A 57,671-nucleotide genomic window follows, 5' to 3' on the forward strand; every position below is an offset into this window, starting at 1 on the left:
GTGGTATTGCAAGCAGTGCCGCCACACACAACCGTGGCTGGTGTGCCTGCAAAAATTGTTGGTCGTCCGAAAACGGACAAACCTTCTCTCGATATGGATCAAGGCTTTAACGGTAAATCGCAAAGCTTTATCCATGGGGATGGTATTTAATCGTCATCTGATCCTTTGACAATAATGTGGTAGGTAACTCTCAAGTGCGAAAACAAAATCACCCAGTGCTACGCTCGGCTATTTTATTAACTTGTGCTTTATCTGCCACATATCCCCTCACCTCTTTCGCCGCAAGCCAACAAGAGCTCAAAGGCGTATCTAGCGAAATCAATCGCCAGAAAAAATCGCTAACTTCTCAAGAAAAACAGCTCAACGATCTGCAAAAATCGCTGAAAAGCCAAGAACTCGGTATCTCCAAGTTAGAACGCGAGATCAAACAAACCAAAGCAGACTTGGCACAAGCGGATCAAAACATCAGTAAGTTGGAAGAGAAGATTGCGCTGCAAGAAGCTCAACGCCAAGCACAAGAAGAAGAGCTCAAACAACTGATTCAAACCTACTACGTCACGGAGCGTGCGAAAGCCAATGGGCATCTCCTTAACGAAGGCGTAGAAGAAGATCGCATCAGCCAATACTTTCAACATCTTGCCAAAGCACGCGCGGAAGTCATTGATGCGATCACCAAAACCACCCAAGAGTTGGCGCACAACAAAAACCAACTCGAACTGGAAAAAGACCAAATTGAAACCTTGCTCAAACAGCAATCAGAAAAACGTTCGTCTTTAGCAAGCACGCAGTCGAAACGTAAAGGTACGCTGAGCAAGATTCAAAAGAGCATCAAAGATGACAAACGTTACTTAGCAGAACTGCAACGTAACGAAACCCGTCTAAAGGCCGAGATAGCGAAAGCAGCAAAACGTAATGCAGTACCGATGGACGGTATTGCAAAACAACGTGGAAAACTACCGTGGCCGTTGAAAGGTCGCGTACTGCACAGCTTCGGTACCAAACAAACAGGACAGGTAAACTGGAAAGGCATGGTGTTGTCTGCCAGATACGGTCAGCAAGTCAAAGCCGTTTACCCAGGCACCGTGGTATTTGCTGAATACCTGCGAGGCTACGGCTTAGTCGTGCTGCTTGATCACGGGAAAGGCGACATGACGCTTTACGGTTACAACCAAGCTTTGACCAAGAAAGAAGGTGATAAGGTGACCGCAGGTGAAGTGATTGCACTTGCAGGTGATACCGGTGGTCAAGACAGACCTTCACTGTACTTCGAAATTCGCCGTAACAGTGAAGCGCAAAACCCGAAATCTTGGTTAAAGCGTTTATAACTGCCGTTTATCATCGCAGTTCTAAACTGCACTATCGCGACACAAAAACAAAGGAGCCACTCGGCTCCTTTGTCGTATTCGCATTCAGAAAAATGCTAGGCGTAGTAAGTCTCTACTGCGTCGATGAAAGCACTGACATCGTCTTTGCTTAATGCATTAATGCCTGCTGCGGCTTCTCGCCCCCCACCTGTTGGGAACTGCCCACACACTGCCACCGCACCTTGCTTGTTATTCAGTGGCGCACGAAGAGAAACAGTGTAAGTGCCGTCAGCGTTTTCCGTTAACACCGCATGCGCAGAGTCTGGAGTTTGGTTTGCAAGCCAGTTGCCATAAACACCACTGATTCGGCGTGATGCCGCATTGTCTGGCAGTTCAAACAGCTTGAGCTTAGTGCTTTCGTGAGTCGCAGGGACGGCGAGTGCTGCGTCCATATCTTGCTGATAAGCCGATTGTAATTGATAGTAAGGTGACGCTTTATCTGCTATCGCATCGAATGGTGAAGCATATTGCTTTAATGCTTGATACAAGTCCGCAGGATGGAAATGAAGGTCGTCTACTTTCGAGCCATAACCGTTGTAATTAATCAACGTCCCGAGCTCTTTTAACTGCGCTTTTTGCGTTTCATTGAGTCCGGCTTTATCCGCCAACACATCCGCCTTAGCAATCAAGTTATCGCCATAAGCAGCAGTGATTGCCCAAGTATGGAAACGTCCTTCCAACAACTGATCGACAATCAAAGCAGTACACATATTAGCATCGAGGTCGATGTGCGCGTCCAAATTCCCATGCTGAGGGATCTCACCCGCTTTGTGGTGATCTGCGTAGAAAACATGCGCGCCTTGAGCTAAAGCTTGCTCTAAACCTACCATGTTCTTTTCCATTGAAATGTCCAACACCGTCAGTTCATCACCCGCTTGCACATCCACTTTCTCCACCAGCTTGATGTCGCGCTTTACGCCCGTCACCAACTCAGCGTTGATAGGATCCGCTAAACGCAATTGCAGCAATGCGATGATGCCGTCGGCATCGCCATTAAAAATGTCGTAATTCATTGAACGATAGTTCCTTTATCGAGAGTCATACCCCAACGGATGCTTTTAGGGTGCATGAATCCTATTGTGCGAAATGAGCACAGCAAGTCAACTCAAGGAGGGAGTTGAAAATGAGAGCTGCGCTCTAAACTTTAAGCGTAGAACCATACTCTCATTTTCTAGATTTAATAAGGAGGGAAAATAGTATTAACTGTGCAGTCGGCTCACCGCTTCTTCAAGCAGTAGCAATTGCTCCATACCTTGCTCGGTTGCCACTGGTTTAACGACATTGAGCATTTGCAGCATACCTTGTTTTACCATTTGCTCGGTAATTTCGGTCTTTGGTGACATCGCTGACTGGTAAGCTAACCAACTACACGCGATAAGGTGCAGTGTACAAACCAATGATTTCAACTGCTCTTGATCAACATTCAATAGTTTCAAAGACACAAACTCTTGCATGATCGCGATCAGGTTGGCTTGCAGCTTCTCTTGAACATCAATGTATTCATCATGCAGTTGTTCGTCTCGAGAAAGGATTTCGGGAAGATTCGCGTAGAAAAAACGGTACTTCCACATCAAAGTGAAGATCGAGTCGAGGTAGCTTTTCAGCATGGTCAGGCTCTCTTGAGAACCTTGAATAGGGGTAAAGCGTTCTAGCAGTTCCGCAGAGTATAGCGCGAAGATCTCACGCACAATTTCCTGCTTATTACGGAAGTGGTAGTAAAGGTTGCCTGGGCTAATTTCAATATGGTCAGCAATATGATTGGTTGTGATATTGCGCTCACCATGTTGGTTGAACAACTCCAGTGCGGCATAGACGATTTTGTCGCGCGTTTTCATGGTTATCGTATTCCCTCTTCATTAACGAATCGAGTATAGCGACTTCACCAACCTAGGTCGATAGAGGCTCCAAATACGGTAACATAGCAGACCAGTTAGAATACCAATCGAGTTCGCAATCAAGTCGAGCCAAGAGGTTTGGCGTCCCACATAACCTTGTAAAACTTCAATCACAGCGCTGAATAAAAGAATACTCAGTGCCACAATCCAACGCTGACGCCAACTTGCTACACAGAAGCAGCCCAAAAAGCCAAAACCACTGTACGCCATCGCATGCTGCATCTTATCCAAATATGCAATGTTGCCCCAATCTTGCAACTCTCCCGAGCTCAGAGACAAGTACGCAATCAAAGTCGCATAACTAAGCAGCACCAAACGTCCTGCGGTCAGGTTCATTATTTATCCTTAAGCAATAGGGAATGGAAAAGCGGTCACTTGGTCGATATGGTCACAACCCAGCGCCAACATGATCAGGCGATCAACGCCTAACGCCACACCTGCGCAATCTGGCAAACCTGCTTCTAATGCGCCAATCAAATGGTAATCAATCGGCTGTGGTTTCAAACCCATTTCCAGACGCTTAGCATTATCTTGTTCAAAACGCGCCAATTGCTCTTTCGGGTTATCCAGCTCGTGGAAACCGTTCGCCAGCTCAATGCCTTTGAAGTACACCTCGAAACGATCCGCCACTCGGTTGTCTTGCGGATTGATCTTTGCCAGCGCCGCTTGCGATGCAGGGAAGTCATACACAAATGCAGGCGCTTGTTGACCAATCTTAGCTTCGACACCAATACTGAAAAGTAGTTGCAGCAAGGTATCGCGATCCTCCTCAGGCTCAGCAATATCACTTAGCCCTAGCTTAGCCGCGACCACTTTTAGCTCTTGCATCGAGCCTTCTAAAGGGCACACGCCTAGCACATCAATAAAAGCTTGCTGGTAAGTCATACGTTCTGCCGCACCACACTTCAGCACCAGTTGAAGTAGGTCATCCATCTCATCCATCAACTTATGGTGATCAAAACCAATCCGGTACCACTCCAGCATGGTGAACTCGGGGTTGTGATGACGACCATTCTCTTCGTTACGAAACGCTTTGTTAATTTGGTAGATACAGCCGCTGCCCGCCGCCAACAAGCGCTTCATATGGAATTCAGGGCTGGTCATAAAGAACAGTTTGCTGCCGTCGGCATAACCCGGTCCAACAAACTCTGTTTGGAAGGTATGCAAATGAATGTCGGTCACCGTGGCGTGGCTCATGGCTGGCGTGTCAACTTCCATCACCTGTCGCTCGGCAAAGAATTGACGAATAGCGGTGATCAACGCAGCACGTTGACGAAGTTGTTCCATAGAAGCGGTAGGTTGCCAGGTCGTTTGCATAACAAGAGTCTCAATACATTGGTGAGCGAGGAAAATAGCAATTTTGGCACGCTTTGCCTAGTTCATCGATAGGGGATTCCTCTTAATTTCATCCGTCTAAATACGAATAAAACTCGATTAAAACTGAAGCAAGCATTTCACGTTCCACAGTACAAAAAACACTCACAATTAATCCTATTATCAATGAGGGTAATGTCGTGCAACACCTATGTAACATTGACCGAGTTTACGTTTATCCCTCAACCGTTTCGTGCCGTGATAGCAGTCACATAACCTAGAATTTCTATGCTCTTGTGTGCATTACCGGAGAAAAAACCCAAATACATCAATTTTTCTGCCATAAGGCTCCCCTACACTAACCCTACTACTTTTGAGGGATTGCCTTAAAACCCTTCCCTCACACTCACAATAACAAGCGGATTTCCGCAATCACACACTGGAGGATAACTGTGCAAATTATCACCACAGATATCGCAGTCATCGGCGCAGGCGGCGCTGGTCTTCGTACTGCTATTGCAGCGGCTGAAGCAAACCCGGACTTAGAAGTAGCACTTATTTCTAAAGTTTACCCAATGCGCTCCCACACGGTTGCTGCAGAAGGTGGCTCAGCAGCAGTTATCAAGGATGAAGATAGCTTAGACAACCACTTCAACGACACTGTTGGCGGTGGTGACTGGCTATGTGAACAGGACGTTGTTGAATACTTTGTAGAGAACGCGACTCGCGAAATGATCCAAATGGAGCAATGGGGTTGCCCATGGAGTCGTAAAGAGAACGGTGAAGTCAACGTACGCCGCTTTGGTGGTATGAAGGTTGAACGTACTTGGTTCGCTGCAGATAAAACTGGCTTCCACATGCTTCACACGCTATTCCAGACGTCGATGAAGTACGACAACATCAAGCGCTTTGATGAGTACTTTGTTGTCGACTTGCTTGTTGATGAAGGTGAAGTACAAGGTCTGATTGCAATCCACATGTCTGAAGGTGAACTGGTTACGATTAAGGCGAAGTCTGTCGTACTAGCAACGGGTGGCGCAGGTCGCGTTTACCACTGTAACACCAACGGCGGTATCGTAACGGGCGATGGCATGGCGATGGCTTACCGTCACGGCGTTCCTCTACGTGATATGGAATTCGTTCAGTACCACCCAACAGGTCTTCCTGGCACTGGTATCCTGATGACTGAAGGTTGTCGTGGTGAAGGCGGTATCATCGTCAACAAAGACGGCTACCGTTACCTACAAGACTACGGTATGGGTCCTGAGACTCCAGTGGGTCAACCTAAGAACAAATACATGGAACTGGGTCCTCGTGACAAAGTTTCTCAAGCTTTCTGGCACGAACAACAGAAAGGCAACACCATCAAACACCCTCTTGGTGATGTGGTGCACCTAGACCTTCGCCACCTAGGTGAAGAGTATCTACAAGAGCGTCTACCATTCATTTGTGAGCTAGCGAAAGCTTACGTGAACGTTGACCCAGCAAAAGAGCCAATTCCAATTCGTCCAACGGTTCACTACACCATGGGTGGTATTGAAACCAACGGCGAATGTGAAACTCGCATTAAAGGTCTATTCGCGGTTGGCGAATGTGCGTCTGTTGGTCTTCACGGTGCAAACCGTCTAGGTTCTAACTCGCTGGCTGAGTTCGTGGTATTTGGTCGCGTTGCGGGTGAACAAGCGGTGAAACGTGCTGCAGAATTCAAAGGCTGGAACGAAGAGTCTATCGCGACTCAGGTGAAAGCAGTTGAAGACCGCATTGCCGCTCTAATGAACCAAGAAGGTGATGAAAACTGGGCAGATATCCGTACTGAAATGGGTCACACCATGGAAGCAGGTTGTGGTATCTACCGCCAAGAAGACTTGATGCAAGCAACCATCGAGAAAATCACTGAGCTGAAAGAGCGTTACAAGAAAATCAGCATCAAAGACAAAGGCAAAGTGTTCAACACTGACCTTCTTTACGCTATTGAAGTGGGCTACGGTCTAGAAGTCGCAGAAGCGATGGTTCACTCTGCAATCCTGCGTAAAGAATCTCGTGGTGCGCACCAACGTCTAGACGATGGTTGCACAGAGCGTGATGACGTGAACTTCCTGAAACACTCGCTTGCTTTCTTCAAAGAAGATGCAGCACCAAGTATCGACTACAGCAACGTGACGATTACTAAGTCACAGCCTAAAGCGCGTCTATACGGTGAAGCAGCAGAGAAAGCAGCAGCAGCTGAAAAAGCCGCTGAAGCAGAAGCGAAGAAGGCAGAGGAGCAAGCATAATGTCATCAAACCGCATTCAAAAAGTCGACATTCTGCGTTACGACCCAGAGAAGGACGCAGAACCATATACTCAAACGTTCGAAGTACCTTTTGATGAAACCATGTCTGTGCTTGATGCGCTTGGTTACATCAAAGATCACCTAGACAAAGATCTGTCTTACCGCTGGTCTTGTCGAATGGCGATCTGTGGTTCTTGCGGCATCATGGTAAACAACGTGCCTAAGCTAGCTTGTAAGAGCTTCCTACGTGATTACCCGAATGGCGTGACTATCGAGCCACTAGCAAATTTCCCAATCGAGAAAGACTTGATCGTGGACATGACGCCGTTCATCGAGCGCTTAGAAGCTATCAAACCTTACATCATTGGTAACGACCGCAAACCAGAAGACGGCACAAACCTGCAAACGCCTGAGCAAATGGCGAAATACAAGCAGTTTGCTGGCTGTATCAACTGTGGTCTGTGCTACGCAGCATGTCCTCAGTTTGGTTTGAACCCTGAGTTCATCGGTCCTGCTGCTCTAACTCTGGCACACCGTTACAACCTAGACAGCCGTGACAACGGTAAAGATGAGCGCATGAAGCTGATCAACGGTGAAAACGGCGCTTGGGGTTGTACGTTCGTAGGTTACTGTTCTGAAGTTTGTCCGAAGAGCGTAGATCCTGCAGCGGCAGTAAACCAAGGCAAAGTAGAGTCTTCTATGGACTTCGTAATTGCTATGTTGAAACCTGATGGTTCACCGAAAAAAGTGGAGGCATAAGGATGAGCAACCGTAAACCTTACGTTCGTGAAGTAAAACGCACTTGGTGGAAGAACCATCCTTTCTACCGCTTCTACATGCTACGTGAAGCAACTGTGCTTCCTCTAATCCTGTTCACTATCTTCCTGACTTTCGGTCTAGGTTCTCTAGTGAAAGGTCCTGAAGCTTGGCAAGGTTGGTTGGAGTTCATGGCAAACCCTATCGTGGTAGCGATCAACATCGTTGCACTACTAGGTAGCCTGTTCCACGCACAAACTTTCTTCAGCATGATGCCACAGGTTATGCCAATTCGTCTGAAAGGCAAACCAGTGGATAAGAAAATCATCGTTCTGACTCAGTGGGCAGCAGTTGCGTTCATCTCACTGATCGTTCTCATCGTGATGTAAGGAGCTTGAGTAATGAAACCAAATTATAGTGTTAATACAGCACCGAAACGTTCTGATGAGCCAATCTGGTGGGGTCTATTTGGTGCCGGTGGTACTTGGTTCGCAATGATCACACCAATCACGGTACTCGTACTCGGCATCCTAGTTCCACTAGGTGTGATTGATGCGGAAGCAATGAGCTACGAGCGCGTATCTGAATTCGCAACCAGCATCATTGGTGCACTGTTCATCATCGGTACGCTAGCACTGCCAATGTGGCATGCAATGCACCGTGTACACCACGGCATGCACGACCTTAAATTCCACACGGGTGTGGTAGGTAAGATCGCATGTTACGCGTTTGCAGGTCTTATCTCTGCACTGGCTGTTGTCTTTATCTTCATGATTTAAGACGCTGACGGAAAATGAAAAAAGCTGGCACCTCGCCAGCTTTTTTATTGCCTGTTATTTGGTTTATCGTCAGCGCTATTCGTTTCAGACACTATTCAATAAAGGTCGCGATTTCATCCAGTGACTTTTTGTGCATTGCATGTTCTGGAATGGTTGCGTTTTCTTCCGGATAACCGGTCACAATCAACATGTATGGACGGTCAACATCGTTGTCTCGGCCACAAATCTTACTCAAGAAACTCATCGGCTTTGGCGTGTGAGTCAAGGTACCCAAACCGGCGTTATGCAATGCTTGAAGCAAAAAGCCTGTGGCAATCCCTACTGACTCGTGTACGTAATAATTGGTTTGTTCCCCATCATTGCTCATGCCACCTTTCTTTTGCGAAAACACAGCGATCAGCCACGGCGCTTTTTCCAAATACGGCTTACTGGCATTCGTGCCGAGTGGTTTCAGTGCATCTAACCATTCTTGCCCAGCTCGACCTTCATAGAAAGAACGTTCTAATTCTTCAGCGGCTTGGCGGATCTGCCCTTTCACTTCCGCACGGTTAATCGCAACGAAATGCCAAGGTTGATGGTTTGCCCCACTAGGTGCCGTACCTGCCGCTCGAATACAGTGCTCAATCACTTCTTTCGCCACTGGGCGATCAGAGAAACTTCGAATGGAATGACGGCGCTGAAGTTGCTCAAGATTATGTACAGCTCTTGCTGCCATTTCCTGCGGAGGGTATTCCACAAAATCATTGAGTGGATGGTGTTGCTCTTGGTTCGACATAGTGCTTCCTTGCGCTTGTTGGGTGTTGATTCACTATAGCCACAAATTTCCCCCTCGCCTTTTTATCTTCATAAAATCAATGTGATATTGAGATAAAGCGCAAATATTCAGCCGTATTTCACCAACAAAAAAGAGAGGCTGATAACTTGTATCAGCCTCTGTATTACTCTGATTTGTACAGTTATCAGAGCTTTTAGTCACCTATGATCTTATTGCTGTGTGACCTTCTTGGTTTGGTCCATTAAACCAAGAGCACCAAAGCCAGTAATCACATCAAGGTTGGTTTTCAGACCTGTTTCTTCACCACCACCAATGTAGTTTTGTGGCATCTGCACTTGGAAGTTTTGCAGGTTGTTGTACAGCGAGTTCGCCACGTCTCGATTCAACTCTGCCAAGTACACTTCTCTGTTTGCGCCCAATGCTGCATACTTCGCTTTCAAGACTTCCGCTTCTGCACGACCTTTTTCAAGAATCGCTTTTGCTTCAAATTCCGCAGACAAAGCATTGGCTTTTTGAATCGCTAGGTTAGCTTCCGCTACTGCTAGCTCTTTCTCTTTTTCCACCTCAGCCAGTCGCTTAGTTTTCTCTACTTCAACAATTTCACGCTCCGCAATTTGACGCGCAACTTCGACTTCTTTTTGCTGTGCGATGATCGCGAGCTCTTTGCTACGCTGAGCATCTTGTACTTCACGAGTACGTTGAATCTCTTTACGTAACTGCTCAGTCTCTGCCTGTGCTTTGGAGGTCTCTTGCTCCTGAATCGCACGAATACGGTCGGCAACTAGACGCTTCTTATCTGCCAACAACTGATCAAGCTGTTTCTCTGGCTGCGGGTCACCGATGGTCACCTGCGTCACTTGAATACCGTATTGCTGTAGCGGGTTATCCTGTCGGATTGGTTGCCCAGTTCCATCCACAACCGGAACCGTCTTCCACACCAATTGGTTAGTGCGTTGCAGTTGGTTCGCATTCGATTGGTTAGCACCTACTGGAGCAAGGTCTAGCTCTTCCACTTCTACCTGACGACGCTCAGTCAGATAAATGCCTTCACGCAGTTGATCACCCAGTTTGGATTTGAACTGGTTCAAACCACCTTGAAAGAACTCTTCCCCCGTGTACTGGGTCGCGGTAATCACTGTCACGTTACGTGCGTTCTTCACCAACAGGGCATCGATAAGGTTGCTGTTGTTGCGGAACTCTTTGTGCATCTTCTTAACCGCTTCAGGATCATTGCTGAGCTTAAAGCGGAATGTCACCGGAATTTGACCAATGTAGGTATCGGCAAAGCGAACCTGCACCGCATCAAGGCGTTGATAAAAATCCTCGCCCTTGCTGTTACCAAATGACACGGTGATCACTTGGTCATACTTGGTGATCTTAGACAGGAACGGCATACGAAAATGAATGCCCGGCTCCGTGAATACATCCAATTCACCGGTGATGTTGTTCTGATGCACATAGCTGTAACCCGCATCGGTCATTAGCACTGAGCTGTTAATCGTTAAGCCTATGGCCAGCAGCGGGATACCAAATACGGCTGCTTTCAATCCTTTATGTAGTAACTGACGTCTCTCTTCCACTTTTAAACCTCGTCCTAAGCCTCTGCTTTCCATTTTGTTCTCCTTTTTAGGTTGTCATTGAGTTAAATCGATAAAAATCAAATTGCTATACAACTCGCTGACAACGAGGACTAATGTATCAAATTGTGACATTAAGAAATAATCGAAAGATTCATGAAATAAATAAGATTTTTACGAATAATACAAAATCATTAAAAATTTGCGGAGGATATCGATGTTTTGCACAGAAGCATTAAAGGGAGGGGAATTGCAGACAATAAAAAAGGCCGCCGAAGCGACCTTTTTCATCAAATACGTTTGAGTGAATTACTTCACACGACCTACGTATTCAGCAGTACGAGTGTCAACTTTGATCACTTCACCGATTGCGATGAATAGTGGAACACGTACAACAGCGCCAGTTGATAGCGTAGCTGGTTTACCACCTGTGCCTTGAGTATCACCTTTCAGACCTGGATCTGTATCTGTAACTTCTAGCTCAACGAAGTTTGGTGGAGTAACAGTGATTGGGTTACCGTTCCAAAGCGTGATCATACAAGTGTTGTTTTCTACCAACCACTTAGCGTTGTCGCCAACTGCTTTCGCGTCTGCAGCGATCTGCTCGAAAGTTTCGTTGTTCATAAAGTGGTAGAATTCGCCGTCTGAATATAGATAATCTAGGTCGATATCCATTACGTCTGCCACTTCACAAGTGTCACCAGACTTGAATGTTTTCTCTAGCACTTTACCAGAAAGAAGTTTACGAATTTTAACGCGGTTGAACGCTTGGCCTTTACCTGGTTTAACGTATTCGTTTTCCAGAATTACACAAGGCTCGTTATCAAGCATTAACTTAAGGCCGCCTTTAAATTCATTGGTGCTAACTGTAGCCATTTTTTCCTCTTACATTCTTAGAGCTAAATTCAATGCCGCACATAATAACCCGAAAAGTCGAATCTGTTGAGCAAAACTGGCTCAAACAGTTAGCGAATGGGATCTCTGATCCTGCAAAATTGCTGGAAATGTTGGAAATTGATCCATCGCCATGGCTGGACGGGTTTGCTGCGCGCAAGCTGTTTGCACAGCGTGTACCGCAAAGTTTTGTCGATAGGATGGAAAAAGGCAATCCTTACGATCCACTTTTACGCCAAGTATTACCTTTGAGCGAAGAATTTGAGGTCCATGAAGGCTATTCCAATGATCCGCTAGAAGAGCAAGACAATGACATTCCGGGATTACTGCACAAGTATCGCAACCGCGCCTTGATGATTGTGAAAGGCGGCTGCGCGGTGAATTGCCGTTACTGCTTCCGCCGCCACTTCCCTTATCAAGAAAACAAAAGCGGCAAGCAAGCATGGACTAAGTGCCTTGAGTACATGGCACAACAACCTGAGCTAAACGAAGTGATCTTCTCTGGTGGCGATCCTTTGATGGCAAAAGACGATGAGATCCACTGGCTATTGGAGCACATCGCACAAATTCCACATATCAAACGCCTGCGTATTCACAGCCGTTTGCCTGTCGTGATTCCTGCTCGTATTACTGATGAGCTATGTCACCTACTTCGCGCTTCTCGTCTGCAAATCATCTTGGTAACTCATATCAACCACGCCAACGAAATCAACGCTGAGTTTGCCGCTCAAATGGCGAAGTTGAAGCAGGCTGGCGTTACCTTGCTAAACCAGGGGGTACTGCTGAAAGACGTTAACAACAGCGTTGAAGCACAAGTTGCACTGAACGAAGCGTTATTTGATGCTGGCATTTTGCCTTACTACTTGCACGTTTTAGATAAAGTCCAAGGCGCGGCACACTACTTTGTTTCCGATGAAGAAGCGAAAGGGCTCATGCGTGGCGTAATCACGCGAGTGTCTGGATATTTAGTGCCTAAATTGACCCGTGAAATTGGGGGTCGACCAAGTAAAACACCACTGGATCTGCATCTAGAGTAAGTTGCTTGCCGTATAAAGATTGTCGTTACGAGTAAAAGCTTTTGTTCGCTCAGGCGGTCTTATCTATGCATACTCCGCAAATTTGGAGGTTAAGATGCAAGCAACTTTTGAACACTATTTCGATCTTGGCCCATTCAGTTGGGCGGCATTACTTTGCTGCGCAATCAATGGTTTGATGATTGGCATTGAGCGTCAAACTCGAGGTAAACCCGTTGGTATTCGTACTGCAATTCTCGTTATATCAGGTACTTACCTATTTATGTCAATGGCGGTTTCACTCTCACCAAACACGTTAGACCAAGCTCGTGTTCTTGGGCAGATCATTACTGGTGTTGGCTTTTTAGGTGCAGGTGTGATGATGACTCAAGACGGCAAAATCCACGGTGTGACTTCAGCAGCAGTAATTTGGGTATTGGCAGGCTTGGGCTTGATGATTGGCTTAGGTTACTTATCGCAGTCGATCATTATTACCGTGTTGGCACTGACCGTTTTGCTCGGCGTAGACAGGGCGGAAAACCGCGTCAAAGCTTTGCGCCGCGGTGTGCACCAGAAAATGCAGCAGCGAAAAACATCCACACGTTTGATCAAATAATCCATTCAATAAAAAGACCCCGACGTCTCGCCGGGGTCTTTTTGTATCTGGCATTTATCGTGGAAGGTCGCGGAACTTATTTCGCAAAGTTCACGATAGGGAAACACTTGAAGAAACCGTTGTCCGCACAGTTTAGAAGACCAATTTGAACACCATCGATTTGGTCAGTCATGTTGAAGACACCAAGCTGGAAGTTAGATTTTTTAGAGATACTTGCCAGACCAATGTCTGCCATTGTGTAACCTTCAGAGTAGTTCACCGCACTCCAGTTCAAACCTTTCACATTGTTTGTTACGTTCACTGCACCCAAGTTAACACCGTTCGTCTGACCTTGGTTCCAGTTAAATAGCCCCAGAGAAGCACCTGTCATTTCTTGGTTTACTTTTGATGCACCAAAGAAAAGACCGAAGTTCACACCGGTTGTACGATCTGTTTCAGACATACCAAGTAGAGAGAAATCGACACCTTTCACTTCGTTCACCTGACCGTGAAGAACAGCAAGACGCACACCACCAACTGAGGAGTTAGAAGGCGCGTTCGTGTTGTCGATTGTAGAGAACATAACTGGTGAGCTGTCAGCAAGAGCAACAGGTGAAGCGATAACGGCTGCAACAGCCAGTGACGTCATTAGCTTTTTCATTTTCATCTCCATGGGGATTTGTCTTTTACAACATAGTGTAGTGTTCAGAGTTTGCGCTATTTTTAGTTGATGAATGTTAGCGCTAAGTCATATTTAACTGAGTGAATATTTAACCCAATAATTCACACGCATTATTTATCCGCTTTTTTCCTAAACTCTGATGATTAGTAACCACTCAATTTCGAGTGTTTCCGTCAATGTTCTCAGCACTCAGCTCAATCCAATAACACCTTGCTCTGCTATGTCTAACGAAGAAGAATCAGAATTTCCCTACAACTCAATCTCACCCACAAACAGCCTCAATTCACAAACATAAAAAAGCCGAGGCATTCACCTCGGCTTCCTAGTTTGGTTTGGTCGGTTGTCTTTAAGCTATAACGTCTTAGAGCAAAGAGAAAGCGCGGAGTTTACGCACGTAAATGAGCACTTTCGATGCAGCTATAAGGCGTTAGAGCGACAAGACAAGCAGCAAATTACATCATGCCGCCCATACCACCCATACCGCCCATACCACCCATGTCAGGCATACCTGCGCCTTCTTTTTGTGGTAGGTCAGTAACCATCGCTTCAGTTGTGATCATTAGACCTGCAACTGATGCTGCAAATTGTAGAGCAGAACGCGTTACTTTAGTTGGATCTAGGATACCCATCTCTAGCATGTCGCCGTACTCGCCTGTTGCTGCGTTGTAGCCGTAAGAACCTTCACCTGCTTTCACGTTGTTCGCTACTACTGACTCTTCATCACCTGCGTTCTTCGTGATTTGACGGATTGGCGCTTCCATTGCACGTAGTGCAACGCGGATACCAACGTTTTGCTCTTCGTTGTCGCCTTCTAGGTCAACAATCTTAGATGCTGCACGGATTAGTGCTACACCACCACCAGCAACAACGCCTTCTTCAACCGCTGCGCGAGTTGCATGCAGTGCATCTTCTACGCGGTCTTTCTTCTCTTTCATCTCAACTTCAGTTGCTGCACCAACTTTGATTACTGCAACACCGCCAGCTAGCTTAGCAACGCGCTCTTGTAGTTTCTCTTTGTCGTAGTCTGAAGTTGCATCTTCGATTTGCTGACGGATTTGAGCAACACGACCTTGGATCATTGCTTCTTCACCCACGCCATCGATGATGGTTGTGTTTTCTTTTGTGATTGCAACGCGCTTCGCCTGACCTAGGTCTTCTAGTGCTACTTTTTCTAGCTCTAGACCAACTTCTTCAGAAATCACGATACCGCCAGTTAGGATAGCGATGTCTTGTAGCATTGCTTTACGACGGTCACCGAAACCAGGCGCTTTCACAGCTGCAACTTTCACGATGCCGCGCATGTTGTTCACAACAAGTGTTGCTAGTGCTTCACCTTCTACGTCTTCAGCGATGATAAGTAGTGGGCGAGATGCTTTTGCTACTGCTTCTAGTGCTGGAAGAAGTTCACGGATGTTCGATACTTTCTTATCGATCAGAAGGATGAATGGGTTTTCTAGATCAACAGAACCTGCTTCTTGGTTGTTGATGAAGTAAGGAGATAGGTAACCGCGGTCGAACTGCATACCTTCAACTACATCTAGCTCATCTTGTAGTGCTTGACCTTCTTCAACAGTGATAACACCGTCGCGACCAACTTTTTCCATTGCTTCAGCAATGATGTTACCTACGCTTGAGTCAGAGTTCGCAGAGATAGTACCAACCTGTGCGATTGCTTTGGTGTCGTTACACTCAACAGATAGCTCTTTTAGTTGCTCAACTGCTGCGATAACTGCTTTGTCGATACCGCGCTTAAGGTCCATTGGGTTCATACCCGCTGCTACTGCTTTTAGACCTTCATTTACGATTGCTTGCGCTAGTACGGTTGCTGTTGTTGTACCGTCACCCGCTGCGTCGTTTGCTTTAGACGCAACTTCTTTAACCATTTGTGCGCCCATGTTCTGGAATTTATCTTCCAGTTCAATTTCACGCGCTACTGATACACCATCTTTAGTGATCGTTGGTGCACCAAAAGATTTGTCTAGAACTACGTTACGACCTTTAGGACCCAGTGTTACTTTTACTGCGTCAGCTAGAACGTTTACGCCTTCTAGCATTTTAACTCGTGCGTCATTACCAAATTTAACGTCTTTAGCAGCCATCTTTGATTTCCTTTCTAAATTCTGTTTTCGATTTCGTTTTTGAATCAGAGCAAAAAATTACTCAACGATTGCTATTAGTCGACAATAGCCATGATGTCGTTTTCAGACATTACTAGCACTTCTTTACCGTCGATTTTTTCAGTTTTAGTACCGTAACCTTCAGCGAAGATAACAGTATCACCAACTTTAACGTCCAGCGGTAGCACTGTGCCGTTCTCTAGGATGCGGCCTTTACCCACAGCTAGAACAACACCGCGAGTCGATTTTTCCGCAGCAGAACCAGTTAAAACGATGCCACCAGCTGACTTTGATTCAACTTCTTTACGTTCAACGATAACTCGGTCATGTAATGGACGAATGTTCATCGGTCGTCTCTCCTGAAAATTTCCATGTTTATTTGATAATTGCCCGCGCAGGGGCACGTGATCACTATATAAGGGGCAAAGCTAAGGATCCCAAGGGGTAGACGTGAATTTTTTGTGACTTAGTTAAAATAACCGGCAGCTAAGCAACGGTTTGCGCGCGAAATGCTCACTCGCCGAGGCAACGGCTTTCTTGTATCCTTGCCCTTCCCTCACCAGATAGATGTCAAAAATGCTGGAAAAGAATAAGCCGGACAATCAGACTCAAGACAAGCATGGTTTGTTGACCGCGCCCATTCCTGACACCTTACGCAAAATGACCGTCCCTATGACCATGGGCATGATCGCGATTTTGATGTTTAACTTGGTCGATACCTTTTTCATCTCGCTATTGGGTACCGAAGCGCTCGCGGCAATTAGTTATACCTTCCCAGTAACCTTTGCTGTGAACTGCATCACTATGGGCATTGGTATGGGTCTGTCGACCAATATCGGTCGCCTGTTGGGTCAAGGAGAATCTTCTCAAGCAGCACGTTTTACTAGCCATGGTTTATTACTGGCAGTTGCTCTAGTTACGATTGCTTCAACGCTAGGTTTGTTTACCATCGAGCCATTATTCAGCTTCCTTGGCGCAAAAGAAGATTCCATTCCACTGATCAAGCAGTACATGCAAGTCTGGTATCTGACAATTCCCCTGCTGGTGATCCCAATGGCAGGCAATAGCGCTATTCGGGCGACTGGTGATACCAAGACTCCGGCGAAGATAATGATGCTCGCTGGATTGATTAACGGCATACTCGATCCATTACTCATCTTTGGCTACGGTCCTTTTCCTGAGCTCGGCATTCAAGGCGCTGCGATTGCTAGTGCATTCAGTTGGTTTGGTGCTTTGTGCGGTTCTTTCTATGTATTGATCAAACGCGAAAAGCTGCTTGCGGCACCACAATGGCAGTGCATCAAACAAGATTGGCAACAAACGCTCAAGATCGGTACGCCCGCTGCTCTCTCGAATGCGATGACGCCGCTATCTGGTGCGATTCTGATGATGATTTTGTCTCACCATGGCACCGCAGCGGTTGCCGCTTATGGTGCTGCGCAGCGAATTGAGTCGATCTTGATTTTGGTGTTGATGTCACTGACTTCTGCACTCACCCCGTTTATGGCGCAAAACTTTGGGGCTAATAACCCTGCTCGTGCATTCGCTGGCTGGTTCCTGAGCATGCGCTTTGCGGTGGTGTTCCAAGGCTTTATCTTTTTGATGATGGTGCCCCTTAGCATTCCTCTCGCAGCACTCTTCTCCCAAGAAGCGGCAGTAAAAGACTTGCTGTGGCATTACCTCTTAGTCGTGCCGTTTAGCTATGGTTTCCAAGGTATTGTGATGATGCTGGTGAGTGGCTATAACGCGATGCACAAACCGCTGCGCGCCTTTCAATGGAGCTTTATGCGCTTGTTCGTCTTTACGCTGCCAGCGGCATGGATTGGCAGTCAGCTTTATAGCATCGAAGGTTTGTTCATTGGTATTGCTCTGGGTAACACACTAGGTGGTTTGCTAGGGTATCTCTTTGCCCTGCGCGAGCGTCGTATCACATTAGCAGAGCACGCGAGCTCTTAGTTCCGCATAAAGCCAGTTTCAATCTCAGACGGACTTCAGCTTAGACAAGTTTCGGATAATAAAAAACCGCGGATAACCGCGGTTTTTTTAGGTTTTGACTTTATCAAGCAGGCTTAGAATAGCTCTTCAGCAACTTGGTATAGGTCGTTGCGTACAGGACGCTTCATGTTCTCGATAGCATCGATGATGTCGTGGTGAACCAGTTGCTCTTTCACGATACCAACACAACGACCGCCGTGGCCTTCCATTAGTAGGTGAACAGCATAGTTACCCATGCGAGACGCTAGAACGCGGTCAAATGCAGTTGGACGACCACCACGTTGGATGTGACCAAGAACCGTTGCACGAGTCTCACGACCTGTTGCCGCTTCGATCTCTTTCGCTAGTTCGTTTGCATCCATCATCAGCTCAGTTAGCGCAATGATTGCGTGCTTCTTACCTTTAGAGATACCGTCTTGGATGTTACCAATCAGCTTCTCTTTATCTAGACCAGTTTCTGGAGTAATGATGTACTCACAGCCACCTGCGATTGCAGACATCAGAGTTAGGTCACCACAGTGACGACCCATGATTTCTACGATAGAAATACGCTGGTGAGAAGAAGACGTGTCGCGTAGACGGTCGATTGCGTCGATAACTGTGTTTAGCGCTGTTAGGTAACCGATTGTGTAATCTGTACCTGCGATATCGTTATCGATTGTGCCTGGTAGACCGATACATGGGTAACCCATCTCAGTCAGTTTCTTAGCACCCATGTAAGAACCGTCACCACCGATAACAACTAGTGCATCGATACCGTGCTTTTTAAGGTTCTCAATCGCTTGTTCGCGTACTGCCACTTCCTTGAATTCAGGGAAACGTGCAGAACCTAGGAATGTACCACCCTTGTTGATCACATCAGAAACGCTAGAACGATCTAACCTTTCGATGCGGTCTTCGTAAAGACCTAGGTAGCCATCGTAAACACCGTAAACTTCCAATCCCTCAGATAGTGCTGTACGAACTACGCCGCGTACTGCAGCGTTCATACCAGGTGCGTCACCGCCACTTGTTAAAACACCGATCTTCTTAATCATGCTCACCCTCGATCTTTGGCAATCAATTATTTAATTTTCTTTTAGGCCCCTTGTTACCAAGCAACCTGCATAATCCAGAACTGTGCGTTATGTTACATTTCCTCTACAGGAATACCAATGAAAACACACTTTTTTATGTAACTTTTCTACTTATGTAAGAGTATTACAGTTTCTCTTTGCAACTTCGTTGATTCACATCAGGATCACGATTCTTAATAAGTAGTGATGGAAAGATAGTCAATAAGCGCCTATTTGTCGTCAGGCACAGCCCTATTTTTCGACCGTTACCAATCTTGCGCCTTCTGGTCTCTTTCTGGACCAAACACCACTGACAATGGATCTTGATGGATCAGCACATCCGCTTCCGGGAACAGCTCAAGTAGATTATCTTCTACTTTATCGGCAATGTGATGGGCCTCGATCAAACGTAAGTTATCATCCAATTCTAAGTGCAGTTGGATAAAGCGCGTTGGACCAGACATCCGTGTACGTAACTGATGCACACCCAATACCCCTTCCACTTTTAAGCACTCTTGACGAATCTGTTCCAACTCTTCATCTGGCAGCTTCCTATCCAACAAGGTCTGAATCGCTTCGCTGACCATCTTGAATGCGCTGTATAAAATAAAGATACCAATACCCACCGCAAACACTGCATCGGCTTGCGTGACACCAAAGTAACTCAAACCTAATGCCACCATAATGGCACCATTCATATACAGGTCTGTTTGGTAATGCAGTGAGTCGGCGGCGATCGCCTGACTGCCCGTCACACGCACGACATGCTTTTGGAACATCACAAGTCCAAAAGTGACCACCATAGCAAATAGAGAAACGTAAACACCGAGCTCTGGGGCGTTTAATTCATGTGGGCGGAAGAAGCGCTCGACACCGTTCAGGATCAAGAACACCGCTGAACCAGAAATAAACATCGCTTGTGCCAGCGCCGCCAACGACTCGGCTTTACCGTGACCAAAAGTATGTTCTCTGTCGGCAGGTTGTAGGGAATAGCGCACCACAATGAGGTTCACCACCGAAGCGGCAATATCCAGCATGGAGTCAATTAAAGAGGCAAGTAAGCTGACTGAGCCCGTCACCCACCAAGTGATGACTTTGACAATCAAAAGAAGCGTCGCAACGATGGTTGCCGTCCAAGCTGCCATCGTCACTAAACGTGCGTATTGCTGTTTCATAATCAAATAGTTAACTCAAACCGTGCTTTGAGTATACCTTGAGAATGATTTAATGAGTATGAAATCGCCAAGATCAAAAAGAGGCAGCACTCTGGCTACCTCTCTTACGTTATCTTTCAGCGATTAGCTGTTGTGGTGCTTTTCCATGCGTTTTTGCATTTTTTCGCCACACTTTTGTTGACGCTCTTTTTGTAGCTCAACAAATTTTGTTTTTTGCTCAGGAGTCAGAACACTCAGCATTTGGTGCTTTTTCTCCATCATCTTAACGCGACGCTCAGTTTGCTTCTCAACCATCTCTTTTGCTAGGTCGTTTGCCGCTGCAGCATCGAAGTTATCAGCCAATAGCAGTGCTTGAACCTTTTCGTGGTGCGCTTGACGCTCAGCCATACGTGCTTCTTTACCATCCGCGAATTTTGCTTTCATTTCCGCTTTGTTCGCTTCACGCATTTCTTTTAGTTGGTCTTTTTGTGCATCAGTTAGGTCTAGTTGGCGCATGATACCGCGGTCCATACCCATACCACACTCACCGCGATGACCTTTGTGGTCTTTACCGCCAAATGCGAATGCACTCGCTGTACCTAGAGTTAGAGGTAGAACAACAGCCGCTAGTACCAGTTTCTTTGCAGTTTTCATAATACGATTCCTTACACAGGTTAGTGATTCTTCTGAGCTGTTCTCACAGCGCTTGAGTGTAGAATACGACCTACTAGGTAAAGCGACGTATAGAGACCGTAAAGAATCGTAAAGAGTGATTTTTACACTCATTCTTCACCGTCATTACCATGTAATATTAAAACAACTACGAATGATAAATAGGTACTCATATGGCGAACATTCTTTTGATTGATGACGATACCGAGCTAACCAGCCTACTTAAGGAAGTGCTGAGCTTCGAAGGTTTTAACGTCAACGAAGCCAACGATGGAGAAGCTGGTCTCGCGGCAGTCACTGACGAAATCGACCTTATTTTGCTCGATGTCATGATGCCAAAACTCAATGGAATGGAAACCTTAAAGCGCCTGCGTGAAAACTGGGAAACGCCTGTTCTAATGCTGACAGCTAAAGGCGAAGAAATCGATCGCGTGATCGGTCTTGAACTGGGTGCGGATGATTACCTGCCAAAACCATTCAGCGACCGCGAACTACTGGCACGCATCCGAGCAATTTTACGCCGCACAAGCAGCACTCAAAAGAGCACTAAAAACGGTGACTGCATTGAGTATCAAGAAATCAAACTCTATCCAGGCAAACAGGAAGCCTATTGTGAAGAGGTTCTGCTGGATTTAACGACCACAGAGTTCGCCTTGTTGACTCACTTTGTACAAAATCCGGGGCAAGTCCTCACTAAAGAAACCCTGAGTCTTGACGTGCTTGGTAAGCGCCTTGCAGCCTTTGACCGCGCGATCGATATGCACGTGTCCAACCTACGGAAGAAACTGCCAGATCAGAGTAACGGTAAGCCACGCATTAAAACCCTACGAGGGCGCGGCTACATGTTGATTGAGGAGGATTAATGCGAGCACCACGCTTCAAACTACCGAAGATAAACAGCTTGTATGGACGCATCTTTGCCATCTTCTGGTTCACCATGTTTTTGGTTCTGATGGCTGTGCTGTCACTACCTCATCTTGACCCACGGAAAGCGCGCGACATTCCAAAAGAGCATTATCAACGTATGCTTGAAATACGTGACGGTATTGAGAAGAAGTATCGCAACCAAGATAACCTCGGCAAAATCTTATTTAGCCTTGAAGGACAACGACGCAGCAAGCATGACCCACGTCCAAGGATCTTCTTTTCCGATCACGAAGGGAATGTCTTAAGCACCTCGAGCCACAAAGACTTTAAGCTGCGTGCACTGCAAAATTTTGTCACCAGTATTGAAGATCAGTCACAGCCGAAACAAAAACTCTACGGTCGTTACATGATTGCAGGTCCAGTGCCAATCAATGTCGCTAATTCAGATCTACTGATGTACGTCGGCTTTAAGTGGAACGAGCCGCCACCAATCATGTTGCGCCTGTTTGACCACCCATTGCAGTTGCTGCTCGCCGTTATGTTGGTGAGTACACCGCTATTATTATGGTTAGCATGGGCATTGAGCCAACCAGCTCGACGATTGGAAACCGCAGCACAACGCGTTGCTAAAGGTGAGTTTGTCATCGATCCGAATCTAGAGAAAGGCACCACCGAGTTTCGCCAAGCAGGTACGAGCTTCAACCAAATGGTCGAGGCTGTGAATCAAATGATTTCTGGTCAGCAGCGTTTACTCTCAGACATCTCACACGAGCTGCGTTCCCCACTCACTCGCCTGCGTATGGCAAGTGCGTTGGCGACTCGTAAACAAGGTGAAAGCCCAGAGCTAACTCGTATTGATACCGAAGCGCAGCGCTTAGAGCAGATGATTGCCGAGCTGCTTGAACTGTCGCGCATGCAGGTAAACAGTCACATGACGCGCGAGACTCAGCCAATTGTCAGCTTATGGGAAGAGATCATCAAAGACGCGCAGTTTGAAGCCGAGCAAATGGGTAAAACCCTTAGCTATTCAACCTTACCGGATCGCAGTATCTCTGGTAATCCTAAATTGTTGATGAGCGCGGTAGAAAATATCATCCGCAACGCGATTTACTACGGCAAAGATGAAGTAAGAATCGACATTCAGGATTCATTCGATACCCTCAGCATCGTGGTTGACGACAATGGGGAAGGCGTACCTGACGAAGAATTGGAAGCAATTTTCCGCCCGTTTTACCGTGTATCTACAGCACGAGATCGCCATTCAGGTGGTACTGGCTTAGGATTAACCATCACCGACAGTGCGATTCGTCAGCACAGCGGTTCGATTGTTGCTAGCCGTAGCCCACTCGGCGGTTTACGTGTCACCATCACCCTACCATTGATCAGCGCAGGCAAATAACCTTACAAAGATCAAAGTTGATAATGATTTTCATTAACATTAAAGTAAATCCTCCATAAAGGAGGATTTACAATGTCGCACATTTTCCCAGAGCTTCCATACGAATACGATGCGTTAGAGCCGTACATCGATGCGAAAACAATGGAAGTTCACTACAGCAAACACCATAAAACTTATTACGACAAATTCATGGCTGCCGCAAAAGGCAGCGCTCTCGAGACCCAAAGCCTCGATGACATCTTCGCTTGCATTTCTCAACACAGTCCAGCTATCCGCAACAACGGTGGCGGCTATTACAATCACATCATTTACTGGAACTGCATGTCACCAAACGGTGGCGGTGAACCTCAAGGTGCTCTAGCGCAAGCCATCAACGACAAATATGGCGACTTCGAAAAGTTTAAAGATGAGTTCGCACAAGCTGCTATCAATACTTTCGGCTCTGGCTTTGCTTGGCTGGTCGTAAAAGATGGCGATATTCACATTACGTCAACGAGTAACCAAGACAACCCTCTAATGGACGTTGCCGCGGTACAAGGTGAACCAGTCCTAGCATTGGATGTGTGGGAACACGCATACTACATCAGCTACCAAAACCGTCGTCCTGAATACATCGACGCATGGTGGAATGTGGTCAACTGGCGCGCAGTGGAAGAGAACTACGCTCGCGCTCTGAGTTAATCTATCTAAATGAGGGCAACACACTGAAGTGGTTGCCCTCTTCTATTACCCGTCATTGTGTTGAATCTCGCTTCTCATGGTGACTTGGGTATATACTGCTCGCCTGTTTTGACCAATCTAATTCAATACCATGTTTGATATCGCTCTATACGAACCAGAAATCGCGCCGAACACCGGCAACATCATTCGCCTGTGTGCTAACTGTGGTGCGAATCTCCACCTGATTGAGCCGCTGGGTTTCGATCTAGAAGAGAAGAAAGTCCGCCGCGCAGGTTTGGATTACCACGATTTGGCTCGCGTGACGCGTCATAAAGATTATCAAGCATTCTTGGAATACTTAGAGAAAGAGAAACAAGGCAACTACCGTCTGTTTGCATGCACGACCAAAACCACAGGTCATCACGTCGATGCAAAATACCAAGAAGGCGATGTTTTGATGTTTGGTCCAGAAACACGTGGCCTGCCAGCAGACGTGATTGATAGCCTACCAATGGAACAACGTATTCGTATTCCGATGATGCCGGATGCGCGCAGCCTGAACCTTTCTAACGCCGTTGCGATTATTGCGTTTGAAGCATGGCGCCAAATGGGCTTTGAAGGCGCGTTGTAAGCACTGCAAATCACAGATACTAAAAAGGGCGCTCAATGCGCCCTTTTGCTTTTCTTACTGACCGATTGAATCAGTTGAGCTTGTTACGATCATTGTCGTCTTTACGCTCGTATTCACCTTCGAAGGTATTGCCATTATCCGATTGAGAATCAAATGGGTCACGACGGAACGGGTCTTGCTCAAATGGACCTTGATTTGAGAAGCCACCTTGGAAGCCGCCACCGTTCATGGTCTTCACCACCATCTTACTCATTAGGTATTTGGCAATTGCCGCTCGCGGTGCTGGCAATAATACCAACATACCCAATGCATCGGTCATGAAACCTGGGGTTAACAACAGCACACCGGCAACCGCCAGCATCACACCTTCAAAAATCTGTTGCGCTGGAAGCTCACCTTGCTCTAAGCGCCCTTGCACCGACATTAGCGTCTGGATGCCTTGGCTACGTACCAAAGACGCACCAACAAATGCAGTAATCAACACCAAAGCAATCGTAGGCCAGAGACCTAAGAAGCCTCCCACCTGAATAAATAGGCCGATTTCGATGATCGGGACGAAAATAAACGCCAATAATAAGATAGGAAACACATGCCCTCCTTTGTTGGATTCAGTGTAATGGCAAAAGCCTACTAAGCTCAAACGAATCGTTGTAAAAAAGCGTGTTCACCCTGGGGAGAATGCATTGTGCAAAAAAAGCCCTTTGAACAAAGGTGCATATACAAAAATTGATCGTTGAAAAGTGCTATTTTCGGACTCTTAAAATCCATGTTTGTCGAGGAAAAACATCTACCCATAAAGGGTTATTAATATCCCGTTCATACTTTGCAAATTATTGACGCATTAAAAGCGAAAAAGGTGATCCACTTACTATTTTTATGCGCTAGGTGCAGTATGATGTGCCACATAAGTCAGGACGGTTTTTCCAGCCAAAAACTCTGATGAATGGATTCTTGATTGCAGAAATGGCTAATAAATAACTTAAATATCAGAATTATTATCTAAGGATCCTGTTATGGCTACACTATCTGATGCTCCAAAGACAGCAAACCAAGCCACTCGTATTGAAGAAGATCTATTAGGCCAACGTCATGTCCCTGCCGATGCTTACTACGGCATCCACACACTTCGCGCTATCGAAAACTTCAACATTTCAAGCACTACCATCTCTGACGTACCTGAATTTGTACGTGGCATGGTAATGACTAAGAAAGCCGCTGCACTAGCAAACAAAGAGCTAGGTGCGATTCCAAAAGACGTTGCTAACTACATTCTAGAAGCGTGTGATTTGATCCTTGAAACAGGTAAGTGCATGGATCAGTTCCCTTCAGACGTATTCCAAGGTGGCGCAGGCACGTCAGTTAACATGAACACAAACGAAGTTATCGCGAACGTTGCACTTGAACTGATGGGCAAGGAAAAAGGCCAATATGAGTTCATCAACCCGAACGATCACGTTAACAAGAGCCAATCAACAAACTGTGCGTACCCAACGGGCTTCCGTATCGCGGTTTACAACAGTGTTCATCAGTTGATGGAAGCGATCGAATACCTAAAAGGCGCATTCGAGCTTAAAGCACAAGAATTCAAAGATGTGTTGAAGATGGGTCGTACTCAGCTTCAAGACGCGGTTCCTATGACTGTAGGTCAAGAGTTCCACGCATGGGCAGTAACACTAAACGAAGAAATTCGTGCCCTAGATTACACATCTAAACTACTACTAGAAATCAACCTAGGGGCAACGGCAATCGGTACTGGTCTAAACGCACCAACTGGTTACCAAGCACTAGCAGTGAAACACCTAGCGGAAGTCACTGGCGTTGAAGTGGTTGCAGCAGAAGACCTAATCGAAGCAACCTCTGACTGTGGTGCCTACGTGATGACGCACGGTGCGCTGAAACGTCTAGCAGTGAAACTATCGAAGATCTGTAACGACCTTCGTCTACTTTCTTCTGGTCCACGTGCAGGTCTGAACGAACTGAACCTACCAGAAATGCAAGCAGGCTCTTCAATCATGCCAGCTAAAGTAAACCCAGTTATCCCTGAAGTAGTAAACCAAGTTTGCTTCAAAGTTCTAGGTAACGACAACACGGTTTCTTTCGCAGCAGAAGGCGGTCAGCTACAGCTTAACGTAATGGAACCAGTTATCGCACAAAGCGTGTTCGAGTCTATCTCTCTACTACACAACGCGTGTGTGAACCTACGTGACAAATGTATCGATGGCATCACTGTGAACAAAGAAGTTTGTGAGAACTACGTTTACAACTCTATCGGTATCGTAACTTACCTAAACCCATACATCGGTCACCACGAGGGCGATATTGTGGGTAAGATCTGTGCTGAAACAGGTAAGAGCGTACGTGATGTGGTTCTAGAACGCGGTTTATTAACTGCAGAAGAGCTAGATGACATCTTATCGGTTGAAAACTTCATGCATCCGACTTATAAAGCGAAACGCTACGAGTAATCGTATATGTAAAGGGGTCCCTAACGGGACCCTTTTTTAGGCTCTGATACGGTTAACCACATTTTTTATGCGCTTTTTATTGCCGTAAGCCGATCAGGTTCTGATTTTCTGAACACTTACTCCTGTTCCTGAGTGCTCAAAAAATCAGAATCATTAAAAAACTAAAAGAGGTATCAATATGGTAATGGTCGAACTCTTCGTGGTTCTGCTCTTCATCTATTTGGGGGCAAGAATCGGTGGTATCGGCATTGGTTTTGCCGGTGGTGCTGGGGTAATTGCATTGTCTTTAATCCTAGGCGTACCGACAAGCCAAGCTTACATTCCTGTCGACGTAATCCTGATCATCATGTCTGTAATTACCGCTATCGCAGCAATGCAAGTTGCGGGTGGTTTGGACTGGATGGTTCAAGTTGCAGAAGACTTTTTGCGTAAACATCCCGAACGCATCACTTTTTACGCGCCTATCGTGACATTCCTAATGACACTGATGGCGGGTACAGGTCATACCGCTTTCTCTACTCTACCTGTAATTGCAGAAGTAGCAAAAGGTCAAGGCGTTCGCCCTTCTCGTCCACTGTCTATCGCGGTAGTTGCATCGCAAATCGCTATCACAGCATCGCCAATCTCAGCGGCAGTTGTAGCGTTCGCAGCAATGCTTCACCCATTCGGCGTTGACTACTTGACGCTACTAGCGATCTGTATCCCAACAACGTTCATCGCTTGTATGATCGGTGCATTCGTTGCGAACTTCATGGGTAGCGAACTTAAAGACGATCCTGAATACCAAGACCGTCTAGCAAAAGGCTTGATCAAGCTAAACACAGAATCTAAGCGCGAAATCCTGCCAACAGCGAAGAAAGCAACTTTCATCTTCCTAGGCGCTATCGCATTCGTAGTGTGTTACGCAGCAGCAATCTCTGGCTCTGTTGGCCTTATCGAGAACCCTGCTCTAGGTCGTAACGAAGCTATCATGACGGTAATGCTTGCAGCTGCGGCAGCTATCGTAATGAGCTGTAAAATCGACGCTGGCAAAATCCCAGCAGCAGCAACATTCCGCTCTGGTATGACAGCGTGTGTGTGTGTTCTTGGCGTAGCATGGCTAGGTTCTACGTTCGTTAACGCGCACGTTGACGGCATCAAAGAAGTGGCTGGTGCGCTACTAGCAGACTACCCATGGATGCTAGCACTTGTTCTATTCTTTGCTTCAATGCTGCTTTACTCGCAAGGTGCAACTACCGTTGCGCTTATGCCAGCAGCACTAGCAATCGGTGTGGCACCACTTACCGCAGTTGCGTCTTTCGCAGCAGTAAGTGCGCTATTCGTACTGCCAACTTACCCAACGCTTCTAGCAGCGGTTGAGATGGACGACACGGGTTCAACTCGTATCGGTAAATACGTATTCAACCACCCATTCTTTGTACCTGGTGTGGTAACCATCGCTTCTGCGGTAGCACTTGGCTTCGCATTCGGTGGTCTGCTGATCTAGTAGAAACAGAGTCTTACTCGGGGAGCTTCGGCTCCCTTTTTTATTGCCTGTCGCATTGGAGAGCGCTTAACAAATCTTCACTTCCATGAAACTTATTGGCTAGTCAGCAGGTCTGATTGAGTTACACTAACGGCAATTATCTAAGATGAATTGAACCTTTTATGCGTGCATTACTCTCCGTCTTACTCTTAGGGCTTATTACCTTCTCTGCGCCTTCTTTTGCTTTGTTTGGCAATGATCAGTTAAACAACAGTCAAAGCAACGCTTTTGGCAGCAGCAACGATACCTTTGTACCTGTCGATCAGGCTTTCCCATTCAACTACTACCAGCAAGACGGCAAATTAATGTTGGATTGGCAGGTACGTGATGGTTACTACCTGTATCAAGAACGCCTATCGGTAGCGGGTGAGAAAGTATCGCTAGGCGAACTGCAAATGGAAGACGGAACGCCGCATAAAGATGAATTCTTTGGTGACGTACATATCTACACTCAGCCTCTGTTTGTTAACGTCCCAATGCACGACTGGCAAGACGGAGCACGCGTAGTAGTGCAATACCAAGGTTGTGCGAAAGCAGGCTTCTGTTACCCACCAGAAACTCGCGTGATTCCTATCAGCGCGTTTACTTCGTCGAGCTCAGATTCAACAGCGGCGACGACAACACCAAAAGCAGAGCAAGCACCAACAGCAACGCCACCAGCGGCGCAATCATCTAGTTCTAGCGACACACCATCGACGCCAGTAACACAGCAAGATAGCCTTGCCGCAAACCTAGCTGATAACTGGTGGACGCCACTTCTGTTCTTGGCGCTTGGTGTGGGCTTAGCATTTACGCCATGTGTTCTGCCGATGTACCCAATTCTGACCAGCATCGTGCTTGGCAGCGGCAAACTAAGCCAAAGTCGCGCGCTAGGTTTGTCGTTTGTCTACGTGCAAGGCATGGCGCTGACTTATACCCTACTGGGCCTTGTGGTGGCGTCTGCGGGCATGCAATTCCAAGCAGCGATGCAACACCCTTATGTGTTGATTGGTTTGAGTGTGCTGTTCGTGACGCTCGCCCTGTCTATGTTTGGCGTTTATAACCTGCAACTGCCAAGTGGGGTACAAACGTGGTTAAACAACCTCAGCAACAAACAACAAGGTGGTAGCAGCGCAGGTGTATTCGCCATGGGTGCGATTTCTGGTCTAGTGTGCTCCCCATGCACCACGGCTCCTCTGTCTGGTGCGCTACTTTACGTTGCACAAAGCGGTGACTTACTGACAGGTGGTATCGCGCTCTATGCACTAGCAATGGGTATGGGTATTCCACTCATTCTTGTTGCAGTATTCGGCAACAAACTTCTGCCAAAAGCAGGAGGTTGGATGGATCGCGTTAAGACTCTGTTCGGCTTCATTCTACTGGCTGCTCCTATCTTCCTACTTGAGCGCATCTTGCCAGAAATGTGGGCTACGGCATTGTGGTCAGCACTGGGTATCGCGGCTTTTGGTTGGCTATACCACATCAAAAACAGCCTAGAATTTGGCGGTTGGAAGCAAAGCGCAGTAGGCATCATTGCTGTGCTTGGTTTGTTTGCTTCTGCTCAACCAGCATTGAACTATTGGTTTGGCGGCAACACCACTACACAAACTCAGCAAGCAACAGTGAGTTTTACTCGTATTGCTAACGTGGCTGAGCTTGAGGCTGCACTTGCTCAGGCGAAACAAGTAGGTAAACCAGTGATGCTGGATTTCTACGCCGACTGGTGCGTAGCATGTAAAGAGTTCGAGAAGTACACCTTCCATGACCCAAGCGTCGAAGCCAGACTACAAGACTTCGTTCTTCTGCAGGCGGACGTGACCAAGAACCAAATTCAGGACATCGAGCTGCTTAAACATATGAATGTACTGGGTTTACCAACGATTGAGTTCTGGGATGCCAATGGCGAACATGTTTCAAACGCTCGTTTGACGGGCTTTATGCAAGCCGAGCCTTTCTTAGAGCACATCAACCGATTCTGATGATGAATCATTCAAACGCCAGTGATTATTCACTGGCGTTTTTTGTTGTCTCAATAAAACTGAGAAAGTTGCGTTTATATGCAATTTTTCTAATAAAAGTCGATTTAGTTCAGACTTTTAGCGGATAAATATTGTCCACATTCTTAAAGGTGGACAATAATTCCATTAACGAAATAGTCAAAAGTGTTTAACGTCATGGATTCGACCTACACCATTATCATCGCTGATGATCACCCGCTGTTCCGCAATGCCTTGTTCCAATCGGTACACATGGCTGTGAGTGGTGCTAACCTTCTCGAAGCGGATACGCTGGATGCTCTACTCGCATTGCTGGAAAAAGAAGAAGAGCCAGATTTGGTGTTGTTAGATCTCAAGATGCCAGGCGCAAATGGCATGTCGGGGTTGATTCACCTTCGTGCTGAATACCCAGATATCCCAGTGGTGGTGGTATCTGCCAGCGAAGAAGCAAGCGTGGTCACACAAGTGAAAAGCCACGGTGCGTTCGGCTTTATTCCAAAATCGAGCGACATGCGTGAGCTAGTCAATGCCCTTAACCAAGTCCTTAATGGCGACCCATACTTCCCAGAAGGCTTGATCACCAATAACGCAGCTTGTAATGACTTGGCAGAAAAAATTGCCGCACTTACCCCTCAGCAATACAAAGTGTTGGGCATGCTTTCCGATGGCTTACTCAACAAACAAATCGCTTACGAGCTCAATGTCTCAGAGGCCACCATCAAAGCCCACATGACCGCAATTTTCCGCAAACTGGGCGTGAAAAACCGAACTCAAGCCGTCATCCTACTGCAGCAAATGGAACCCGAGCAGTAATGTGTTAGTAAATATATCTAATTCACATTTATATGACGCAAAAAGAACAACAAACGTTAAAATAATAAGGCTGCACCACGCAGCCTTTTTCATCCCTCTGTTAAACCGCTAACTCTGGGAGGTCATACTTTGCTAAGTATTCTCGTCACTCAATTCGTCGTACTCTGGGCCGTCATTGACCCGATTGGTTCAGTACCCGTTTATCTATCACAAACTCAACACCTCACGGCAAAACAGCGTCGTCTCGTAGCGTTGAAAGCCATTGCCATTTCAATGGGTGTGTTGCTGTTCTTCCTTATTGCCGGTCAGTTGTTGCTGGAAGCAATGCAAATCCCATTGCCCGCGTTCCAAGCCGCTGGTGGCTTAGTGTTATTGCTGTTTGCATTGTCGATGATTTTTGGTGAGAGCAAGCCAGAACAAGAACAAAAACTGGGCGAAGAAGTCAGCCACTCCGATCTCGCTGACTTAGCCGTTTACCCTCTTGCGATCCCTTCGATTGCATCGCCGGGTGCAATGATGGCTATCGTGATGCTCACCGATAACAACCGCTACTCTTTCGTCGACCAAGCAATGACCGCAGGCGTCATGATTGCGGTACTTCTGGTTACCCTATTCTTGTTACTGGGTGCAAACACGATTCAAAAAGTGATTGGTAACGTAGGCGCAGCCATCATCAGCCGCGTAATGGGGCTTATCCTTGCTGCTGTTGCACTGAATAATTTGCTGCTTGGTATAAAAGATTTCTATGTTAATTGATAAAACTCTTAGACCTTTGGCTAATTTAACATCAAATTAACATCACACTTTTATTCCCACCTCCTCTCAAACGCCCTAAAAACGGGCGTTTTTGCTTTTTAGCGTCCCGACTAAAGTTGAAAAGAGTTCTTGCCAGTGCCTTGCTAATGTACATGTTGAAACATTTTTTTAACAACAATACCAATCGTAAGGAGACGGCAATGGCATTTGAAAGCGAAGAAAGAGCCAAAGCCTACTGGGACAAGAACGTGAAGCTCATGATTACCCTGATGGTCATCTGGTTCGTAGTGTCTTTCGGCTGCGGCATTTTATTTGTCGACGTACTTAATCAATTTCAATTAGGTGGATACAAACTCGGGTTCTGGTTTGCTCAACAAGGCTCCATCTATGCCTTCCTAGGTATTATTTTCTACTACGCGTGGAAAATGCGCCAAATCGACCGTGAATTCGGCGTAGATGAGTAAGGAGTAACTCAGATGGATTTGAAAACTATTACCTATCTGGTGGTTGGCGCAACGTTCGTCCTCTACATCGGTATTGCGATTTGGGCTCGTGCGGGCTCAACCAAAGAATTCTATGTAGCAGGCGGCGGTGTAAACCCTGTTGCTAACGGCATGGCAACCGCAGCAGACTGGATGTCAGCAGCATCGTTCATCTCAATGGCAGGCTTGATTGCCTTCATGGGCTACGGCGGCTCGGTATTCCTGATGGGTTGGACAGGCGGTTACGTACTGCTTGCACTTCTGCTTGCGCCATACCTACGTAAGTTCGGTAAGTTTACTGTGCCAGAATTCGTAGGTGAGCGTTTCTACTCTAACGCAGCACGTATCGTAGCGGTTGTGTGTCTTATCATCGCATCAGTAACTTACGTTATCGGTCAGATGAAAGGCGTGGGCGTGGCGTTCGGGCGTTTCCTAGAAGTGGATTACTCAACAGGTCTACTGATCGGTATGTGTATCGTATTCATGTACGCCGTAATGGGCGGCATGAAAGGCATTACCTACACGCAGATTGCTCAATATTGCGTACTCATTCTTGCTTACACTATTCCTGCAATCTTTATCTCTCTGCAACTAACAGGTAACCCACTACCACAGATCGGCTTAGGCAGTACCATCCAAGGCACCGATGTTTATCTACTCGATCGGCTCGACCAAGTGGTCACCGAACTCGGCTTCAGTGAATACACCACTCAAGTTCGTGGCGACACGCTAAACATGTTCGTGTACACCATGTCACTGATGATCGGTACGGCGGGTCTGCCACACGTAATCATCCGTTTCTTTACCGTGCCTAAGGTTCGTGATGCACGTACATCAGCAGGTTGGGCACTAGTTTTCATCGCTATCCTTTACACAACAGCACCTGCAGTATCAGCAATGGCACGTCTAAACTTAATGGATACCGTTAACCCAGCTCCGGGTCAGCACCTTGCTTATGATGAGCGTCCTGACTGGTTCAAGAACTGGGAGAAAACAGGTCTACTAGGCTTTGATGATAAGAACGGCGACGGTCTGATCGAGTACACGTCAAACCCAGCAACCAATGAGCTGAAAGTTGACCGTGACATCATGGTACTAGCAAACCCAGAGATTGCTAAGCTACCTAACTGGGTTATCGCACTTGTCGCAGCAGGTGGTCTGGCGGCAGCACTATCGACAGCTGCAGGTCTACTACTGGCGATTTCGTCCGCAATATCTCATGACTTAATCAAAGGTGTGATAAATCCGAACATATCCGAGAAGAAAGAGCTGCTCGCGAGCCGAATCTCTATGGCAGTCGCCATCGCAGTCGCCGGTTACTTAGGCTTGAATCCGCCAGGGTTTGCAGCCGGTACGGTAGCGCTCGCCTTCGGTCTGGCGGCATCCTCCATCTTCCCTGCGTTGATGATGGGTATCTTCAGTAAGAGCATCAACAAAGAAGGCGCAATCGCGGGTATGATTGCGGGTATCAGTATCACGCTATTCTACGTATTCCAGCACAAAGGCATCCTATTTGTTGCTGACTGGACTTACCTACAAAGCTGGGGTCAGAACTGGTTCCTAGGCATCGAACCAAACGCATTTGGTGCAATTGGTGCTGTGTTCAACTTCATCGTGGCATTCGCTGTATCGAAAGTAACGGCAGAAACACCACAAGAAGTAAAAGACCTAGTCGAGCACGTACGTGTACCAGCAGGCGCTGGCGGTGCGGTAGACCACTAAAATATAACGCAAACCACAAAAGCCCCACTTGGGGCTTTTTTATTCACTTAACTTATTCTAATAATTAGAGATTCCCTGAACCGTAGCAAGGAAGCATACCAATGCCATTGATTATATGTTCAGGGGTTACGCGGAAAAAATCGCTTAGAACAAGGCAAAGATTGCTGCAAGCTAGTTGCTCTAACTTCAAAATCTTTAACGAAGTTATTAGCGATTTTAGCCAGTAAAAATGAACAGATAATTGATGGGATTAGTATTTTATGTTCAAAAACAAGCACTTTATTATCGCTCTGTTGATCGCCCCGATTCTGTCTTTGATCGCTTATTTCGGTACAGACATGGCTCTAAGTGAGAAACCTCATGCCGCTAAAGAAGGGGAAAGCTACAAACTGGCCAGCAAGTCGAATTGCCGTTATACCAGTGGCTTGTGTGATATGGAGAACGGCGACTTTAAAGTGAAGTTTCGCTCAGAAAAGCTGACTCAAGATAGCCTAGAGTTGTCTTTACATGCGGCTTACCCACTGGAAGGAGTGAAGCTTTCAGTCGTGGATAGCCAAGAGCAAAACGCACAACCAATTGACATGAAGCCAGCGGATCAAGCCGGACAAAACTGGACCATCACTTTGCCTAAGCCTGCATCAGCCGAGAGTTGGCTACGTGTTGCGATTCAATCTGAAGGCACGCTCTACTACGGTGAAACGCAAACAGCGTTTGTGAAATACGAAACCCTGTTTACGGACAAATAACTTACTTGCTCCATAAGGCTTGAAGACGCATTTGAGCCAACCTTATCTCGCGAAAGAATACCGAGCTTAATTGTAGAGATTGAGCTCTCCCACTTCAGCCGATACTGAGTCCGAGTATCGGCTTTTTTTGTTGTGTTATTTCCTCAAAAAAGCTGTGGTTGCTAATCGACAATTAATTGATAATAATTATCATTATCTTAAGTATCGAGGTAACTATGGACAGCAGCCAAGCCATCTACAACGCCTTTTTTAAAGCGCAAGACCGATTCCTTCATGTGTATGCGCCAAGCGGCTTCGAACCCGATGTGATCCATGATTACATCCATTGGGGTATGGTGCTGTCGTCCATCTACGATCACGATGCAGAGCACGAAAACCTGTTGCTGTGCGAGCTGTATTTGCGCCAAGTCTACTTCCATCTACTTGATGCCATTCAGGACCCTGCGCGCAGCCGCATCTTCCGCCGAGTCTGCCTCGATTCTATTCACACTCCGCTACTTTGTCTCAAACGTTACTACTACCAATTTGAGGATGGCGATGTGAAATTTCTCTCATTACAACAACAATTACGTCTGATACAGACGCCACTCGATTAAACAAAAGGAACCTACCATGACCACGGAATTCCGTATCGAAGCGGACAGCATGGGCGAAATCAAAGTCCCAGCCAACGCTTTGTATCAAGCCCAAACTCAACGCGCTGTCGATAACTTTGCTTTCAGCAAACACACCATGCCGACAGGGTTTATTCAAGCACTCGCTCACATCAAACAAACCGCAGCGCTTACCAATGCTCAACTTGGCTTGCTAGAAGGTGATATTGCCAATGCCATCGCTGATGCCGCGCAAGCCATCATTGATGGTAAACACATCGATCAATTCCCTATCGATGTATTCCAAACTGGCTCGGGCACGAGCTCAAACATGAATGCCAACGAAGTGATTGCAACATTGGCATCTGAGCATCTAGGCGGAACAGTCAATCCAAACGATCACGTCAATATGGGTCAAAGCAGTAACGACGTAGTGCCTACTGCGATTCAAGTCAGCTCTGCAATTGCAATTGAAAAACAGCTACTACCAGCACTGTCCCACCTAAGTGAAACACTAGAGACTAAGCAGCAAGCTCTGAAAGATGTGGTGAAAACAGGTCGTACGCACCTCATGGATGCGATGCCAATTACCTTCGCCCAAGAGCTTGGTGGTTGGCAGTTCCAAATCGAACACGCTAAACAAGCCATCGAACAAACACTGCCAGCAGTGAAAGCGTTAGCTCAAGGCGGAACAGCGGTGGGTACAGGGATCAACGCCGATCCACGCTTCGCCGATCTTTTTGCCGATAACCTAACGCAATCAACGCGCATCGAGTTTGCTTCAAGCAAAAACTTCTTCTTCAATCTCAGCAGTCAGGATGCGATCGTCGCCCTATCGGGACAGCTCAAAACAGCAGCAGTTGCGATCATGAAGATCGCAAACGATCTTCGCTGGATGAACTCAGGTCCACTAGCCGGCTTAGGTGAAATCGAACTGCAAGGCTTACAACCGGGCTCTTCTATCATGCCGGGCAAAGTGAACCCTGTGATTCCAGAAGCAGCGGCCATGGCGTCTGCCCAAGTGATCGGTAACGACGCAACCATTACCGTTGCCGGTCAATCGGGTAACTTCCAACTTAACGTGATGCTACCAGTGATTGCTCACAATGTACTAGAAAGCATTGAACTGCTGTCGAACAGCGCCGTTGCTTTGGCAGACAAAGCCATTGCGACGTTTGAAGTGCGCCAAGACAACCTTGATGTTGCACTGGCGAAGAACCCGATTCTGGTCACCGCACTTAACCCTGTGATTGGCTACCTAAAAGCAGCGGAAGTGGCGAAGAAAGCCTACAAACAAGGTCGCGCTATCATTGATGTCGCTGAAGAAGAAACGGACTTAGATCGTACCACATTAGAAAGATTGCTCGATCCAGCCAAACTGACTCAAGGCGGCGTTGCAGAATAAGCCACCGACCGATCACCCCCTTAAAGCAAAAGACCTCCAATCGGAGGTCTTTTCTTCTAGGCGACTCGATTGAGCACCGAACGCAATTTCAAAGGTTTCACCGGTTTGGCGATAAAACTAAACCCATTGGCTTTAATGCCTTCCATCATGTCATCGGTTCGGTCGGCACTGATGATCACCCCTTCAAAGCGATTACCCAGACGCAAGCGGCATTGCTGCAACACTTCTAACCCTGTTCGACCATTGTCTAAACGATAATCGGAGAAAATCACATCCGGCAACCAATCGTCTTCGATCGCTTTCAGACTCTCAACGATGTCGGTCGCAATGCGAATATCACACCCCCAGCGTGAGAGTAGATTCTCCATTCCAACTAGAATATCCGGCTCATTATCGACACACAGCACACGAATATGGCTTAAGTCGGATTGTGCACTCTTCACTGCTTTGACTGCCGGAATGTGCACCTTCTCTGCTTTATCTAAGGTAATCGAGAACACGCTGCCTTGACCAAACCACGAACGCATCGAGATTTCATGCCCCAGCACTTGAGCAATCCCTTTCGAAATAGCTAAGCCTAACCCCAGACCTTGGTCAGAACGCACTTGAGTACCACGATTAAACTCTTCGAAGATCTCTTGTTGCTTCTCTTCTTCGATGCCCATACCGTTATCCCACACATCGATACGCACTCGGCCTTGTACGCGACGCACACCGAGCGCCACTTTACCATTCGGGCTATAACGGAACGCATTGGTGAGGAAGTTCTGTACCACGCGGCGTAGCAATTTCGGATCGGATTTCACCATCAAGGACGATGGGATCATGGTGAACTCAATACCTTGTTGTTTCGCCAACGCGCTGAATTCAGCATTCAAGTTTGCCAACACATCATTGACCGCAAAGCCATGCACATTGACGTCCAGCTTGCCCGATTCCAAACGTGAAATATCCAGCAAGTCACCAATCAAATCTTCCGCCGCCCCTAATGCACTCTCAATGTGGGTCGACAGCTTTTGGGTTTCACTGTCTTTGGCAACTTCCGACAGCGAAGAAGCAAACAGACGAGCGGCATTCAGCGGCTGCATCAAGTCATGGCTTACCGCGGCTAAGAAGCGCGACTTGGACTGTGACTCATGCTCAGAGCGCTGCGTCGCAGCCACCAGCTGTTTGTTCAATTGTTCCAACTCACGAGTACGAGCGCGAACGCGCTCTTCTAGTGTCTCATTAGCATCTTTCAGAGCTTGCTCCGCATCGCGGAACACGGTGATATCGGTAAAGCTCATCACGAAACCGCCACCGGGCATTGGGTTACCTTGCACTTCAATTACGCGACCATCTGGACGCACACGGGAAGAGGTATGTCGCGTGCCTTGTTCAAGGTGATAAACACGGCGACGAACGTGATCTTCAGGGTCACCCGGACCACATAAACCTTGCTCAGCATTATGACGAATCACATCCGCAATCGGACGCCCGACTTGAATCAATCCCGGCGGGAAGACAAACAACTCCAGATAACGTTGGTTCCACGCCACCAGCCTTAGTTGCTTGTCGACCACTGCGATGCCTTGTCCAATATGTTCAATCGCACCTTGCAATAAGCCACGGCTGAAATCGTACAGCTCTGAGGCTTCATCGACGATGGTCGCTACTTCCTCAAGCTGCATGTTTCTACCTTGCAAAGCAGAAGTAAGTACTAACTTAGCTGAAGATGCACCAAACACACCGGCAAGTACGCGCTCAGTGTGTCGAATCAAGGTAGAAGGGGCTTGTTGGTTGGGAAGCAGCTCTTCGCGTTGCTGACTCCAATAGGTTTGGAAGGCGGATTTCACTCGCGTTCGTCCCACAAATCGTGACGCTAACATCTCCAGTTCACTGACCGTCACACGGCTCTGATACAAGCTGATGTTTTCACTTTCAGGCAACGGCGTACCGACGAATGACGCCGATTGTAAGCGTTCACTTATGCTTGGGCGCGTAGCTAGTGATACCGCAACAAAACACGCGGTATTCGCCACCACGCTGAGGATCATGCCCCAGTCAGAAACAGCAATACCAAAGCCTACCAATAAATCAGGCGGAGTAATCAACCAAATCAGCAAGTTGTTGCTTGCGTCCCCCGCCAGCATGTCGGTTTGGCTCATTAAAGTAATCAACCAAATGGTGAACCCCACCAGCAAACCAACATACACGCCTTTCTTGTTGCCCTGACGCCAGTACATACCGCCAAGCAGAGACGGAGCGAACTGGGTAATCGCAGCAAACGAGAGAAAACCTATCGCAGAGAGTGAGTGGATACTATCTAAAGCCTGATAAAAGCCCCATGCACCAATCAAAAGAAGCAGAATAAGCCCGCGACGTATACGTAATAACAGCGTAGAGAAGTGATGATGATTGCGTTTTGATAACTTCATCCGGCGCAGAATCAGCGGCATCACCAAATCGTTAGATACCATGATCGCTAAGGCAATAGTCGAGACGATAACCATGCCGCTTGCCGCGGAAGTACCGCCCAAAAATGCCAGTAAGGCGATGTCATTCGCGCCCACCGCCATCGGCACGCTGATCACGTACGTATCGGCAGGGCTGCCACTCAATAAGCTTTGCCCTACCCATGCGATTGGCAGAACGAAAATGCCCATCAGAATCAGATACAACGGGAACAACCAACGCGCAACGTGTAAGTCTTGCGCGCGTTCATTCTCAACCACCATGGTATGGAATTGACGTGGCAAACAGACAATCGCCAGCATGGTCAGAATGGTATGAATCAGCAAGGTCGGAATATTGGGTGATTCATAGGTTTCAGCGGCAATATCGGCTAGGTGGAAGCTTTCGGTATCCATCGCGAGCCAAACAATAAACACCCCCACCACTAAAAACGCCACCAACTTAAGCACTGATTCAAACGCAATCGCCATCATCATGCCGCGGTGATGTTCCGTGTTATCGATATGACGCGTACCAAACAGCATGGTGAAGATCGCCATCGCCCCGACCACAAACCAAGATACGCTGTAGTTTTGATAACTGAGATCAGATGCCAAGTCCGGCGCGATGATCTCCAACCCCATGGTGATGCCACGCAATTGCAAAGCGATATACGGAAGAATGCCTGCCACTGCGATTAAAGTGACAACCACCGCCAAACCTTGTGATTTGCCATAGCGGGCGGCAATGAAATCGGCAATGGAGGTGATGTGCTCACGCTTGGCAATCAAGATCAGCCGAGCGAGGACGCGCCAGCCGATGGTAAATACGATGATCGGCGCGATATAGATGGGCAGGAAGGACCAAGGATTGTTGCTCGCCTGTCCGACCGTGCCGTAGAAGGTCCACGACGTACAGTACACCGCAATTGACAAACTGTAGATCCATGGTCGCCAACGCGCTAACCATCTCTTTTGTTTGTCACCGTACCAAGCGATTAAAAACAGGATTCCCAAATACGCCAAAGAAACGGGAATCACGAGCCATCCTTGCATCCGATATCCTTTCTTACTTTTCTTGCCTTTCTTGCTGTTTTTAAAGCAAGGAATAAAAAAACCTCTCCATAAGGGAGAGGTTTCATTTAACACTGCTTTCACAACAGAGACAAAGGTTAGTTTTTAATCTCTGTCACAGAAGCTTAATTCTGTGCTTCAGGCGCATTGGCTGAGAGATCAACTACATTACTTTCATCATTTTGAGGCTCAACTTTGATAAACAGTGCAATAAAGCCCATCGCCGCCATCAACCAGAAGATATTCGCACCCCAGTGTTCGTAGCCCCAACCACTGATCACTGTCATCAACGCGATAAACGCACCCAGTGGGATTGCGTTATATAGTGCCTGCAATGCCACCATCTTGTTCTCGGCTGAGTTCTGGATGTATTGAATCGCAGCAATGTGCGCCATGGCAAACGTCACGCCGTGAAGCATTTGCACTACCACCAACGCCAAAATAGAGGTCGTAGACGCCGTCATGCCCCAACGTAGCATCACACCACCAGCCGCAACCACAAACAAAGTACGCAAAGACCAGCCCGCGAACAAACGCTTACTCAGGGCAAACACAGCAACTTCAGCTGCCACGCCCAAGCTCCATAAGTAGCCAATCACATCTTCTGAATGACCCGCTGCTTTCCAGTGAATCGCGCTAAAACCATAGTACGCCGCATGACTGCCTTGGATTAACGCCACTAGCACAAGGAACTTCACGACCGGTTTATCCGTCAGCAACGCTGAGAGTTTTGGACGCTCAGAATGTTGACCTTCGCGTGTCACTGGCATTGGGTTGGTGTTACGCATTGCAAACAAGAGCGAGATAAACACACCGACCATCGCCGTGTACAAAATCATGTCAGAGCCAAACTCTGCCACCAAGTAACCCACCACAGTAGAGCCTGCAATAAAGGCAACCGAGCCCCACAATCGGGTGCGACCGTAATCAAGCATTTTCAAACGAGCGTAGTAGTTCGCCATCGCATCAGACAGAGGCACGACAGGACCACAACACAAGTTGAACAAGACAGTGGCAAGCGCCATTAACCAGAAGTTACCGCCAGTGAAGAAGTGGAAACCAACAAATATAAGGGCAGCAAAACTTAACCAGCGCAATGCAGGCATGAGATGTTCGACTTTATGCAAACGTGGGGTAAGTACCATGTTCGCCACACAGCGCGTCGCTAAACCTAGACCCACTAACAGACCAATATCTGTTGGAGAAACGCCCTGCTCTTTAAACCACAACGACCAAAATGGCAGATACACGCCATACGCAAAAAAGAATCCGAGAAAATACTGGGAAATCCAGCCATACGGAGAGGGTTTCAACATCACTGACATCCTAAAAAACGACAAAAACTAACGACTTCCGCCACGTAAACGTTTGGGACGCGGAATTATGGATCGCAATGCGTAATAGAAAAAGGGAAGAATCGGCAACTTACCGTTTCCTCAATGGCACAGGGTCTCGAAATGCAAAATTAGATTGTGACGATTTAGACCAAAGTCGTCTGGCTTCGGCAGGGAAATTTGTCAGACTTAGAATGTGTTCCCACCAAATTTAGGTGCTCTCATGCCTGACAAATTTAATATGCAATCTCCACCGTTCGATCGCCTGACTGACGCACAGCAAAATCGACTGCGCTCGTCTCTTGATGTGGCGTACTACCGAACGCGAGATGTCATCTTAGCTTGCGGGCAAGACAACCCTCACCTGCACGTGCTGATTAAAGGCGCTGTAGAAGAGCGCTCAAAAGATCAAGACGAAGTGTTTGCTCACTACGCTAACGACGACATGTTTGATGTGCGCTCTTTGTTTGAAGAAAGCGTGCGCCATCAGTATGTGGCACTGGAAGATACCCTCTCGTACTTGCTGCCCAAAGAAGTGTTTCTTGAGCTGTATAACGAGAACGGACAGTTCGCCGCCTACTTCGATAACAACTTATCCAAACGCCAAGCCCTCATTGAAGCGGCTCAACAGCAGCAAAACCTCGCGGAATTCATTCTGACTAAAGTCGATAGCAGTATCTATCACCCACCGATGCTATTGGCACCTGATATGCCAATTAATCAGGTCACTAAAACACTTAAAGACAATGGCATTGATGCCGCTTTGGTTCAGCTAAACCAAGATGACCCACGCCTAGAGCAATATCCATCGGCGCATCCCTACGCGATAGTGACGCGAACCAATATGCTCCATGCAGTGATGCTTGACGACCACCCACTCGATACACCAGTGAGTGAGATCGCAACCTTCCCTGTTTATCACGTCGATGATGGCGACTTCTTGTTTAACGCCATGATCACCATGACGCGTAATCGCATGAAGCGTCTAATGGTGTGCGAAGGCAATCAAGCGGTCGGTATGTTGGATATGACGCAAATCCTCAGCGCGTTTTCCACTCACTCACACGTACTGACACTCAGCATAGCGAGAGCCAGCAGCGTGGAAGAGTTAGCCCTAGCTTCCAATCGACAGCGCCAGTTGGTGGATAGCTTGCTGACCAACGGGATCCGTACTCGCTTCATCATGGAGCTGATTTCTGCTGTAAACGAACAAATCATCGAAAAAGCGTTTGAGCTTGTGGTACCACCAGCACTGCACGATCACTGCTGTCTGATAGTGCTTGGCTCGGAAGGTCGTGGAGAGCAAATCCTCAAAACCGATCAAGATAACGCACTGATCATCCAAGATGGGCTGGAATGGGAACATTGCTCCGAAGTCATGCAAACCCTCACCCACACCTTGCAGCAACTGGGCTATCCACTCTGCCCAGGCAAAGTCATGGTTAACAATCCTAAGTGGGTTCGAACGCAGCAAGACTGGATAAAAACGCTCGATGGTTGGATTACTAAAGCGCAGCCAGAACAAATCATGGATTTAGCCATCTTCAGTGACGCTCATGCGGTCGCAGGCAATCAAGAGTTGCTCACGCCTATCGCCGAGCACCTCAGAGACAGCATGAAAGATCGCATGTTGATTCTGTCCGATTTCACTCGCCCTGCTCTGCAGTTTTCCGTGCCTCTTACTCTGTTTGGTAACGTAAAAAGTGCTAAAGACGGGCTGGATATTAAACGCGGCGGCATCTTTCCAATTGTGCATGGCATTCGCACTTTGGCATTGGAATACGCGATTGAAGAGAAGAACACCTTCGAGCGTATCGAAGCACTGAGAAACAAGCGTATCTTAGAACCAGAAACCGCCGATAACCTCAATGAGGCGCTGAAGCTGTTCTTCAAGATCCGTTTGAACCAGCAATTAAGTAAGCAGGAAGCACTGAACAACATCGACATTAAACAGTTAGACAGGACAGAACGAGATCTACTGCGCCACAGCTTACACGTGGTGAAGAAGTTTAAGCAGTTCTTAGGCTTCCATTATCAAATCCGTGATTAGAGTCTTTTAGGCAAATAAGACGAGAGGTAACAGGGATGAATTGGCTACAAAGGAAATACTGGCATTACAAGCTGAAAGGCTCACCTTATCAGCCACTGTTTTGTTCGCCACAAAAAGGCGAGTTTGTCTCTCTCGATTGCGAAACCACCAGCTTGGACCCAAATCGAGCCGAGCTGGTGACTATCGCTGCGACCAAAATCATCGACAATCGCATCATCACCAGCAAACCGTTCGAAGTTCGACTTCGCGCCCCGCAATCACTCGATTCAGGCTCGGTAAAAATTCACCATATCCGCCATCAAGATTTGGTGGATGGCATCAGCGAAAAAGAAGCGCTCATCAAGCTACTCGACTTTATCGGCAATCGTCCTTTGGTTGGCTACCACATTCGCTATGACAAAAAGATCCTCGACCTCGCTTGTCTGAGGCATTTAGGCTTTCCACTGCCCAACCCACTCATCGAAGTAAGCCAGATTTATCACGACAAGCTCGAACGCCATTTGCCTAATGCCTACTTCGACTTAAGTCTTGATGCGATTTGTAAGCACCTTGAACTGCCGATTCAAGACAAACACGATGCCCTGCAAGACGCAAAATCCGCGGCTTTGGTGTATGTGCGTCTCACCAAAGGCGATTTACCAAACCTGAGCGTGCCTTATACCCAATAGGTTCAATACGCAGCTTTCGATCCACCTCCCACATTCGCTTTAAATTCAGCAATATCGCGGCGCATTCCTCACTCTCATCCTAAAGTCTAATTGTGGAAATACGCGCTGTGACTGACAGTTATATGCACAGCAACGTTCTTGATGAATCACAGACTAAAGAACGGAAACCGCCCTACAAAAGACGAAGGTCGAGAATTAAAGGCACAAGGAGAGAAGCCATGAGCGAAGCCCACGTTTATCCGGTAAAAGAAAATATTAAAAACCATACGCATGCGGATAATGACACTTACCTAGCCATGTATCAGCAGTCGGTAAGCGACCCAGAAGGCTTCTGGAGCGAACACGGTAAAGTTGTCGATTGGATTAAGCCATTCACTCAAGTTAAAAACACCTCTTTCGATACTGGTCACGTCGACATTCGTTGGTTCGAAGACGGCACGCTGAACGTATCTGCAAACTGTATTGACCGTCACCTTGCCGAGCGTGGCGATGAAGTCGCGATCATCTGGGAAGGCGATGATCCTGCTGACGACAAAACCCTCACATTCAATGAACTGCACAAAGAAGTGTGTAAGTTCTCTAACGCCCTAAAAGAGCAAGGCGTGCACAAAGGCGACGTGGTTTGTCTTTACATGCCAATGGTGCCAGAAGCGGCTATCGCAATGCTGGCATGTACCCGTATTGGTGCGGTTCATACCGTGGTATTTGGTGGTTTCTCGCCAGAAGCCCTGTCCGGTCGTATCATCGACTCAGACGCAAAAATTGTTATCACCGCTGACGAAGGCGTTCGTGGTGGTCGCGCAGTACCACTGAAGAAAAACGTTGATGAAGCACTGACAAACCCAGAAGTAAAAACCATCGACAAAGTAGTCGTTCTAAAACGTACGGGTGGCGACATTGATTGGCACGAGCACCGTGACGTTTGGTGGCACGAAGCAACAGCTGTCGTTTCTGACGTATGTCCACCTGAGGAGATGAAAGCAGAAGACCCTCTGTTCATTCTTTACACTTCAGGCTCAACAGGTAAGCCAAAAGGCGTGCTGCACACCACAGGTGGTTACCTAGTGTACGCGACCATGACCTTCAAGTACGTGTTCGATTACCAAGAAGGTGAAACGTTCTGGTGTACTGCGGATGTGGGTTGGATTACAGGTCACACTTACTTAATTTACGGTCCACTGGCGAACGGTGCGAAGACCATTCTTTTCGAAGGTGTACCAAACTACCCAAGCACGGCTCGCATGAGTGAAGTGGTTGATAAGCATCAAGTAAACATTCTCTACACTGCACCAACAGCGATTCGTGCACTAATGGCAAAAGGTAACGAAGCGGTAGCCGGAACATCTCGTTCAAGCCTGCGTGTAATGGGCTCAGTAGGTGAACCTATCAACCCTGAAGCATGGGAGTGGTACTACAAGACCATTGGTAATGAAAACTCACCTATCGTTGATACTTGGTGGCAAACAGAGACAGGCGGTATCTTGATTGCGCCACTACCAGGTGCAACCGATCTTAAACCAGGTTCTGCAACTCGCCCATTCTTCGGCGTACAACCAGCGCTAGTGGACAACATGGGTAACATCATTGAAGAGACCGCAGCAGAAGGTAACTTAGTGATCCTTGATTCATGGCCAGGTCAGATGCGTACTGTTTACGGCGACCATGAACGCTTTGAGCAAACCTACTTCTCTACCTTCAAAGGCATGTACTTCACCAGTGATGGCGCACGTCGTGACGAAGACGGCTATTACTGGATCACAGGTCGTGTAGATGACGTACTGAACGTTTCAGGTCACCGCATGGGTACCGCAGAAATTGAATCAGCACTGGTTGCACACGATAAAATTGCGGAAGCGGCAATTGTCGGTATTCCTCATGACATCAAAGGTCAGGCAATTTACGCATACGTCACACTTAATGATGGTGAATTCCCATCAGCCGAGCTGCACAAAGAGGTGAAAGACTGGGTACGTAAAGAGATAGGTCCAATCGCGACACCAGACGTGCTGCACTGGACAGACTCTCTACCAAAAACTCGCTCCGGTAAAATCATGCGCCGCATCCTACGTAAGATTGCAACGGGTGATACCAGCAACCTAGGTGATACTTCGACACTGGCAGATCCAAGTGTTGTAGACAAGCTAATTGCAGAGAAAGCAGAACTGGCATAACACCCAGCCCCTGTTTTAAACGCTAGCCCTAAAAGCCACCATTGCATATGGTGGCTTTTTTGTGCGTGGACGCAAAATAAACCACAGAAAGCACATGGCAATTATGTTGTTTTTGTTAACTTGGTTACAGAAACGGCGGGGGTTATTGGGAGATTAGACCAGTAAATTGCTGCTAATTGCTGTGAATTAGCTATAATCTTGGTCGATTTTTTAAAATTTGCTCGGTTTTAACAAAAAAATCGTGCTGAATTATCGTATATTTGGGAATATAAACGTTCCACTCACGATAAAGGAAGATAGCAACATAATGTCTGCAAAGTCACGGATTCTAGTTCTAAACGGACCAAATCTTAATCTATTAGGTCTGCGTGAACCGACACATTACGGTAACAACACCCTAGCACAGATTGTTGACGCATTGACTGAACAAGCTCACAACTCTGGGGTGGAACTTGAACACCTGCAATCGAATCGTGAGTACGAACTGATTGAAGCTATCCACGCTGCATATGACAAAGTGGACTTCATTATCATCAACCCAGCGGCTTTCACTCATACCAGTGTCGCGCTGCGTGATGCATTACTTGGCGTAGCCATCCCATTTATCGAAGTGCACCTATCGAACGTTCACGCTCGTGAGCCGTTCCGTCATCACTCTTATCTGTCAGATAAAGCAGAAGGAGTGATTTGTGGCTTAGGTGCACAAGGTTATGAATTCGCTCTGTCTGCAGCAATCGCGAAATTGCAGGCAAAGTAAACCAAACACTCTGCAGCCCTTTGGGGTTGTCTTAATCACAAGATAAAAGAGAAAGAAAAGATGGATATTCGTAAAATCAAGAAGCTAATCGAGTTAGTTGAAGAATCTGGCATTGCTGAGCTAGAAATCTCTGAAGGTGAAGAGTCAGTACGCATCAGTCGTAGTGGCCCTGCAGCTGCTCCAGCACCAGTTCATTACGCAGCAGCTCCAGTAGCAGCACCTGCACCAGTGACAGCAGCTCCAGTAGCAGACGCACCAGCAATGGCAGCAGAAGCGCCAGCAGCAGTTCCTGCAGGTCACCAAGTTCTTTCTCCAATGGTTGGTACTTTCTACCGCTCACCAAGTCCAGACGCGAAATCATTCGTTGAAGTTGGTCAGAGCGTAAATGCTGGCGACACACTATGTATCGTTGAAGCAATGAAAATGATGAACCAAATCGAAGCGGACAAATCAGGTGTTGTAACTGCAATCCTAGTTGAAGACGGCCAACCAGTTGAATTCGACCAACCACTAGTTGTAATCGAATAAGCGGGGCTTGCCTTATGCTAGATAAAGTAGTCATCGCGAACCGAGGTGAAATTGCACTTCGTATCCTTCGCGCTTGTAAAGAATTAGGCATTAAGACTGTGGCAGTTCACTCAACAGCTGACCGCGATCTTAAGCACGTACTACTCGCAGACGAAACAGTATGTATCGGTCCTGCTCGTGGTATCGACAGCTACCTAAACATCCCTCGTATCATTTCTGCAGCAGAAGTGACGGGTGCAATTGCGATTCACCCGGGTTACGGCTTCCTATCTGAGAACGCAGACTTTGCTGAACAAGTAGAGCGTAGCGGTTTCATCTTCGTTGGTCCTAAAGCAGACACTATCCGTATGATGGGTGACAAAGTGTCCGCAATCAACGCAATGAAAAAAGCAGGCGTTCCTTGTGTACCAGGCTCTGACGGTCCACTAGATAACGACGAAGACAAAAACAAAGCTCACGCTAAGCGTATCGGCTACCCAGTAATCATCAAAGCCTCTGGTGGCGGCGGTGGTCGTGGTATGCGTGTTGTACGTTCTGAAGCAGAACTTGTTCAAGCTATCGCTATGACGCGTGCAGAAGCAAAAGCGGCGTTCAACAACGACATGGTTTACATGGAGAAGTTCCTAGAAAACCCTCGTCACGTTGAAGTACAAGTGATTGCTGATGGTCAAGGCGGTGCTATCCACCTAGGTGAACGTGACTGTTCTATGCAGCGTCGTCACCAGAAGGTTGTTGAAGAAGCTCCAGCACCAGGTATCACTGAAGAGATGCGTAAATACATCGGTGAACGTTGTACACGTGCATGTCTAGAAATCGGTTACCGCGGCGCAGGTACGTTCGAATTCCTATACGAGAACGGTGAGTTCTACTTCATCGAAATGAACACTCGTATTCAGGTTGAGCACCCAGTAACAGAAATGGTTACCGGTGTTGACCTAATTAAAGAACAGCTACGCGTAGCAGCAGGTCAACCACTGTCATTCACTCAGGATGACATCAAGATCCGCGGCCATGCGATTGAGTGTCGTATCAACGCAGAAGACCCTGAGCGCTTCCTACCTTCACCAGGTAAGATTGAACGCTTCCACGCACCAGGCGGTATGGGTGTTCGTTGGGAATCTCACATTTACACAGGCTACACAGTACCACCTCATTACGATTCAATGATTGGTAAACTGATCACTTACGGTGAGAACCGTGATGTAGCGATTGCACGTATGAAGAACGCACTAGGCGAGATGATCATTGAAGGCATCAAGACTAACGTTACTCTACAAGAATCAATCATGAATGATGAGAACTTCCAGCACGGTGGTGCAAACATTCACTACCTAGAGAAGAAGCTAGGCCTACAATAAGCCTTCGCTAACCTCATGATAAATGCCCACATCTGTGGGCATTTTTGTTTTGTATAAAGTCTATACTCAAACAAATCGTAGAGTTCTGGTAAACTCTGCGCCACTTCATTCACTTTAAGAGCAAAAACAAATGCCTTGGATTCAAATCAAACTCAACGCGACCAATGAAAACGCTGAGCAAATCGGCGACATGCTAATGGAAGAGACTGGTGCGCTGTCTGTAACATTCCTAGACGCGCAGGATACGCCTGTATTCGAACCTCTGCCTGGCGAAACTCGCTTATGGGGCGATACTGACATTCTGGCACTGTACGATGCAGAAGCTGATACAAACTTCATCATCACTCAAATCAAAGCAAGCGGCATGCTTACTGACGATTTTGCTTACAAAGTAGAACAGCTAGAAGACAAAGACTGGGAACGCGAGTGGATGGAAAACTTCCACCCAATGAAGTTCGGCGAACGCCTATGGATTTGCCCAAGCTGGCGTGAAATTCCAGAGCCAGACGCAGTAAACGTAATGCTAGATCCGGGTCTTGCATTCGGTACAGGTACTCACCCAACTACGGCATTGTGTCTTGAGTGGCTAGAAGGTCTCGATCTATCAGGTAAGACGGTTATCGACTTCGGGTGTGGCTCAGGCATCTTAGCGATCGCAGCGATCAAACTAGGTGCAGAAAAAGTTATCGGGATCGACATTGATCCTCAAGCACTACAAGCATCTCGCGACAACGCTGAACGTAATGGCGTTGCCGATCAACTTGAAGTGTTCCTACCTCAAAACCAACCTGAAGGTCTAATTGCAGACGTTGTGGTTGCGAACATTCTTGCTGGTCCTCTACGTGAACTAGCACCAATAATTAAAGGTTTGGTGAAACCAAATGGTGACCTTGCGATGTCGGGTGTTTTAGACACTCAAGCAGAGGATGTAGCAAACCATTACCGTGACGAGCTTCACATTGACCCAATTGTAGAGCAAAGTGAATGGTGTCGTATCTCTGGTCGTAAGCAAGGCTAGACAAGGTTTTCAGGGCTAATTGTTTGAATTTCATACAAATTACAAAAACAATTTGTAAATGCTCAAATATTAGTCTTTTCACGCAGTAAAAAAATGCGTAAAATGCGCGCCCTTGCTGGTACAGAACTGTGATGACGTTTTGAAAATCGGAAACTATCAACTTAAGAACAATCTAATCGTAGCCCCTATGGCTGGTGTAACGGATAGACCGTTTCGCGAGTTGTGTCTTCGCTATGGTGCGGGAATGGCCGTCAGTGAAATGATGTCTGCTAACCCGAAACTATGGGGAACGTCAAAGTCGAAACAGCGCATGGTACATGAAGGCGAATCGGGCATTCGCTCTGTACAGATTGCCGGTTCCGATCCACAGCTTATGGCCGATGCGGCTCAATTCAGTGTTGAAAACGGTGCGCAAATCATCGACATCAACATGGGCTGCCCAGCAAAGAAAGTGAATAAGAAGCTGGCGGGTTCTGCACTGCTTCAATACCCAGACATCATCAAAGAGATTTTGACTGCGGTAGTGGACGCGGTAGACGTTCCTGTAACGTTAAAGACCCGTACTGGCTGGAACACAGAAAATAAAAACTGTGTTCACATCGCTAAATTAGCCGAAGACTGCGGCATACAGGCTCTTGCACTGCATGGCAGAACAAAAGCGTGTATGTACAAAGGTGAGGCCGAATATGACAGCATTAAAGCGGTTAAACACGCTATATCCATTCCGGTTATCGCAAACGGTGATATCGATAGCCCGGAGAAAGCGAAGTTTGTACTGGAGTACACCGGTGCAGACGCTTTAATGATTGGACGCCCTGCCCAAGGTCGTCCTTGGATTTTCCAGGAAATCCATCACTATTTGGAAAACGGCACCACAATGGATGAGCTTCCAAGTGAGGAAGTGAAAGCCATTATGCTTGGTCATGTTAACGCTCTGCATGATTTCTATGGAGAGTTCTTAGGTCCACGTATCGCGCGCAAGCACGTTGGGTGGTATCTAAAGGAACATGAACAAGCAAGTGAGTTTCGCCGTACCTTCAACGCTATCGACGCAGCTGAGCTGCAACTTGAGGCGTTAGAAGGTTATTTTGATAACGTTGCATCATAATTAAGAGAAGAGCTAGACCGAATATGTTCGAACAAAATCTGACTTCAGAAGCATTAACAGTAACTACAGTAACGTCACAAGACCAGATTACTCAAAAGCCTTTACGTGACTCTGTTAAAGCGTCTCTTAAAAACTACCTAGCTCAACTAAACGGCCAGGAAGTAACAGAACTATACGAATTAGTTCTAGCTGAAGTTGAACAGCCACTATTAGATACCATCATGCAGTACACTCGCGGTAACCAAACTCGCGCAGCAACTATGATGGGTATCAACCGCGGTACTCTTCGCAAAAAACTTAAAAAGTACGGCATGAACTAATAGGTTCATACAGTATTTTTGTAAAAAAGGCTTGGTCAGCAATGATTAAGCCTTTTTTATTTTTTGTTCCTCGCAATCCTGTATTTCATCCTCCCTTACCTTCTCTTACCAACCCTTTGTACAAACATTAGTCAAGCCTGATACATTGAACTGTGATCAGTATTGATTGTGAACTCAATATAAACAGATATAATCAAAGACTTACATTGGATAAAGGAACTAACCTCATGATTTACAAAGAAAGGGAAGATTGGCTTCACGCCATTCTGAATACTCTCCCTGATCATGTCTTTATCCTCAATGAAAACGGTCGCTATATTGAAAGCTTTGGTGGCACTTACCACTCAAAGAAATTCAATGCCGAAAGTTACACTAACCTCTCGTTAAACGATGTTTTGTCATCAAGTAAAGCTTCTGAATTAATAAGTTATATTGATGATGTAATTCGCTCTAATGAGCCAAAAGTCGTCAAATACAGCATCGCACTACAAGACCACCTACTAATGCCAATAGAAGAGCTAGAAGCGTTAGACAACCCAGAGGAAACCTGGTTTGAAGCGATCATCAAACCTGTTGAAAGCTTACAAGACGACGAAAGTTGGGTAATTTGGTCTGTTCGTGACGTAACGAAAACACACCTACTTGAAAAGCGCCTGAAAGAGCTCTCAGAGACTGATGAGCTAACTGGTGTAATGAATCGACGAGCATTCTTAACCAGCCTAGATAAAGCTCTGAACTCGCATTCTCGCCTATCTCAAACACTCTCCTGCGTCATGATCGATATTGACCACTTTAAAGAGATAAATGACCAAGTCGGTCACTTCTCCGGAGATCAGGTGATCAACCATGTAGCAAAGATATGCCAACGAGCAATCCGTGGCACTGACTTTATTGGTCGCTTAGGAGGAGAAGAGTTTGCAGTGATTTTAGTCAACACCAGCGCGATTCAAGCCTATGATGTAGCAGAAAGGATCAGAGGTGCGATTCAAAACGCCCCATGCCAAGTTGATGGTATCGAAATCAGCACAACCGTAAGTATTGGTGTCGCAGAATATGACGGACAAGTATCTAGTGCTAAAGAGCTCATGATTAACGCTGATAAAGCCATGTATTACTCAAAGCACTCTGGACGCAACCAAGTAACACTTCATCACGACTGTATTCCTGATGTCAAAATACAGCACTCCTTAAACCTAAATATCCAAAAGGTTTCTTAGCCCTTCGCTCTTCATCCCCCTTACCTTACATCACCTTATCCACGCACCCTCCAAAACACTCACACGCAGTTCTTTTGCCTAATCGAGTCATAAGCTCGATGTGTTTTAATAGCGAGTTTGAGGCTGTTCTAAAGACAATGGGAAGTAGTGGCATTGTGAGAGGTTAGGTAATGCGTTAGCACTATCTCATGATCAAGTTAGTCACAGGAAAGATATACAGGGATTGGAAAGTGGTGCGACTTTATAAGAAGGGCTCTGGTGATCAGATTTACTTTGCTCCAAATGCAAAAAAGCCCACTCTCTCGAGTGGGCTTCTTCAAATTTAAAGCCTGGCGATGTCCTACTCTCACATGGGGAAGCCCCACACTACCATCGGCGCTAATTCGTTTCACTTCTGAGTTCGGAATGGAAATCAGGTGGGTCCAAATCGCTATGGTCGCCAAGCAAATTCTTTAATTCGGAAAACTGATTTTAAGTTCTACTTACACACATTCAATGTTCTTACATTGAGTCCATCAAAACCCCTTGGGTGTTGTATGGTTAAGCCTCACGGGCAATTAGTACAGGTTAGCTCAACGCCTCACAACGCTTACACACCCTGCCTATCAACGTTCTAGTCTCGAACAACCCTTTAGGATACTTAAAGTATCAGGGAAGACTCATCTCAGGGCTCGCTTCCCGCTTAGATGCTTTCAGCGGTTATCGATTCCGAACTTAGCTACCGGGCAATGCGTCTGGCGACACAACCCGAACACCAGAGGTTCGTCCACTCCGGTCCTCTCGTACTAGGAGCAGCCCCCTTCAATCTTCCAACGCCCACGGCAGATAGGGACCGAACTGTCTCACGACGTTCTAAACCCAGCTCGCGTACCACTTTAAATGGCGAACAGCCATACCCTTGGGACCGACTTCAGCCCCAGGATGTGATGAGCCGACATCGAGGTGCCAAACACCGCCGTCGATATGAACTCTTGGGCGGTATCAGCCTGTTATCCCCGGAGTACCTTTTATCCGTTGAGCGATGGCCCTTCCATTCAGAACCACCGGATCACTATGACCTGCTTTCGCACCTGCTCGAACCGTCATTCTCGCAGTCAAGCGGGCTTATGCCATTGCACTAACCTCACGATGTCCAACCGTGATTAGCCCACCTTCGTGCTCCTCCGTTACGCTTTGGGAGGAGACCGCCCCAGTCAAACTACCCACCAGGCACTGTCCGCAACCCCGATTAGGGGTCAACGTTAGAACATCAACACTACAAGGGTGGTATTTCAAGGACGGCTCCACACAATCTAGCGACTGTGCTTCAAAGCCTCCCACCTATCCTACACATGTAGGGTCAATGTTCAGTGCCAAGCTGTAGTAAAGGTTCACGGGGTCTTTCCGTCTAGCCGCGGGTACACTGCATCTTCACAGCGATTTCAATTTCACTGAGTCTCGGGTGGAGACAGCGTGGCCATCATTACGCCATTCGTGCAGGTCGGAACTTACCCGACAAGGAATTTCGCTACCTTAGGACCGTTATAGTTACGGCCGCCGTTTACCGGGGCTTCGATCAAGAGCTTCGACCGAAGTCTAACCCCATCAATTAACCTTCCGGCACCGGGCAGGCGTCACACCGTATACGTCATCTTACGATTTTGCACAGTGCTGTGTTTTTAATAAACAGTTGCAGCCACCTGGTATCTGCGACTCTCAATAGCTCCATCCGCGAGGGACTTCACCGTCGAGAGCGTACCTTCTCCCGAAGTTACGGTACCATTTTGCCTAGTTCCTTCACCCGAGTTCTCTCAAGCGCCTTGGTATTCTCTACCCGACCACCTGTGTCGGTTTGGGGTACGATTCCTTACAATCTGAAGCTTAGAGGCTTTTCCTGGAAGCATGGCATCAATGACTTCACTACCGTAGTAGCTCGACGTCGTGTCTCAGCCTTAAAAAGAGCCGGATTTACCTAACTCTTAAGCCTACGCACTTGAACCTGGACAACCGTCGCCAGGCCCACCTAGCCTTCTCCGTCCCCCCATCGCAATTGTAAGAAGTACGGGAATATTAACCCGTTTCCCATCGACTACGCCTTTCGGCCTCGCCTTAGGGGTCGACTTACCCTGCCCCGATTAACGTTGGACAGGAACCCTTGGTCTTCCGGCGAGGAGGTTTTTCACCCCCTTTATCGTTACTCATGTCAGCATTCGCACTTCTGATACGTCCAGCATGCGTTACCACACACCTTCAACCGCTTACAGAACGCTCCCCTACCCAATGCACTAAAGTGCATTGCCGCAGCTTCGGTTTACTACTTAGCCCCGTTACATCTTCCGCGCAGGCCGACTCGACCAGTGAGCTATTACGCTTTCTTTAAATGATGGCTGCTTCTAAGCCAACATCCTGGCTGTCTGAGCCTTCCCACATCGTTTCCCACTTAGTAGTAATTTGGGACCTTAGCTGGCGGTCTGGGTTGTTTCCCTCTCCACGACGGACGTTAGCACCCGCCGTGTGTCTCCCGGATAGTACTTACTGGTATTCGGAGTTTGCAAAGGGTTGGTAAGTCGGGATGACCCCCTAGCCTTAACAGTGCTCTACCCCCAGTAGTATTCGTCCGAGGCGCTACCTAAATAGCTTTCGGGGAGAACCAGCTATCTCCAGGTTTGATTGGCCTTTCACCCCTAGCCACAAGTCATCCGCTAATTTTTCAACATTAGTCGGTTCGGTCCTCCAGTTGATGTTACTCAACCTTCAACCTGCCCATGGCTAGATCACCTGGTTTCGGGTCTATATCCAGAGACTGAACGCCCAGTTAAGACTCGGTTTCCCTACGGCTCCCCTAGATGGTTAACCTTGCCACTGAATATAAGTCGCTGACCCATTATACAAAAGGTACGCAGTCACACCACGAAGGTGCTCCTACTGCTTGTACGTACACGGTTTCAGGTTCTATTTCACTCCCCTCACAGGGGTTCTTTTCGCCTTTCCCTCACGGTACTGGTTCACTATCGGTCAGTCAGTAGTATTTAGCCTTGGAGGATGGTCCCCCCATATTCAGACAGGATATCACGTGTCCCGCCCTACTCGATTTCACTTTAAATGCGTTGCCGGTTACGGGGCTATCACCCTGTATCGCACAACTTTCCAGAAGTTTCACCTGACGCATAAAAAGCTTAAGGGCTAGTCCAATTTCGCTCGCCGCTACTTTCGGAATCTCGGTTGATTTCTTTTCCTCGGGGTACTTAGATGTTTCAGTTCCCCCGGTTCGCCTCGCTGCGCTATGTATTCACGCAGCGATACTAGCTTATGCTAGTGGGTTTCCCCATTCGGAAATCCCAGACTCAAATGGTTTTTACTACCTAATCTGGGCTTATCGCAAGTTAATACGTCCTTCATCGCCTCTGACTGCCAAGGCATCCACCGTGTACGCTTAGTCACTTAACCATACAACCCGAAGGAGTTTCGAGTTGATGAACAAGTCACCAAAGTTGTCTGCAATTTTTATACATGATGCAGACTCGATTTTGCCGGACTCAAATTCCAAGAACACTTGAATGTGTTGTATTGGTGTTTGTCATAAAGACAAACATTGAGAACTTTACAAACAAACTTAAAAGTTTGTTTTGTCAGCTTTCCAAATTGTTAAAGAGCTAATCACTTCTAATAAAGTAACCATTTTTAAAAGCACTCATCGAATGCGCTTAAAGATGGTGGAGCTAAGCAGGATCGAACTGCTGACCTCCTGCGTGCAAGGCAGGCGCTCTCCCAGCTGAGCTATAGCCCCATCAAGGTGTCGATACTGTATGCCAATTCCTTGGGAAGGGAATTGGTGGGTCTGAGTGGACTCGAACCACCGACCTCTCGCTTATCAGGCGAACGCTCTAACCACCTGAGCTACAGACCCGGTATCGTCTCTTTTTTTATAAACCGTATCAATCTGTGTGGACACTCATCGTGAGTAATCATCGTATAAGGAGGTGATCCAGCGCCAGGTTCCCCTAGCGCTACCTTGTTACGACTTCACCCCAGTCATGAACCACAAAGTGGTAAGCGTCCTCCCGAAGGTTAAACTACCTACTTCTTTTGCAGCCCACTCCCATGGTGTGACGGGCGGTGTGTACAAGGCCCGGGAACGTATTCACCGTGGCATTCTGATCCACGATTACTAGCGATTCCGACTTCACGGAGTCGAGTTGCAGACTCCGATCCGGACTACGACGCACTTTTTGGGATTCGCTCACTCTCGCAAGTTGGCCGCCCTCTGTATGCGCCATTGTAGCACGTGTGTAGCCCTACTCGTAAGGGCCATGATGACTTGACGTCGTCCCCACCTTCCTCCGGTTTATCACCGGCAGTCTCCCTGGAGTTCCCACCCGAAGTGCTGGCAAACAAGGATAAGGGTTGCGCTCGTTGCGGGACTTAACCCAACATTTCACAACACGAGCTGACGACAGCCATGCAGCACCTGTCTCAGAGTTCCCGAAGGCACCAATCCATCTCTGGAAGTTCTCTGGATGTCAAGAGTAGGTAAGGTTCTTCGCGTTGCATCGAATTAAACCACATGCTCCACCGCTTGTGCGGGCCCCCGTCAATTCATTTGAGTTTTAATCTTGCGACCGTACTCCCCAGGCGGTCTACTTAACGCGTTAGCTCCGAAAGCCACGGCTCAAGGCCACAACCTCCAAGTAGACATCGTTTACGGCGT

The 57,671-nt window shown here is 47.2% G+C and carries 49 protein-coding genes, 2 tRNA genes and 3 rRNA genes (2 of these 54 only partly in view); 33 read left to right on the forward strand and 21 right to left on the reverse strand.

Features of this window, described 5'->3' with window-relative positions:
- Together cysE and J4N44_RS15630 are read left to right on the forward strand one after the other, a co-directional pair.
- Window positions 1–150 carry the 3' portion of a serine O-acetyltransferase gene (gene cysE / locus J4N44_RS15625; protein ID WP_005381475.1) on the forward strand. It extends 672 nt beyond the left edge of the window, so 150 of the gene's 822 nt are visible here — the last part of the coding sequence; its start codon lies beyond the left edge, outside the window; the stop codon is at window positions 148–150.
- A gap of 26 nt (window positions 151–176) precedes the next feature.
- Complete coding sequence (locus J4N44_RS15630) at window positions 177–1,325, forward strand: murein hydrolase activator EnvC family protein (protein ID WP_005448319.1); 1,149 nt, start codon at window positions 177–179, stop codon at window positions 1,323–1,325.
- Between the two features lie 95 nt (window positions 1,326–1,420).
- On the opposite strand, the gene J4N44_RS15635 is transcribed toward J4N44_RS15630, so the two are convergent.
- From J4N44_RS15635 to epmA, 4 genes are all read right to left on the reverse strand, one after another.
- The gene (locus tag J4N44_RS15635) at window positions 1,421–2,377 is read right to left on the reverse strand and encodes an acetyltransferase (RefSeq protein WP_005448318.1); all 957 of its coding nucleotides are present in this window, start codon (window positions 2,375–2,377) and stop codon (window positions 1,421–1,423) included.
- A gap of 186 nt (window positions 2,378–2,563) precedes the next feature.
- Window positions 2,564–3,199 carry a TetR/AcrR family transcriptional regulator gene (locus tag J4N44_RS15640; RefSeq protein WP_005448317.1) on the reverse strand — a complete coding sequence of 212 codons (636 nt, stop codon included), beginning with the start codon at window positions 3,197–3,199 and terminating at the stop codon, window positions 2,564–2,566.
- Between the two features lie 21 nt (window positions 3,200–3,220).
- On the reverse strand, window positions 3,221–3,595 hold the full coding sequence (locus J4N44_RS15645; RefSeq protein WP_005448316.1) for a VanZ family protein: 375 nt from the start codon (window positions 3,593–3,595) through the stop codon (window positions 3,221–3,223).
- 9 nt (window positions 3,596–3,604) lie between these two features.
- The gene (gene epmA / locus J4N44_RS15650; protein WP_029789516.1) at window positions 3,605–4,576 is read right to left on the reverse strand and encodes an elongation factor P--(R)-beta-lysine ligase; all 972 of its coding nucleotides are present in this window, start codon (window positions 4,574–4,576) and stop codon (window positions 3,605–3,607) included.
- Between the two features lie 449 nt (window positions 4,577–5,025).
- Here epmA and frdA point away from each other — a divergent pair, with 449 nt between their 5' ends.
- The 4 genes from frdA to frdD are packed head-to-tail and all read left to right on the forward strand — an operon-like array spanning window position 5,026 to window position 8,380.
- Window positions 5,026–6,846: a fumarate reductase (quinol) flavoprotein subunit gene (gene frdA / locus J4N44_RS15655; protein ID WP_005448312.1), complete on the forward strand. Its 1,821-nt coding sequence runs from the start codon at window positions 5,026–5,028 to the stop codon at window positions 6,844–6,846.
- The gene (locus J4N44_RS15660; protein ID WP_005425032.1) at window positions 6,846–7,604 is read left to right on the forward strand and encodes a succinate dehydrogenase/fumarate reductase iron-sulfur subunit; all 759 of its coding nucleotides are present in this window, start codon (window positions 6,846–6,848) and stop codon (window positions 7,602–7,604) included. Before frdA ends, J4N44_RS15660 begins: the two co-directional genes overlap by 1 nt.
- Before the next feature lie 2 nt (window positions 7,605–7,606).
- The gene (gene frdC, locus J4N44_RS15665) at window positions 7,607–7,990 is read left to right on the forward strand and encodes a fumarate reductase subunit FrdC (protein ID WP_005425044.1); all 384 of its coding nucleotides are present in this window, start codon (window positions 7,607–7,609) and stop codon (window positions 7,988–7,990) included.
- Window positions 7,991–8,002: 12 nt separating this feature from the next.
- The gene (gene frdD / locus J4N44_RS15670) at window positions 8,003–8,380 is read left to right on the forward strand and encodes a fumarate reductase subunit FrdD (RefSeq protein ID WP_005425034.1); all 378 of its coding nucleotides are present in this window, start codon (window positions 8,003–8,005) and stop codon (window positions 8,378–8,380) included.
- A gap of 91 nt (window positions 8,381–8,471) precedes the next feature.
- Here frdD and J4N44_RS15675 read toward each other — a convergent pair whose 3' ends face one another.
- The 3 genes from J4N44_RS15675 to efp form a co-directional block, all read right to left on the reverse strand.
- Window positions 8,472–9,155: a nitroreductase family protein gene (locus tag J4N44_RS15675; protein WP_239924175.1), complete on the reverse strand. Its 684-nt coding sequence runs from the start codon at window positions 9,153–9,155 to the stop codon at window positions 8,472–8,474.
- A gap of 209 nt (window positions 9,156–9,364) precedes the next feature.
- Window positions 9,365–10,768: an SPFH domain-containing protein gene (locus J4N44_RS15680; protein ID WP_005425046.1), complete on the reverse strand. Its 1,404-nt coding sequence runs from the start codon at window positions 10,766–10,768 to the stop codon at window positions 9,365–9,367.
- Between the two features lie 273 nt (window positions 10,769–11,041).
- Entirely contained in the window at window positions 11,042–11,608 is a 567-nt protein-coding gene (efp, locus tag J4N44_RS15685; RefSeq protein ID WP_005425036.1) for an elongation factor P, read from the reverse strand.
- A gap of 32 nt (window positions 11,609–11,640) precedes the next feature.
- Here efp and epmB point away from each other — a divergent pair, with 32 nt between their 5' ends.
- The gene (epmB, locus tag J4N44_RS15690; protein ID WP_252044626.1) at window positions 11,641–12,663 is read left to right on the forward strand and encodes an EF-P beta-lysylation protein EpmB; all 1,023 of its coding nucleotides are present in this window, start codon (window positions 11,641–11,643) and stop codon (window positions 12,661–12,663) included.
- 94 nt (window positions 12,664–12,757) lie between these two features.
- On the forward strand, window positions 12,758–13,255 hold the full coding sequence (locus J4N44_RS15695) for an MgtC/SapB family protein (protein WP_005425045.1): 498 nt from the start codon (window positions 12,758–12,760) through the stop codon (window positions 13,253–13,255).
- A gap of 76 nt (window positions 13,256–13,331) precedes the next feature.
- Here J4N44_RS15695 and J4N44_RS15700 read toward each other — a convergent pair whose 3' ends face one another.
- The 3 genes from J4N44_RS15700 to J4N44_RS15710 form a co-directional block, all read right to left on the reverse strand.
- Complete coding sequence (locus J4N44_RS15700) at window positions 13,332–13,895, reverse strand: VC2662 family protein (RefSeq protein WP_005448292.1); 564 nt, start codon at window positions 13,893–13,895, stop codon at window positions 13,332–13,334.
- Window positions 13,896–14,368: 473 nt separating this feature from the next.
- Window positions 14,369–16,015 carry a chaperonin GroEL gene (gene groL, locus J4N44_RS15705; protein ID WP_009698895.1) on the reverse strand — a complete coding sequence of 549 codons (1,647 nt, stop codon included), beginning with the start codon at window positions 16,013–16,015 and terminating at the stop codon, window positions 14,369–14,371.
- Window positions 16,016–16,089: 74 nt separating this feature from the next.
- Window positions 16,090–16,380, reverse strand: coding sequence for a co-chaperone GroES (locus J4N44_RS15710; RefSeq protein WP_005448290.1), 291 nt, complete (start codon window positions 16,378–16,380; stop codon window positions 16,090–16,092).
- A 229-nt stretch (window positions 16,381–16,609) separates the two neighbouring features.
- Here J4N44_RS15710 and J4N44_RS15715 point away from each other — a divergent pair, with 229 nt between their 5' ends.
- Window positions 16,610–17,989, forward strand: coding sequence for an MATE family efflux transporter (locus tag J4N44_RS15715; protein ID WP_005448289.1), 1,380 nt, complete (start codon window positions 16,610–16,612; stop codon window positions 17,987–17,989).
- 113 nt (window positions 17,990–18,102) lie between these two features.
- Here J4N44_RS15715 and pfkA read toward each other — a convergent pair whose 3' ends face one another.
- The 3 genes from pfkA to J4N44_RS15730 form a co-directional block, all read right to left on the reverse strand.
- The gene (pfkA, locus tag J4N44_RS15720; RefSeq protein WP_005448288.1) at window positions 18,103–19,065 is read right to left on the reverse strand and encodes a 6-phosphofructokinase; all 963 of its coding nucleotides are present in this window, start codon (window positions 19,063–19,065) and stop codon (window positions 18,103–18,105) included.
- 284 nt (window positions 19,066–19,349) lie between these two features.
- Window positions 19,350–20,258, reverse strand: a complete 909-nt coding sequence (fieF, locus tag J4N44_RS15725) for a CDF family cation-efflux transporter FieF (RefSeq protein ID WP_005448287.1) — start codon at window positions 20,256–20,258, stop codon at window positions 19,350–19,352.
- 123 nt (window positions 20,259–20,381) lie between these two features.
- Entirely contained in the window at window positions 20,382–20,891 is a 510-nt protein-coding gene (locus tag J4N44_RS15730; RefSeq protein ID WP_005448285.1) for a CpxP family protein, read from the reverse strand.
- Window positions 20,892–21,082: 191 nt separating this feature from the next.
- Between J4N44_RS15730 and J4N44_RS15735 the strand changes: the two genes are divergently transcribed.
- From J4N44_RS15735 to trmL, 4 genes are all read left to right on the forward strand, one after another.
- On the forward strand, window positions 21,083–21,772 hold the full coding sequence (locus J4N44_RS15735; RefSeq protein WP_005448283.1) for a response regulator: 690 nt from the start codon (window positions 21,083–21,085) through the stop codon (window positions 21,770–21,772).
- On the forward strand, window positions 21,772–23,175 hold the full coding sequence (cpxA, locus tag J4N44_RS15740; RefSeq protein WP_009700534.1) for an envelope stress sensor histidine kinase CpxA: 1,404 nt from the start codon (window positions 21,772–21,774) through the stop codon (window positions 23,173–23,175). The genes J4N44_RS15735 and cpxA overlap by 1 nt, the downstream gene beginning before the upstream one ends.
- 72 nt (window positions 23,176–23,247) lie before the next feature.
- Entirely contained in the window at window positions 23,248–23,856 is a 609-nt protein-coding gene (locus tag J4N44_RS15745) for a superoxide dismutase (RefSeq protein WP_029789520.1), read from the forward strand.
- 130 nt (window positions 23,857–23,986) lie between these two features.
- Window positions 23,987–24,466, forward strand: a complete 480-nt coding sequence (gene trmL / locus J4N44_RS15750; protein WP_005440442.1) for a tRNA (uridine(34)/cytosine(34)/5-carboxymethylaminomethyluridine(34)-2'-O)-methyltransferase TrmL — start codon at window positions 23,987–23,989, stop codon at window positions 24,464–24,466.
- 70 nt (window positions 24,467–24,536) lie between these two features.
- On the opposite strand, the gene J4N44_RS15755 is transcribed toward trmL, so the two are convergent.
- On the reverse strand, window positions 24,537–25,055 hold the full coding sequence (locus J4N44_RS15755; protein ID WP_005448278.1) for an FxsA family protein: 519 nt from the start codon (window positions 25,053–25,055) through the stop codon (window positions 24,537–24,539).
- Between the two features lie 424 nt (window positions 25,056–25,479).
- Here J4N44_RS15755 and aspA point away from each other — a divergent pair, with 424 nt between their 5' ends.
- The 10 genes from aspA to J4N44_RS15805 all read left to right on the forward strand — a co-directional run bounded on the left by aspA (window position 25,480) and on the right by J4N44_RS15805 (window position 36,949).
- Window positions 25,480–26,931: an aspartate ammonia-lyase gene (gene aspA / locus J4N44_RS15760; protein WP_005428778.1), complete on the forward strand. Its 1,452-nt coding sequence runs from the start codon at window positions 25,480–25,482 to the stop codon at window positions 26,929–26,931.
- 178 nt (window positions 26,932–27,109) lie between these two features.
- Entirely contained in the window at window positions 27,110–28,417 is a 1,308-nt protein-coding gene (locus J4N44_RS15765; protein ID WP_017190954.1) for an anaerobic C4-dicarboxylate transporter, read from the forward strand.
- Between the two features lie 161 nt (window positions 28,418–28,578).
- Entirely contained in the window at window positions 28,579–30,414 is a 1,836-nt protein-coding gene (locus J4N44_RS15770) for a protein-disulfide reductase DsbD (RefSeq protein ID WP_252044628.1), read from the forward strand.
- Window positions 30,415–30,609: 195 nt separating this feature from the next.
- The gene (locus tag J4N44_RS15775) at window positions 30,610–31,245 is read left to right on the forward strand and encodes a response regulator (protein ID WP_005448275.1); all 636 of its coding nucleotides are present in this window, start codon (window positions 30,610–30,612) and stop codon (window positions 31,243–31,245) included.
- Between the two features lie 129 nt (window positions 31,246–31,374).
- A complete protein-coding gene (locus J4N44_RS15780; RefSeq protein ID WP_005448274.1) occupies window positions 31,375–32,001 on the forward strand; it encodes a MarC family protein in 627 nt (208 codons plus the stop codon).
- 200 nt (window positions 32,002–32,201) lie between these two features.
- On the forward strand, window positions 32,202–32,465 hold the full coding sequence (locus tag J4N44_RS15785; RefSeq protein WP_005448273.1) for a DUF4212 domain-containing protein: 264 nt from the start codon (window positions 32,202–32,204) through the stop codon (window positions 32,463–32,465).
- 12 nt (window positions 32,466–32,477) lie between these two features.
- Window positions 32,478–34,205 carry a sodium:solute symporter family protein gene (locus tag J4N44_RS15790; RefSeq protein WP_154203363.1) on the forward strand — a complete coding sequence of 576 codons (1,728 nt, stop codon included), beginning with the start codon at window positions 32,478–32,480 and terminating at the stop codon, window positions 34,203–34,205.
- 260 nt (window positions 34,206–34,465) lie between these two features.
- On the forward strand, window positions 34,466–34,951 hold the full coding sequence (locus J4N44_RS15795) for a hypothetical protein (RefSeq protein WP_005448269.1): 486 nt from the start codon (window positions 34,466–34,468) through the stop codon (window positions 34,949–34,951).
- Between the two features lie 215 nt (window positions 34,952–35,166).
- The gene (locus tag J4N44_RS15800; RefSeq protein WP_017190957.1) at window positions 35,167–35,547 is read left to right on the forward strand and encodes a hypothetical protein; all 381 of its coding nucleotides are present in this window, start codon (window positions 35,167–35,169) and stop codon (window positions 35,545–35,547) included.
- 16 nt (window positions 35,548–35,563) lie between these two features.
- Complete coding sequence (locus tag J4N44_RS15805; protein WP_252044630.1) at window positions 35,564–36,949, forward strand: class II fumarate hydratase; 1,386 nt, start codon at window positions 35,564–35,566, stop codon at window positions 36,947–36,949.
- Between the two features lie 56 nt (window positions 36,950–37,005).
- On the opposite strand, the gene J4N44_RS15810 is transcribed toward J4N44_RS15805, so the two are convergent.
- Window positions 37,006–40,437: a hybrid sensor histidine kinase/response regulator gene (locus tag J4N44_RS15810; protein ID WP_252044632.1), complete on the reverse strand. Its 3,432-nt coding sequence runs from the start codon at window positions 40,435–40,437 to the stop codon at window positions 37,006–37,008.
- 143 nt (window positions 40,438–40,580) lie between these two features.
- Window positions 40,581–41,771: a 3-phenylpropionate MFS transporter gene (locus J4N44_RS15815; RefSeq protein ID WP_005448264.1), complete on the reverse strand. Its 1,191-nt coding sequence runs from the start codon at window positions 41,769–41,771 to the stop codon at window positions 40,581–40,583.
- A gap of 241 nt (window positions 41,772–42,012) precedes the next feature.
- On the opposite strand from J4N44_RS15815, the gene J4N44_RS15820 reads away from it, so the two are divergent.
- The 10 genes from J4N44_RS15820 (at window position 42,013) to J4N44_RS15865 (ending at window position 52,984) form a co-directional block, all read left to right on the forward strand.
- Complete coding sequence (locus J4N44_RS15820) at window positions 42,013–43,839, forward strand: DUF294 nucleotidyltransferase-like domain-containing protein (RefSeq protein WP_252044634.1); 1,827 nt, start codon at window positions 42,013–42,015, stop codon at window positions 43,837–43,839.
- A 35-nt stretch (window positions 43,840–43,874) separates the two neighbouring features.
- Entirely contained in the window at window positions 43,875–44,507 is a 633-nt protein-coding gene (locus J4N44_RS15825) for a 3'-5' exonuclease (RefSeq protein WP_005440406.1), read from the forward strand.
- Window positions 44,508–44,725: 218 nt separating this feature from the next.
- Window positions 44,726–46,678: an acetate--CoA ligase gene (gene acs / locus J4N44_RS15830; RefSeq protein WP_005428764.1), complete on the forward strand. Its 1,953-nt coding sequence runs from the start codon at window positions 44,726–44,728 to the stop codon at window positions 46,676–46,678.
- Between the two features lie 307 nt (window positions 46,679–46,985).
- Entirely contained in the window at window positions 46,986–47,435 is a 450-nt protein-coding gene (gene aroQ / locus J4N44_RS15835) for a type II 3-dehydroquinate dehydratase (RefSeq protein ID WP_005448261.1), read from the forward strand.
- Window positions 47,436–47,495: 60 nt separating this feature from the next.
- Complete coding sequence (gene accB, locus J4N44_RS15840; protein WP_252044641.1) at window positions 47,496–47,963, forward strand: acetyl-CoA carboxylase biotin carboxyl carrier protein; 468 nt, start codon at window positions 47,496–47,498, stop codon at window positions 47,961–47,963.
- A 14-nt stretch (window positions 47,964–47,977) separates the two neighbouring features.
- On the forward strand, window positions 47,978–49,321 hold the full coding sequence (accC, locus tag J4N44_RS15845; protein ID WP_005440401.1) for an acetyl-CoA carboxylase biotin carboxylase subunit: 1,344 nt from the start codon (window positions 47,978–47,980) through the stop codon (window positions 49,319–49,321).
- A gap of 130 nt (window positions 49,322–49,451) precedes the next feature.
- Window positions 49,452–50,339 (forward strand): 50S ribosomal protein L11 methyltransferase, encoded by an 888-nt coding sequence (gene prmA / locus J4N44_RS15850; RefSeq protein ID WP_009698909.1) that lies wholly within the window; start codon window positions 49,452–49,454, stop codon window positions 50,337–50,339.
- A gap of 139 nt (window positions 50,340–50,478) precedes the next feature.
- Entirely contained in the window at window positions 50,479–51,447 is a 969-nt protein-coding gene (gene dusB / locus J4N44_RS15855; RefSeq protein ID WP_005448258.1) for a tRNA dihydrouridine synthase DusB, read from the forward strand.
- Window positions 51,448–51,470: 23 nt separating this feature from the next.
- Window positions 51,471–51,767 (forward strand): DNA-binding transcriptional regulator Fis, encoded by a 297-nt coding sequence (fis, locus tag J4N44_RS15860; protein WP_000462885.1) that lies wholly within the window; start codon window positions 51,471–51,473, stop codon window positions 51,765–51,767.
- Window positions 51,768–51,994: 227 nt separating this feature from the next.
- Window positions 51,995–52,984 carry a sensor domain-containing diguanylate cyclase gene (locus J4N44_RS15865; protein WP_017190964.1) on the forward strand — a complete coding sequence of 330 codons (990 nt, stop codon included), beginning with the start codon at window positions 51,995–51,997 and terminating at the stop codon, window positions 52,982–52,984.
- Window positions 52,985–53,311: 327 nt separating this feature from the next.
- On the opposite strand, the gene rrf is transcribed toward J4N44_RS15865, so the two are convergent.
- From rrf to J4N44_RS15890, 5 genes are all read right to left on the reverse strand, one after another.
- Window positions 53,312–53,428: ribosomal RNA gene (rrf, locus tag J4N44_RS15870) — 5S ribosomal RNA — on the reverse strand.
- Window positions 53,429–53,520: 92 nt separating this feature from the next.
- A 23S ribosomal RNA gene (locus J4N44_RS15875) occupies window positions 53,521–56,410 on the reverse strand.
- Window positions 56,411–56,674: 264 nt separating this feature from the next.
- A tRNA-Ala gene (locus tag J4N44_RS15880) sits at window positions 56,675–56,750 on the reverse strand.
- Between the two features lie 43 nt (window positions 56,751–56,793).
- Window positions 56,794–56,870, reverse strand: a tRNA-Ile gene (locus J4N44_RS15885).
- A gap of 66 nt (window positions 56,871–56,936) precedes the next feature.
- A 16S ribosomal RNA gene (locus J4N44_RS15890) occupies window positions 56,937–57,671 on the reverse strand (it continues 816 nt past the right edge of the window).
- Together the 16S, 23S and 5S rRNA genes with 2 tRNA genes alongside form the textbook arrangement of a ribosomal RNA operon.

It is taken from the genome of Vibrio sp. SCSIO 43155 (assembly GCF_023716605.1).
Lineage (GTDB): Bacteria > Pseudomonadota > Gammaproteobacteria > Enterobacterales > Vibrionaceae > Vibrio > Vibrio harveyi.

Coding starts and splice junctions, on each gene's coding strand:
- J4N44_RS15635 (WP_005448318.1), bottom strand. CDS start 2,377: ATGAATTACGACATTTTTAATGGCGATGCCGACGGCATCATCGCATTG.
- J4N44_RS15640 (WP_005448317.1), bottom strand. CDS start 3,199: ATGAAAACGCGCGACAAAATCGTCTATGCCGCACTGGAGTTGTTCAAC.
- J4N44_RS15645 (WP_005448316.1), bottom strand. CDS start 3,595: ATGAACCTGACCGCAGGACGTTTGGTGCTGCTTAGTTATGCGACTTTG.
- epmA (WP_029789516.1), bottom strand. CDS start 4,576: ATGCAAACGACCTGGCAACCTACCGCTTCTATGGAACAACTTCGTCAA.
- J4N44_RS15660 (WP_005425032.1), top strand. CDS start 6,846: ATGTCATCAAACCGCATTCAAAAAGTCGACATTCTGCGTTACGACCCA.
- frdC (WP_005425044.1), top strand. CDS start 7,607: ATGAGCAACCGTAAACCTTACGTTCGTGAAGTAAAACGCACTTGGTGG.
- frdD (WP_005425034.1), top strand. CDS start 8,003: ATGAAACCAAATTATAGTGTTAATACAGCACCGAAACGTTCTGATGAG.
- J4N44_RS15675 (WP_239924175.1), bottom strand. CDS start 9,155: ATGTCGAACCAAGAGCAACACCATCCACTCAATGATTTTGTGGAATAC.
- J4N44_RS15680 (WP_005425046.1), bottom strand. CDS start 10,768: ATGGAAAGCAGAGGCTTAGGACGAGGTTTAAAAGTGGAAGAGAGACGT.
- efp (WP_005425036.1), bottom strand. CDS start 11,608: ATGGCTACAGTTAGCACCAATGAATTTAAAGGCGGCCTTAAGTTAATG.
- epmB (WP_252044626.1), top strand. CDS start 11,641: ATGCCGCACATAATAACCCGAAAAGTCGAATCTGTTGAGCAAAACTGG.
- J4N44_RS15695 (WP_005425045.1), top strand. CDS start 12,758: ATGCAAGCAACTTTTGAACACTATTTCGATCTTGGCCCATTCAGTTGG.
- J4N44_RS15700 (WP_005448292.1), bottom strand. CDS start 13,895: ATGAAAAAGCTAATGACGTCACTGGCTGTTGCAGCCGTTATCGCTTCA.
- groL (WP_009698895.1), bottom strand. CDS start 16,015: ATGGCTGCTAAAGACGTTAAATTTGGTAATGACGCACGAGTTAAAATG.
- J4N44_RS15710 (WP_005448290.1), bottom strand. CDS start 16,380: ATGAACATTCGTCCATTACATGACCGAGTTATCGTTGAACGTAAAGAA.
- J4N44_RS15715 (WP_005448289.1), top strand. CDS start 16,610: ATGCTGGAAAAGAATAAGCCGGACAATCAGACTCAAGACAAGCATGGT.
- pfkA (WP_005448288.1), bottom strand. CDS start 19,065: ATGATTAAGAAGATCGGTGTTTTAACAAGTGGCGGTGACGCACCTGGT.
- fieF (WP_005448287.1), bottom strand. CDS start 20,258: ATGAAACAGCAATACGCACGTTTAGTGACGATGGCAGCTTGGACGGCA.
- J4N44_RS15730 (WP_005448285.1), bottom strand. CDS start 20,891: ATGAAAACTGCAAAGAAACTGGTACTAGCGGCTGTTGTTCTACCTCTA.
- J4N44_RS15735 (WP_005448283.1), top strand. CDS start 21,083: ATGGCGAACATTCTTTTGATTGATGACGATACCGAGCTAACCAGCCTA.
- cpxA (WP_009700534.1), top strand. CDS start 21,772: ATGCGAGCACCACGCTTCAAACTACCGAAGATAAACAGCTTGTATGGA.
- J4N44_RS15745 (WP_029789520.1), top strand. CDS start 23,248: ATGTCGCACATTTTCCCAGAGCTTCCATACGAATACGATGCGTTAGAG.
- trmL (WP_005440442.1), top strand. CDS start 23,987: ATGTTTGATATCGCTCTATACGAACCAGAAATCGCGCCGAACACCGGC.
- aspA (WP_005428778.1), top strand. CDS start 25,480: ATGGCTACACTATCTGATGCTCCAAAGACAGCAAACCAAGCCACTCGT.
- J4N44_RS15765 (WP_017190954.1), top strand. CDS start 27,110: ATGGTAATGGTCGAACTCTTCGTGGTTCTGCTCTTCATCTATTTGGGG.
- J4N44_RS15770 (WP_252044628.1), top strand. CDS start 28,579: ATGCGTGCATTACTCTCCGTCTTACTCTTAGGGCTTATTACCTTCTCT.
- J4N44_RS15775 (WP_005448275.1), top strand. CDS start 30,610: ATGGATTCGACCTACACCATTATCATCGCTGATGATCACCCGCTGTTC.
- J4N44_RS15785 (WP_005448273.1), top strand. CDS start 32,202: ATGGCATTTGAAAGCGAAGAAAGAGCCAAAGCCTACTGGGACAAGAAC.
- J4N44_RS15790 (WP_154203363.1), top strand. CDS start 32,478: ATGGATTTGAAAACTATTACCTATCTGGTGGTTGGCGCAACGTTCGTC.
- J4N44_RS15795 (WP_005448269.1), top strand. CDS start 34,466: ATGTTCAAAAACAAGCACTTTATTATCGCTCTGTTGATCGCCCCGATT.
- J4N44_RS15800 (WP_017190957.1), top strand. CDS start 35,167: ATGGACAGCAGCCAAGCCATCTACAACGCCTTTTTTAAAGCGCAAGAC.
- J4N44_RS15805 (WP_252044630.1), top strand. CDS start 35,564: ATGACCACGGAATTCCGTATCGAAGCGGACAGCATGGGCGAAATCAAA.
- J4N44_RS15810 (WP_252044632.1), bottom strand. CDS start 40,437: ATGCAAGGATGGCTCGTGATTCCCGTTTCTTTGGCGTATTTGGGAATC.
- J4N44_RS15815 (WP_005448264.1), bottom strand. CDS start 41,771: ATGTTGAAACCCTCTCCGTATGGCTGGATTTCCCAGTATTTTCTCGGA.
- J4N44_RS15820 (WP_252044634.1), top strand. CDS start 42,013: ATGCCTGACAAATTTAATATGCAATCTCCACCGTTCGATCGCCTGACT.
- J4N44_RS15825 (WP_005440406.1), top strand. CDS start 43,875: ATGAATTGGCTACAAAGGAAATACTGGCATTACAAGCTGAAAGGCTCA.
- acs (WP_005428764.1), top strand. CDS start 44,726: ATGAGCGAAGCCCACGTTTATCCGGTAAAAGAAAATATTAAAAACCAT.
- aroQ (WP_005448261.1), top strand. CDS start 46,986: ATGTCTGCAAAGTCACGGATTCTAGTTCTAAACGGACCAAATCTTAAT.
- accB (WP_252044641.1), top strand. CDS start 47,496: ATGGATATTCGTAAAATCAAGAAGCTAATCGAGTTAGTTGAAGAATCT.
- accC (WP_005440401.1), top strand. CDS start 47,978: ATGCTAGATAAAGTAGTCATCGCGAACCGAGGTGAAATTGCACTTCGT.
- prmA (WP_009698909.1), top strand. CDS start 49,452: ATGCCTTGGATTCAAATCAAACTCAACGCGACCAATGAAAACGCTGAG.
- fis (WP_000462885.1), top strand. CDS start 51,471: ATGTTCGAACAAAATCTGACTTCAGAAGCATTAACAGTAACTACAGTA.
- J4N44_RS15865 (WP_017190964.1), top strand. CDS start 51,995: ATGATTTACAAAGAAAGGGAAGATTGGCTTCACGCCATTCTGAATACT.